This window comes from Streptococcus sp. HMSC066E07 (assembly GCF_001814695.1).
GTDB lineage: Bacteria > Bacillota > Bacilli > Lactobacillales > Streptococcaceae > Streptococcus > Streptococcus hominis.
Genome location: NZ_KV817438.1, coordinates 1 through 50,573 on the forward strand (window position 1 = coordinate 1; position 50,573 = coordinate 50,573).

Annotated in this window: 49 protein-coding genes, 2 tRNA genes, 1 other RNA gene and 2 pseudogenes; 12 read left to right on the plus strand and 42 right to left on the minus strand. The window is 40.1% G+C overall.

What is annotated here, in order from left to right:
- Positions 1 to 339: 339 nt before the first annotated feature.
- Positions 340 to 1,029 (minus strand): gamma-glutamyl-gamma-aminobutyrate hydrolase family protein, encoded by a 690-nt coding sequence (locus HMPREF2984_RS04645; RefSeq protein WP_049533032.1) that lies wholly within the window; start codon positions 1,027 to 1,029, stop codon positions 340 to 342.
- A 251-nt stretch (positions 1,030 to 1,280) separates the two neighbouring features.
- On the opposite strand from HMPREF2984_RS04645, the gene HMPREF2984_RS04650 reads away from it, so the two are divergent.
- Both HMPREF2984_RS04650 and galU read left to right on the plus strand, forming a co-directional pair.
- Positions 1,281 to 2,297: an NAD(P)H-dependent glycerol-3-phosphate dehydrogenase gene (locus HMPREF2984_RS04650; protein WP_049533033.1), complete on the plus strand. Its 1,017-nt coding sequence runs from the start codon at positions 1,281 to 1,283 to the stop codon at positions 2,295 to 2,297.
- Positions 2,298 to 2,325: 28 nt separating this feature from the next.
- Entirely contained in the window at positions 2,326 to 3,225 is a 900-nt protein-coding gene (gene galU, locus HMPREF2984_RS04655) for a UTP--glucose-1-phosphate uridylyltransferase GalU (protein ID WP_003041845.1), read from the plus strand.
- Positions 3,226 to 3,665: 440 nt separating this feature from the next.
- Here galU and HMPREF2984_RS04660 read toward each other — a convergent pair whose 3' ends face one another.
- From HMPREF2984_RS04660 to tsaB, 5 genes are read right to left on the minus strand one after another with little or no spacing between them, the layout of a single operon-like run.
- Positions 3,666 to 3,989, minus strand: a complete 324-nt coding sequence (locus HMPREF2984_RS04660) for an AzlD domain-containing protein (protein WP_049533034.1) — start codon at positions 3,987 to 3,989, stop codon at positions 3,666 to 3,668.
- Positions 3,979 to 4,674, minus strand: coding sequence for an AzlC family ABC transporter permease (locus HMPREF2984_RS04665; protein ID WP_049533035.1), 696 nt, complete (start codon positions 4,672 to 4,674; stop codon positions 3,979 to 3,981). Before HMPREF2984_RS04665 ends, HMPREF2984_RS04660 begins: the two co-directional genes overlap by 11 nt.
- Positions 4,675 to 4,676: 2 nt before the next feature.
- Entirely contained in the window at positions 4,677 to 5,690 is a 1,014-nt protein-coding gene (tsaD, locus tag HMPREF2984_RS04670) for a tRNA (adenosine(37)-N6)-threonylcarbamoyltransferase complex transferase subunit TsaD (protein ID WP_049533036.1), read from the minus strand.
- Positions 5,683 to 6,123: a ribosomal protein S18-alanine N-acetyltransferase gene (gene rimI, locus HMPREF2984_RS04675; RefSeq protein WP_059221568.1), complete on the minus strand. Its 441-nt coding sequence runs from the start codon at positions 6,121 to 6,123 to the stop codon at positions 5,683 to 5,685. Before rimI ends, tsaD begins: the two co-directional genes overlap by 8 nt.
- On the minus strand, positions 6,120 to 6,803 hold the full coding sequence (gene tsaB, locus HMPREF2984_RS04680; RefSeq protein ID WP_070496926.1) for a tRNA (adenosine(37)-N6)-threonylcarbamoyltransferase complex dimerization subunit type 1 TsaB: 684 nt from the start codon (positions 6,801 to 6,803) through the stop codon (positions 6,120 to 6,122). The genes rimI and tsaB overlap by 4 nt, the downstream gene beginning before the upstream one ends.
- A gap of 277 nt (positions 6,804 to 7,080) precedes the next feature.
- Between tsaB and HMPREF2984_RS04685 the strand changes: the two genes are divergently transcribed.
- Positions 7,081 to 7,311, plus strand: a complete 231-nt coding sequence (locus tag HMPREF2984_RS04685; protein ID WP_037582642.1) for a DNA-dependent RNA polymerase subunit epsilon — start codon at positions 7,081 to 7,083, stop codon at positions 7,309 to 7,311.
- 3 nt (positions 7,312 to 7,314) lie between these two features.
- Entirely contained in the window at positions 7,315 to 8,991 is a 1,677-nt protein-coding gene (locus tag HMPREF2984_RS04690) for a ribonuclease J1 (RefSeq protein WP_049533039.1), read from the plus strand.
- Between the two features lie 230 nt (positions 8,992 to 9,221).
- Here the strand turns inward: HMPREF2984_RS04690 and gap are convergent, their stop codons facing one another.
- The 11 genes from gap to rsgA all read right to left on the minus strand — a co-directional run bounded on the left by gap (position 9,222) and on the right by rsgA (position 19,965).
- Positions 9,222 to 10,229, minus strand: coding sequence for a type I glyceraldehyde-3-phosphate dehydrogenase (gene gap / locus HMPREF2984_RS04695; protein WP_003026445.1), 1,008 nt, complete (start codon positions 10,227 to 10,229; stop codon positions 9,222 to 9,224).
- Between the two features lie 514 nt (positions 10,230 to 10,743).
- Positions 10,744 to 12,825: an elongation factor G gene (fusA, locus tag HMPREF2984_RS04700; RefSeq protein WP_003026447.1), complete on the minus strand. Its 2,082-nt coding sequence runs from the start codon at positions 12,823 to 12,825 to the stop codon at positions 10,744 to 10,746.
- Between the two features lie 159 nt (positions 12,826 to 12,984).
- On the minus strand, positions 12,985 to 13,455 hold the full coding sequence (gene rpsG, locus HMPREF2984_RS04705) for a 30S ribosomal protein S7 (RefSeq protein ID WP_003041799.1): 471 nt from the start codon (positions 13,453 to 13,455) through the stop codon (positions 12,985 to 12,987).
- Between the two features lie 19 nt (positions 13,456 to 13,474).
- Entirely contained in the window at positions 13,475 to 13,888 is a 414-nt protein-coding gene (gene rpsL, locus HMPREF2984_RS04710; RefSeq protein WP_003026451.1) for a 30S ribosomal protein S12, read from the minus strand.
- Positions 13,889 to 14,089: 201 nt separating this feature from the next.
- The gene (locus HMPREF2984_RS04715) at positions 14,090 to 14,674 is read right to left on the minus strand and encodes a hypothetical protein (RefSeq protein ID WP_059221574.1); all 585 of its coding nucleotides are present in this window, start codon (positions 14,672 to 14,674) and stop codon (positions 14,090 to 14,092) included.
- Positions 14,675 to 14,687: 13 nt separating this feature from the next.
- Positions 14,688 to 15,506: a pur operon repressor gene (gene purR, locus HMPREF2984_RS04720; protein ID WP_003026455.1), complete on the minus strand. Its 819-nt coding sequence runs from the start codon at positions 15,504 to 15,506 to the stop codon at positions 14,688 to 14,690.
- A 91-nt stretch (positions 15,507 to 15,597) separates the two neighbouring features.
- Positions 15,598 to 16,542, minus strand: coding sequence for a 3'-5' exoribonuclease YhaM family protein (locus tag HMPREF2984_RS04725; protein ID WP_003041828.1), 945 nt, complete (start codon positions 16,540 to 16,542; stop codon positions 15,598 to 15,600).
- A complete protein-coding gene (locus tag HMPREF2984_RS04730; RefSeq protein ID WP_003041776.1) occupies positions 16,532 to 17,788 on the minus strand; it encodes a DNA recombination protein RmuC in 1,257 nt (418 codons plus the stop codon). The genes HMPREF2984_RS04725 and HMPREF2984_RS04730 overlap by 11 nt, the downstream gene beginning before the upstream one ends.
- A 1-nt stretch (position 17,789) precedes the next feature.
- Entirely contained in the window at positions 17,790 to 18,422 is a 633-nt protein-coding gene (locus HMPREF2984_RS04735; RefSeq protein ID WP_003041807.1) for a thiamine diphosphokinase, read from the minus strand.
- On the minus strand, positions 18,415 to 19,074 hold the full coding sequence (gene rpe / locus HMPREF2984_RS04740; RefSeq protein ID WP_003041774.1) for a ribulose-phosphate 3-epimerase: 660 nt from the start codon (positions 19,072 to 19,074) through the stop codon (positions 18,415 to 18,417). The genes HMPREF2984_RS04735 and rpe overlap by 8 nt, the downstream gene beginning before the upstream one ends.
- 12 nt (positions 19,075 to 19,086) lie before the next feature.
- Positions 19,087 to 19,965, minus strand: coding sequence for a ribosome small subunit-dependent GTPase A (gene rsgA / locus HMPREF2984_RS04745; RefSeq protein ID WP_049533043.1), 879 nt, complete (start codon positions 19,963 to 19,965; stop codon positions 19,087 to 19,089).
- A 110-nt stretch (positions 19,966 to 20,075) separates the two neighbouring features.
- On the opposite strand from rsgA, the gene HMPREF2984_RS04750 reads away from it, so the two are divergent.
- Together HMPREF2984_RS04750 and HMPREF2984_RS04755 are read left to right on the plus strand one after the other, a co-directional pair.
- A tRNA-Leu gene (locus HMPREF2984_RS04750) sits at positions 20,076 to 20,158 on the plus strand.
- A gap of 125 nt (positions 20,159 to 20,283) precedes the next feature.
- Positions 20,284 to 20,372: transfer RNA gene (locus HMPREF2984_RS04755), tRNA-Ser, on the plus strand.
- 59 nt (positions 20,373 to 20,431) lie between these two features.
- Here HMPREF2984_RS04755 and rsmA read toward each other — a convergent pair.
- The 17 genes from rsmA to HMPREF2984_RS04840 all read right to left on the minus strand — a co-directional run bounded on the left by rsmA (position 20,432) and on the right by HMPREF2984_RS04840 (position 36,120).
- The gene (gene rsmA, locus HMPREF2984_RS04760; RefSeq protein WP_003028680.1) at positions 20,432 to 21,307 is read right to left on the minus strand and encodes a 16S rRNA (adenine(1518)-N(6)/adenine(1519)-N(6))-dimethyltransferase RsmA; all 876 of its coding nucleotides are present in this window, start codon (positions 21,305 to 21,307) and stop codon (positions 20,432 to 20,434) included.
- Positions 21,308 to 21,325: 18 nt separating this feature from the next.
- Positions 21,326 to 22,042 (minus strand): hypothetical protein, encoded by a 717-nt coding sequence (locus HMPREF2984_RS04765; RefSeq protein WP_049514469.1) that lies wholly within the window; start codon positions 22,040 to 22,042, stop codon positions 21,326 to 21,328.
- Positions 22,043 to 22,365: 323 nt separating this feature from the next.
- Complete coding sequence (locus HMPREF2984_RS04770) at positions 22,366 to 23,220, minus strand: SDR family NAD(P)-dependent oxidoreductase (RefSeq protein ID WP_003041802.1); 855 nt, start codon at positions 23,218 to 23,220, stop codon at positions 22,366 to 22,368.
- Positions 23,221 to 23,229: 9 nt separating this feature from the next.
- Positions 23,230 to 23,802, minus strand: coding sequence for a ribonuclease M5 (rnmV, locus tag HMPREF2984_RS04775; RefSeq protein WP_003041752.1), 573 nt, complete (start codon positions 23,800 to 23,802; stop codon positions 23,230 to 23,232).
- Positions 23,802 to 24,581: a TatD family hydrolase gene (locus HMPREF2984_RS04780; protein WP_003028689.1), complete on the minus strand. Its 780-nt coding sequence runs from the start codon at positions 24,579 to 24,581 to the stop codon at positions 23,802 to 23,804. The genes rnmV and HMPREF2984_RS04780 overlap by 1 nt, the downstream gene beginning before the upstream one ends.
- Before the next feature lie 129 nt (positions 24,582 to 24,710).
- Positions 24,711 to 24,845, minus strand: coding sequence for a 50S ribosomal protein L34 (rpmH, locus tag HMPREF2984_RS04785; RefSeq protein ID WP_003026476.1), 135 nt, complete (start codon positions 24,843 to 24,845; stop codon positions 24,711 to 24,713).
- A 154-nt stretch (positions 24,846 to 24,999) separates the two neighbouring features.
- The gene (locus HMPREF2984_RS04790; RefSeq protein WP_003028692.1) at positions 25,000 to 25,632 is read right to left on the minus strand and encodes a hypothetical protein; all 633 of its coding nucleotides are present in this window, start codon (positions 25,630 to 25,632) and stop codon (positions 25,000 to 25,002) included.
- 92 nt (positions 25,633 to 25,724) lie between these two features.
- A complete protein-coding gene (gene jag / locus HMPREF2984_RS04795; protein WP_049533045.1) occupies positions 25,725 to 26,762 on the minus strand; it encodes an RNA-binding cell elongation regulator Jag/EloR in 1,038 nt (345 codons plus the stop codon).
- Between the two features lie 12 nt (positions 26,763 to 26,774).
- Positions 26,775 to 27,590, minus strand: coding sequence for a YidC/Oxa1 family membrane protein insertase (locus HMPREF2984_RS04800; protein WP_003028697.1), 816 nt, complete (start codon positions 27,588 to 27,590; stop codon positions 26,775 to 26,777).
- Positions 27,574 to 27,933, minus strand: coding sequence for a ribonuclease P protein component (gene rnpA, locus HMPREF2984_RS04805; RefSeq protein ID WP_003028698.1), 360 nt, complete (start codon positions 27,931 to 27,933; stop codon positions 27,574 to 27,576). Before rnpA ends, HMPREF2984_RS04800 begins: the two co-directional genes overlap by 17 nt.
- Positions 27,934 to 28,187: 254 nt before the next feature.
- A complete protein-coding gene (gene glpK, locus HMPREF2984_RS04810) occupies positions 28,188 to 29,699 on the minus strand; it encodes a glycerol kinase GlpK (protein ID WP_003028700.1) in 1,512 nt (503 codons plus the stop codon).
- A 152-nt stretch (positions 29,700 to 29,851) separates the two neighbouring features.
- Positions 29,852 to 31,201, minus strand: a complete 1,350-nt coding sequence (locus HMPREF2984_RS04815) for a glucose-6-phosphate isomerase (RefSeq protein WP_003026484.1) — start codon at positions 31,199 to 31,201, stop codon at positions 29,852 to 29,854.
- Positions 31,202 to 31,439: 238 nt separating this feature from the next.
- Positions 31,440 to 32,687, minus strand: coding sequence for an MFS transporter (locus HMPREF2984_RS04820; protein WP_037567148.1), 1,248 nt, complete (start codon positions 32,685 to 32,687; stop codon positions 31,440 to 31,442).
- Positions 32,688 to 32,870: 183 nt separating this feature from the next.
- Positions 32,871 to 33,737 carry an Rgg/GadR/MutR family transcriptional regulator gene (locus HMPREF2984_RS04825; protein WP_049533046.1) on the minus strand — a complete coding sequence of 289 codons (867 nt, stop codon included), beginning with the start codon at positions 33,735 to 33,737 and terminating at the stop codon, positions 32,871 to 32,873.
- A gap of 99 nt (positions 33,738 to 33,836) precedes the next feature.
- Positions 33,837 to 33,928, minus strand: an RNA gene (gene ffs, locus HMPREF2984_RS04830) — signal recognition particle sRNA small type.
- A gap of 150 nt (positions 33,929 to 34,078) precedes the next feature.
- The gene (tadA, locus tag HMPREF2984_RS04835) at positions 34,079 to 34,546 is read right to left on the minus strand and encodes a tRNA adenosine(34) deaminase TadA (protein WP_003041797.1); all 468 of its coding nucleotides are present in this window, start codon (positions 34,544 to 34,546) and stop codon (positions 34,079 to 34,081) included.
- 281 nt (positions 34,547 to 34,827) lie between these two features.
- Positions 34,828 to 36,120, minus strand: coding sequence for an adenylosuccinate synthase (locus HMPREF2984_RS04840; protein ID WP_049533047.1), 1,293 nt, complete (start codon positions 36,118 to 36,120; stop codon positions 34,828 to 34,830).
- A 289-nt stretch (positions 36,121 to 36,409) separates the two neighbouring features.
- Here HMPREF2984_RS04840 and gshAB point away from each other — a divergent pair, with 289 nt between their 5' ends.
- The gene (gshAB, locus tag HMPREF2984_RS04845) at positions 36,410 to 38,662 is read left to right on the plus strand and encodes a bifunctional glutamate--cysteine ligase GshA/glutathione synthetase GshB (protein WP_049533048.1); all 2,253 of its coding nucleotides are present in this window, start codon (positions 36,410 to 36,412) and stop codon (positions 38,660 to 38,662) included.
- 92 nt (positions 38,663 to 38,754) lie between these two features.
- Here the strand turns inward: gshAB and HMPREF2984_RS04850 are convergent, their stop codons facing one another.
- Both HMPREF2984_RS04850 and HMPREF2984_RS04855 read right to left on the minus strand, forming a co-directional pair.
- A complete protein-coding gene (locus HMPREF2984_RS04850; protein ID WP_049533049.1) occupies positions 38,755 to 39,312 on the minus strand; it encodes a GNAT family N-acetyltransferase in 558 nt (185 codons plus the stop codon).
- Positions 39,313 to 39,434: 122 nt separating this feature from the next.
- Positions 39,435 to 39,710: pseudogene (locus tag HMPREF2984_RS04855) on the minus strand (alcohol dehydrogenase); the annotation flags it as partial.
- 287 nt (positions 39,711 to 39,997) lie between these two features.
- Here HMPREF2984_RS04855 and HMPREF2984_RS04860 point away from each other — a divergent pair.
- The 4 genes from HMPREF2984_RS04860 (at position 39,998) to dusB (ending at position 44,156) form a co-directional block, all read left to right on the plus strand.
- Complete coding sequence (locus tag HMPREF2984_RS04860) at positions 39,998 to 40,816, plus strand: coiled-coil domain-containing protein (protein ID WP_003041789.1); 819 nt, start codon at positions 39,998 to 40,000, stop codon at positions 40,814 to 40,816.
- A 17-nt stretch (positions 40,817 to 40,833) separates the two neighbouring features.
- On the plus strand, positions 40,834 to 42,105 hold the full coding sequence (locus tag HMPREF2984_RS04865; RefSeq protein WP_049533051.1) for a toxic anion resistance protein: 1,272 nt from the start codon (positions 40,834 to 40,836) through the stop codon (positions 42,103 to 42,105).
- 220 nt (positions 42,106 to 42,325) lie between these two features.
- A complete protein-coding gene (hslO, locus tag HMPREF2984_RS04870) occupies positions 42,326 to 43,198 on the plus strand; it encodes an Hsp33 family molecular chaperone HslO (protein ID WP_003041832.1) in 873 nt (290 codons plus the stop codon).
- Positions 43,185 to 44,156 (plus strand): tRNA dihydrouridine synthase DusB, encoded by a 972-nt coding sequence (gene dusB / locus HMPREF2984_RS04875; RefSeq protein WP_049533052.1) that lies wholly within the window; start codon positions 43,185 to 43,187, stop codon positions 44,154 to 44,156. The genes hslO and dusB overlap by 14 nt, the downstream gene beginning before the upstream one ends.
- 70 nt (positions 44,157 to 44,226) lie before the next feature.
- On the opposite strand, the gene HMPREF2984_RS04880 is transcribed toward dusB, so the two are convergent.
- From HMPREF2984_RS04880 to HMPREF2984_RS04890, 3 genes are read right to left on the minus strand one after another with little or no spacing between them, the layout of a single operon-like run.
- On the minus strand, positions 44,227 to 44,667 hold the full coding sequence (locus HMPREF2984_RS04880; protein ID WP_021002163.1) for a GNAT family N-acetyltransferase: 441 nt from the start codon (positions 44,665 to 44,667) through the stop codon (positions 44,227 to 44,229).
- Between the two features lie 42 nt (positions 44,668 to 44,709).
- Positions 44,710 to 47,139: an ATP-dependent Clp protease ATP-binding subunit gene (locus HMPREF2984_RS04885; protein WP_070670627.1), complete on the minus strand. Its 2,430-nt coding sequence runs from the start codon at positions 47,137 to 47,139 to the stop codon at positions 44,710 to 44,712.
- A 3-nt stretch (positions 47,140 to 47,142) separates the two neighbouring features.
- Positions 47,143 to 47,604 (minus strand): CtsR family transcriptional regulator, encoded by a 462-nt coding sequence (locus HMPREF2984_RS04890; RefSeq protein WP_037567136.1) that lies wholly within the window; start codon positions 47,602 to 47,604, stop codon positions 47,143 to 47,145.
- A gap of 259 nt (positions 47,605 to 47,863) precedes the next feature.
- Between HMPREF2984_RS04890 and HMPREF2984_RS04895 the strand changes: the two genes are divergently transcribed.
- Complete coding sequence (locus HMPREF2984_RS04895; protein ID WP_070670629.1) at positions 47,864 to 48,214, plus strand: hypothetical protein; 351 nt, start codon at positions 47,864 to 47,866, stop codon at positions 48,212 to 48,214.
- Between the two features lie 86 nt (positions 48,215 to 48,300).
- On the opposite strand, the gene tsf is transcribed toward HMPREF2984_RS04895, so the two are convergent.
- The 3 genes and pseudogenes from tsf to HMPREF2984_RS09870 all read right to left on the minus strand — a co-directional run.
- Positions 48,301 to 49,344 (minus strand): translation elongation factor Ts, encoded by a 1,044-nt coding sequence (gene tsf / locus HMPREF2984_RS04900; RefSeq protein ID WP_070670631.1) that lies wholly within the window; start codon positions 49,342 to 49,344, stop codon positions 48,301 to 48,303.
- A gap of 82 nt (positions 49,345 to 49,426) precedes the next feature.
- Positions 49,427 to 50,209, minus strand: a complete 783-nt coding sequence (rpsB, locus tag HMPREF2984_RS04905) for a 30S ribosomal protein S2 (protein WP_070670632.1) — start codon at positions 50,207 to 50,209, stop codon at positions 49,427 to 49,429.
- A gap of 233 nt (positions 50,210 to 50,442) precedes the next feature.
- Positions 50,443 to 50,573 (minus strand): annotated as a pseudogene (locus tag HMPREF2984_RS09870) (sigma-70 family RNA polymerase sigma factor); the annotation flags it as partial.

Below are 50,573 nucleotides of genomic sequence, written 5' to 3' on the forward strand. Positions count from 1 at the left end.
TAACCCAAAATCATTAAAGCCGTCTATGCTCTATCATTGTAACACCTTATGAAAAAAATAGCTAGATAAGGTGTTGTTTTTGTGTACTCTTTTTCCAATCAAAAGAGCCGAAAAGGGCTAGGATAAACTATTAAAATCAAATCAATCATCAATTCTTTGACTGAAAAACATTGAATTGCTTGACAAATGGTAGAAAAAAGACCACCTCTTTGGTGGCCCTTATAGGGAGATTATTATGAAAAAGTTTAGGATTTCTATCAAACAAAGTTAGGAGGTCTTCATTTGATGATGTTATTATAAAATGATTTTCTTAAATGAAGCTTAAGCTGCATTTTAAATTTACAATTTCTGCAAAAGATACTGGAAAAGTTCTAGATTTCCTTTTTCTTCATTGACTAAAAACTCTGGGTGCCATTGAAGCCCGATGATCCGACTATCATCTAGCGACTCAATCGCTTCAATGGTTTTATCCCTAGGATCAAAAGCTGTTGCGCGAAAATTCGGCGCCAAATCTTTAATACTTTGTCGGTGGACAGAGTTAATCTGACTAGCACGACCGAATAGTTCTTCAACAATGCTGCCTTTCTCAGTTTGAATAGAGTGAGAAGTTCCAAAAGGTAAGCCCTGCCAATGGTTGTCAATATGCTGATTCAGCGTTCCACCAAAAGCAACATTGACTAGCTGCAAACCTCGACAAATCGCCATAATTGGTTTTTCCTGTCGAATAGTTTCTGCTAACAGAGCCAGCTCAAACTCGTCTCGCACCATATTGTAATCATCACTCTCAATCGTCTGCTTTTCTCCGTAAAAAGTGGGGTGCACATGTTGTCCGCCAGACAAAATCAATTTATCAATACTTTCAACATAATCCCTCACCAAATTTTTGTCACCAACAGGGATAATCATAGGCAATCCGCCAGCGATTCTGATACTCTCAGCAAATTTACTAGAAACGGACGAGTGAATATTTTTACCTTCCTTATCAACAGGACAAAGATTAGCGGTCACTCCAACTATCGGTCTGCTCATACGATTCCCTCCTCATTGATATACACAAGCTTACCACTTCCTCAGCTAGTCGTCCAATTGATTTTTTTAAAGGTCGTGATAAATAGTTTTTATACTAGCCGCAACTCCTGCCTCATTACACTCTTTTTATGCACTTTAATCAGACTTTATTCTTATAAAATAATAACTTATAAAAACAAGCTGCTACTAAACAAGAAATTTATCGCTTTCTATGGTAAAATGAAATTAGAAAACTCTATAAGGAGAAGAACATGGAAAAACAAACAGTTGCTGTTTTAGGCCCTGGTTCATGGGGTACTGCCTTGGCACAAGTATTAAATGACAACGGACATGAAGTTCGTATTTGGGGCAATATTGCCGAACAAATTACTGAAATCAACGAGCACCACACTAACAAACGGTATTTTAAAGATATTGTTCTTGATGAAAAGATCACAGCGTATTACGACTTAAAAGAAACCCTTGATGGCGTGGATGCTATCCTTTTCGTCGTTCCAACCAAGGTTACACGTCTTGTAGCCAAACAAGTCGCCGAGGTGCTTGATCATCCAGTTAAAGTCATGCACGCTTCAAAAGGTCTGGAGCCTGATACCCATAAGCGACTTTCCATGATTTTAGAGGAAGAATTGCCTGAACAATTCCGTAGCGAAATCGTCGTCGTCTCTGGTCCCAGCCATGCTGAGGAAACTATCGTTCGCGACATTACTCTCATCACAGCAGCTTCAAAAGATTTAAAAACAGCTAAATATGTCCAAAATCTTTTCAGCAATCACTACTTCCGCTTGTATACTAATACAGATGTCATCGGTGTGGAAACGGCTGGAGCCCTAAAAAACATCATTGCGGTCGGAGCAGGGGCTCTTCACGGTCTCGGTTATGGTGACAATGCAAAAGCCGCTATTATCACGCGTGGCTTAGCAGAAATCACCCGTCTCGGCGTCAAACTTGGTGCCAGCCCCTTGACATATAGCGGGTTATCAGGAGTAGGAGATTTAATTGTCACAGGGACCTCCGTTCACTCACGCAATTGGCGCGCTGGTGACGCTCTTGGTCGCGGTGAAAAGCTAGAAGATATCGAAGCTAACATGGGCATGGTTATCGAAGGCATTTCCACTACCAAAGCGGCCTATGAACTCGCACAAGAGTTAGACGTCTACATGCCTATCACCCAAGCCATTTATCATGTCATTTATGAAAACCTTAACATAAAAGATGCCATTTATGATATAATGAATAATGAATTCAAAGCTGAGAACGAATGGTCGTGATTAGCCACATTAAATAAGGAGTCGTTCTATGACAAAAGTAAGAAAAGCAGTCATTCCTGCTGCTGGACTTGGAACTCGTTTCCTACCAGCCACAAAAGCACTCGCAAAAGAAATGCTGCCTATTGTTGACAAACCAACTATTCAATTTATCGTTGAAGAAGCGTTAAAATCCGGTATCAAAGACATTCTGGTTGTAACAGGTAAATCCAAACGCTCTATTGAAGACCACTTTGATTCAAATTTTGAATTGGAGTACAACCTCAAAGAAAAAGGTAAATCTGATCTTTTAAAACTCGTAGATGAAACGACTGGTATCGGTCTTCATTTCATTCGTCAAAGCCATCCACGAGGGCTTGGCGATGCTGTTTTGCAAGCTAAGGCTTTCGTTGGTAACGAACCTTTCGTTGTCATGCTAGGCGATGACCTAATGGACATTACAAATGACAAAGCAGTACCACTTACCAAACAATTGATGAACGATTACGAGGAAACACACGCTTCAACTATTGCTGTCATGAAAGTGCCACACGACGAAGTTTCTTCTTATGGCGTTATTGATCCACAAGGTGAAGGAGTAAATGGACTCTACAGCGTTGAAACTTTCGTTGAAAAGCCAAAACCAGAAGACGCACCAAGTGATCTCGCCATTATCGGACGCTACCTACTGACGCCTGAAATCTTCTCCATCTTGGAAACACAAAAGCCAGGTGCCGGAAATGAAATCCAGCTGACAGATGCTATTGATACTCTCAACAAAACACAAAGAGTATTCGCTCGTGAATTCACAGGTGACCGTTATGATGTCGGCGACAAATTTGGCTTTATGAAAACATCTATTGACTATGCCCTCAAACATCCTCAAGTCAAAGACGATATGAAACAATACATTATTGAGTTAGGCAAGAAATTAGACAAAAAAGAAAACTAACAGATAGCTGTGATGGGTGGCACCTATTCCTAATCAATTGTTCCAAGGAACTCTAATTGATTAAAATCAAAAGTGCTTTTCCAATCACTACATTTGTTGGGAAAACAATAACTTGTAAAAGGCAGGGAAAATATCATCCCTGCCTTACTTTTTGATACCCAAAATTCTTAATGAAGTAGATAATTGCTCAAAGCACTAACTTGAGGTTATAGATAGAGTTTGCAAAGTAAGTCTCAATACTGCTTTTGGCAGACTCGGAAAAAGCCCCTTTGGAAATGAAAATAATAACCGCAAATCTACTTTACAACAAACTCTCATTGTACCCAATCTAAATAAAAAACTCATTAAAATCCTGAATGGTCTGTTTTAGGTCTTAAACGGTCATTTTTAACTAAAACTCCGCCTTAGTGATTTCCTAAGACAGAGTTATTTCTATAAATTTAAAAGATGAATCGCAAACCAGCCACCAATACCACACCAAAAATCACAGTTACCACTAAGTTACGATAGCGAAAAGCAATATAAATTGTTGGAAAAACAGCTATTAAATCTAGCCATTTAAAGGTTGGCAACTGTCCTACTCCTCCCTTGGTAATGCTGGATAAAATCAACGCAAAAATAATAGAGACCGGTAAATATTGCAAGAAACGTTCGACAATCTTAGGTAACCCGCGATATTTTACCAATATAAACGGAGTAATCCGTGATAACCATGTCACCAAGGCTGAGAGAAGAATGGCGACAAATATATAATTATTTATCATCTAGCATTACCCCCGCAGCACAGCCTAATAAGGTCGACATTAAAACAGCTAAAGACGAAGAAACAAGCATGCTTAAAGCATAGAACGATAACGCTACCACAGACAACATCACTAATAGTTTTTGAAATTTTGTTTTGTGTAACATCACTAAAAATTGGGAAGAAAAAATCCCAATAAACATACCCACCAGCGCAAAATCCAAGCCAAACATTTCTGGATTTGGCAAAAGGCTTCCTAATGTCGTTCCGACTACAGATCCGACGAACCAAGCGAGATAGCTCGTAATGTTATTGCCGTACATCCATTGAAGCGAAATATATTTTGTATGGACGTGCTCACTTAGTAAAACGCCGTATGTTTCATCTGTCAAGAGTATTCCGATACCAATATTTTGCAAGAGACTTGCATGCCGAAAAAAAGTAGATGTATGAAGACCTAGCAAAAATAGACGCAAATTGATTAAAAAAACTGTCAGAGCAATAGCTGTTACCGGGGCGTGAATCGCAAGAAGTGCTAGCATAGCAAACTGAGCACTTCCTGCATAGACTAAACTGCTCATCAGTGTCATTTCAAGAGGACTGACATAAGAAGCACCAATAATTCCACAAGCTAGTCCAATACTAACATACCCAAGAGCCGTTGGCATCGCTGCCTTAGCCCCATCCCTAAAACTTTTTCCTATCATATTTATTCTTCCATTGTGTCAAATGCCAGACTTGGCTTAGCATTCAAGCTCAATGTTGCAAGATTCCCTTTATTCCACTCACTGACGCTCGCATAAGCAATCATTCCTGCATTATCCCCACAGAGACGCAAAGGTGGTATGATTACCTTGATATCTGTCATTTCAGCTGCTAAACGTTCACGTAAACCTTGATTAGCAGCAACACCGCCCGCAACGACTAAGGTCTTAACAGGATATTTCTCCAAAGCTTTTTTTGTTTTTGCCATGAGAATATCTAAAACAGCAGCTTGAAAACTAGTAGCCAAATTTTCTTTCGACAAACTTTCACCCCTTTGCTCCGCATTGTGACAGAGGTTGATAAAGGCAGACTTCAACCCAGAAAAGGAAAATTCCAAATTATCCTCTTTGATCATCGCCCTCGGAAAATCATAAATATCTTGTCCTTTATGGGCCAATTCATCTATCTCACGCCCTGCTGGATAAGTCAAGCCCATCACGCGACCAACTTTATCATAAGCTTCTCCAACTGCATCATCGCGTGTTTCCCCGACAATCTGATAATCACCGGCTTCGCTGACATAAACCAACTCAGTATGCCCCCCGCTGACTAATAACGCTAAAAGAGGGTATTCTAATTTCTCAACACTTTGAGCCGCCATAAGATGACCTGCCATATGATTGACAGGAATAAGCGGTAAATGATGTGCCCACGCAAAAGACTTAGCAGCTGCCAGTCCGACTAAGAGGGCGCCTACGAGCCCTGGTCCATAAGTTACTGCTACTGCGGTTACCTCTTTTTCTGTAATACCGGCTTTCGCAAGAGCTTCCTCAATGCAAGCCGTGATAACTTCCACATGGTGACGGCTAGCCACTTCCGGTACCACGCCACCAAAACGTTTATGGCTCTCAATCTGGCTGGCAATAACATTGGATAAGAGTTCATCGCCATTCTTTAAAACCGCTACGCTAGTCTCATCGCAGGAGGTCTCAAAAGCTAAAATATATTTATCATTCATTGTTTTCTCTTTTCATTACGATCGCATTTTCCACTGGCTCATGATAGTAATTCTTGCGCCGAGCGATTTCTATAAATTTCTCTTTTTGGTAAAATAGCAGAGCTGCTTTGTTGGATTCTCTCACTTCGAGAAAAATATCTTTTTCAATCGGTAGATATTCAAACAAAGCGGTCGCAATTTTCTTTCCTTGATAGGCTTTCTTAACCGCAATTTGTAAAACTTCTGCTTCAAAGTCCGACTCTTGAAAAGCCAGAAACCCGATTAAATTTTGAGCTTGCAAAGCCAAAACATAAACTGACAAAGGATTTTGTAAATCTTTCTCAATCTGCTCTATATTCCAAGGACTGACAGCATACACATCTTTCAATACTTGGTAAATTTGCTCCGCTAAATTAGCAACCTGCTTTTTTTCATCTTTTTTAATCTCAATCATAAACGCTTGATGTAAGAATCTTTTGTTTCTTGATGATTTTTCAGCCAATTCTCTTCTGCTTCCACTCGCTTGAGGTAATTCGGCACGAAATCATGAACAGAGCGAGCTGGTAGTTGCAGACCAATTTTAGCAAGGAGCACAGCGCTTGGCAGAGTTGCTTTGATAAGAGCTTCTGGCAAAGCGGATTGAATCTGCTCCGCAAAATTTTTCACCTCTCCTACAAAAGTTACCTGAGAAGCAGACTTGGCTTTTTCTAAAACTTCTTCAAAAGATAAATGAGCTTCCGGCTGAGTTGCTCTGCCATTTTCATAAAAACCAGCATAGACATTGTTTCGTCTAGCATCCATGAGAGGAATGACCAAGCCGTCAATGTCCTCTGGCACCAGAATCCGCAAGCTAGAAACTCCCACCAAATCTATTTTAAGCGTATGTGCTAACGTTTTGGCCGTTGCCACAGCAATTCGCAAACCTGTATAACTACCAGGACCTTCTGCAACTACAATGCGACCTAAGTCACTTGGTTTCAAATCCAAACTTTCCATTAAAAAATCAATAGCCGGCATCAATGTAACGCTATGATTTTTCTTAATATTTATCGTCATCTCAGCAAGCAACTTATTATCTTCTAAAATCGCAATTGCTAAGGCTTTGCTGGATGTGTCAAAAGCTAAAACTTTCATTCTTATCTTTCCTTTGTGATAATCTACTTTCTATTATACTACAAAAAATACGGATTTCCTTAATATGATTTCCAAAAAAACAAGACCTTTTGAAAATCGCTTTCCTAGATTTTCTCACTTCTTTCTTTTACTAAATAACCTTTTTATGATATAATAATTATAATTGTAACGTATCAAAATCAATTTATTACCCGGAAAATCAAATAGATGAAGACCGCCCTTGAAAATAAGGTGGCTATTTTCTGGTAGATTGATCATGAATGAGAAAGGAATTGAAATGATTTACAAAGTTTTTTATCAAGAAACAAAAGAACGCAATCCACGTCGGGAAAACACGCATTCTCTCTACTTGGATATTGACGCCAAAAACGAATTAGAAGGACGCATCAAAGCCCGGAAACTCGTCGAAGAAAAAACACCTTACAATGTTGAATTGATTACACTTTTGTCTGACAAACATTTAGAATACGAAAAAGAATCAGGCAACTTTACAATTACGGAGCTCTAAACCATGTCATATACTTTAAAATCCGAAGAAGTCGGTGTATTTGCCATTGGTGGTTTAGGAGAAATCGGGAAAAATACCTACGGGATTGAATACCAAGATGAGATTATCATCGTTGATGCAGGGATTAAATTTCCTGAAGATGACCTCTTAGGGATTGATTATGTCATTCCTGACTATTCTTATATCGTAGAAAATATTGACCGTATCAAAGGAGTGTTGATTACTCACGGTCATGAAGACCACATCGGAGGGATTCCCTTCCTTCTCAAGCAAGCAAATGTTCCTATTTATGCTGGACCACTTGCCCTTGCACTGATTCGTGGTAAATTAGAAGAGCACGGACTTTTACGTGACGCTAAACTCTACGAAATCAATCAAAATACCGAACTTCAATTTAAAAATTTAAAAGCAACCTTCTTCCGCACAACTCACTCCATCCCAGAGCCTTTGGGAATTGTCATCCACACACCTCAAGGGAAAATTGTTTGTACGGGTGACTTCAAGTTTGACTTTACACCTGTTGGCGAGCCAGCAGATTTACATCGAATGGCAGCACTTGGTGAAGATGGTGTTTTAGCACTTCTTTCTGACTCCACCAATGCAGAAATTCCAACTTTCACAAATTCCGAAAAAGTCGTTGGTCAGTCTATTATGAAAATCATTGAAGGCATTCATGGGCGGATTATTTTTGCCTCCTTTGCCTCAAATATCTTCCGTCTCCAACAAGCTGCGGATGCTGCGGTTAAAACTGGCCGAAAAATTGCTGTTTTTGGACGTTCAATGGAAAAAGCCATTGTCAACGGAATTGAACTAGGGTATATTAAAACCCCAAAAGGAACGTTCATTGAACCAAATGAAATCAAAGATTATCCCGCAAATGAAATTCTAATCATGTGTACAGGAAGTCAGGGAGAACCGATGGCAGCTCTTTCACGCATTGCGAATGGAACCCATCGTCAAGTCCAACTCCAACCAGGTGATACAGTGATTTTCTCTTCTAGTCCTATCCCTGGAAATACCACCAGTGTCAATAAGCTCATCAACACCATTTCAGAAGCTGGCGTTGATGTTATCCATGGAAAAATCAATAACATCCATACATCTGGACACGGTGGACAACAAGAGCAAAAATTGATGCTCCGTTTGATAAAACCTAAGTATTTCATGCCAGTCCATGGTGAATACCGCATGCAAAAAGTTCATGCTGGACTTGCAATGGATACAGGCATCCCTAAAAAGAATATCTTTATCATGAGTAATGGAGACGTCCTTGCTTTAACTGCCAATTCGGCTCGCATCGCAGGAAGTTTCAATGCCCAAGATATTTATGTTGACGGTAATCGTATCGGAGAAATCGGTGCTGCAGTCCTCCGCGACAGACGTGACCTTTCCGAAGATGGCGTTGTCCTTGCAGTAGCTACCGTTGACTTTAAATCAAAAATGATTTTGGCTGGTCCTGATATTCTTAGTCGCGGTTTTATCTATATGCGTGAATCAGGCGATCTCATTCGTCACAGCCAGCGTATTCTTTTCAATGCGATACGTATTGCATTGAAAAATAAAGATGCCAGCATCCAGTCAGTCAACGGAGCTATTGTAAATGCTCTTCGACCATTCTTATATGAAAATACCGAACGCGAGCCTATTATCATCCCAATGATTTTAACACCAGATGAATAAATCTAGCAATATAATCCTTACATACTAAAAAAAACAACTTGATTTGGGTAAAGTCAAGTTGTTTTTATTGTAGCTTGGTCATAACGACCAAACGAGTGGAAACTCTGGAGTTTTATCAACATTCTAATTTGATTTTTATACATATTCAACTCCCAACTTCCACAAGTATAAGCTGAGGAGCGAATGACAACAAAAAAGAGAGGCGAACCTCTCTTCTCTATACTGATGAATTATTTAGCAATTTTTGCAAAGTATTCAAGAGTACGTACAAGTTGTGCAGTGTATGACATTTCGTTATCGTACCAAGATACAACTTTCACCAATTGTTTTCCGTCAACATCAAGAACTTTAGTTTGAGTTGCATCAAACAATGAACCAAATGACATACCTACGATATCTGAAGATACGATTGGATCTTCTGTGTAACCGTATGATTCGTTAGCTGCTGCTTTCATAGCTGCATTTACTTCATCAACAGTTACATTCTTTTCAAGAACAGCAACCAATTCAGTAACTGATCCAGTTGGAGTTGGAACACGTTGGGCTGAACCATCAAGTTTACCGTTCAATTCTGGGATAACAAGACCGATAGCTTTAGCAGCACCAGTTGAGTTAGGAACGATGTTTGCAGCACCAGCACGAGCACGGCGAAGATCACCTTTACGATGTGGACCGTCAAGGATCATTTGGTCACCAGTGTAAGCGTGGATTGTTGTCATCAAACCTTCAACGATACCGAAGTTGTCTTGAAGTGCTTTAGCCATTGGAGCCAAGCAGTTTGTAGTACATGAAGCACCTGAAATAACTGTTTCAGTACCATCAAGAACATCGTGGTTAGTGTTAAATACGATTGTTTTAACATCGTTTCCGCCAGGAGCAGTGATAACAACTTTCTTAGCTCCACCTTTAAGGTGTTTTTCAGCTGCATCTTTCTTAGCAAAGAAACCAGTTGCTTCCAAAACGATTTCTACACCGTCAGTAGCCCAGTCGATTTGTTCTGGGTCACGTTCAGCAGAAACTTTAACGAATTTACCGTTAACTTCGAATCCACCTTCTTTAACTTCCACAGTACCGTCGAAACGACCTTGAGTTGTGTCATATTTCAACAAATGTGCAAGCATAACTGGATCTGTAAGGTCGTTGATACGAGTAACTTCAACACCTTCTACGTTTTGGATACGACGGAATGCAAGACGACCGATACGACCGAAACCGTTAATACCAACTTTAACTACCATTCGTGATTTCCTCCTTATGAAAATCAAAAAATTTTTATGTGAAAAGAGTAACTTGAGTTGCTACAAATCACCTTTCAACATATCTATTATATACTTTATCCCTTAAAATTGCAACTGATTTCAGCATTATTAACAAGGAATATCATTTCTTTCAAAGATTTTCATTTCTCTTTCATTTCCGGAAGCTAAGTGGGAGATATGCAAAAAGAGAGTGGGACAGAAATCAGTAGTTTCGTAGAAACTTGATTTCATCGTCCCACCTCTGTACGGTTGAGTAGAGCTGTAAAAGTTGATTTATCAACGTATTAGAGTCCACTCAGCAGTGATTAATTGGCACTAAAGTGCCTAATTAATTGTGCATGGGAAACTCTACATTGACTAAGGTGAATAGAGCTTCTCCAAATCACTGCATCTTATAATTCTGACTATATAAACAAAGGAAGCTGAGTACATTGTCCCAGCTTCCTTTTTTATAAAAAACGCCCGCAACTGCGGACGCATGGGCTTGACTTGATTAAGCCTCACCTTTATTTTTCTTAATGATTTCTTCTTGTACTGACTTCGGTACATCTTCGTAGTGGTCAAATACCATCATGAAAGTACCGCGTCCTTGTGATGCTGAACGAAGAACTGTTGCATAACCGAACATTTCAGCAAGTGGAACATAGGCACGAACGATTTGGCTGTTACCATGAGCTTCCATACCATCAACACGTCCACGACGAGCTGTTACGTGTCCCATAACGTCACCGAGGTTTTCTTCTGGTACAGTAATGGTAACAAGCATCATTGGTTCAAGAATGGTTGGTTGCGCAGTCTTAGCAGCTTCTTTAAGAGCAAGAGAGGCAGCAACTTTGAAGGCTGTTTCTGATGAGTCGACATCGTGGTATGAACCATCATACAGTTTTGCCTTCACATCAACGATTGGGTAACCAGCAAGAACACCGTTTGCCATTGACTCAATCAAACCTTTTTCTACAGCTGGGATGAATTCACGTGGAACCACACCACCAACGATAGCATTTTCAAACTCGAAGCCTTTTCCTTCTTCGTTTGGAGTAAATTCAATCCAAACATCACCGAATTGACCTTTACCACCTGATTGGCGTTTGAAGAATCCACGTGCTGATGTTTGTGCACGGAAAGTTTCACGATAAGATACTTGAGGAGCACCTACGTTTGCTTCAACTTTGAATTCACGACGCATACGGTCTACAAGGACATCCAAGTGAAGTTCACCCATACCAGAGATAACTGTTTCACCAGTTTCAACGTTAGTTTCAACGCGGAAAGTTGGGTCTTCTTCAGCCAATTTTTGAAGGGCAATACCCATCTTATCTTGGTCAGCTTTTGACTTAGGTTCAACCATCAATTGGATAACTGGTTCTGGAACTTCGATAGATTCAAGGATAATTTTTGCCTTTTCATCTGTCAATGAGTCACCAGTTGTAGTATCTTTCAAACCAACAGCTGCAGCGATGTCACCAGAGTAAACTGTTTCAATTTCATTCCGGTGGTTTGCGTGCATTTGCAGGATACGTCCAATACGTTCGCGTTTACCTTTAGAAGTATTCAAAACGTATGAACCTGAGTTCAAGACACCTGAGTACACACGGAAGAAAGTCAAACGACCAACAAATGGGTCTGTCATAATCTTGAAAGCAAGTGCTGCAAACGGTTCGTCATCAGATGCAGGACGAGTTTCTTCTTCTTCAGTATCTGGATTTACACCCTTGATAGCTGGAATGTCAAGTGGGCTTGGAAGGTAGTCAATAACTGCATCAAGCATCATTTGAACACCTTTGTTTTTGAAGGCAGAACCAGCAAGAACTGGGAAGAATTCAACATTGATAGTTGCTTTACGGATGGCAGCTTTTAGTTCTGCTTCAGTAATTTCTTCCCCTTCAAGGTATTTCATCATCAAATCTTCATCAGTTTCAGCAACTGCTTCGACTAATTTTTCACGCCATTCTTGAGCTTGTTCAAGATAATCAGCTGGAATATCTTCTTCAAGAATATCTGTTCCAAGGTCATTTGTATAGATTTCAGCTTTCATGCGAACCAAGTCAATGATACCACGGAAATCATCTTCTGCACCGATTGGCAATTGAATTGGATGAGCATTTGCTTGAAGGCGATCGTGAAGTGTGCTTACTGAGTAAAGGAAGTCTGCACCGATTTTATCCATTTTGTTAGCAAATACGATACGTGGAACGCCATATTCAGTTGCTTGACGCCAAACTGTTTCCGTTTGAGGTTCAACACCTGATTGTGAGTCAAGGACAGTTACGGCACCATCCAATACACGAAGAGAACGTTGTACTTCAATTGTGAAGTCCACGTGCCCTGGTGTGTCAATAATGTTGACACGGTAATCCTTCCATTGTGCTGTTGTTGCAGCAGATGTAATAGTAATACCACGTTCTTGTTCTTGTTCCATCCAGTCCATTTGTGAAGCACCTTCGTGTGTTTCACCAATTTTATGGATTTTACCGGTATAGTAAAGAATACGTTCAGTCGTTGTTGTTTTACCAGCATCGACGTGAGCCATGATACCGATGTTACGAGTTTTTTCAAGTGAAAATTCGCGAGCCATTTGGTTGTTTCTCCTATTATTTTATTTACAGTTTATTATAACATATTTTAAGAAAAGCGAGTAGGCAAATCCTACCCGCTTGTTGATTACTCATGCTAATTAGTAAGAGTATTAAGCCTTTGAAAGAGCTTTTGCAATTCTCTAAAAAGAGAAGCAATCTTACCAGCGGAAGTGAGCAAAAGCACGGTTAGCTTCAGCCATACGGTGAGTATCTTCACGTTTTTTAACAGCTGCACCAGTATTGTTAGCTGCATCCATGATTTCTTTTGCAAGGCGATCTTGCATAGTGTGTTCTCCACGTGAACGTGAAATAGTTACCAACCAACGAAGTCCAAGAGTTGTACGACGTTCTGGACGAACTTCAACTGGGACTTGGTAGTTAGAACCACCGACACGGCGAGCACGTACTTCAAGTACAGGCATGATGTTTTCCATAGCTGCTTCAAATACTTCAAGTGCATCATTTCCAGTAGCTTCTTTGATTTGCTCAAAAGCACCATATACGATTGAAGCTGCTGTACCACGTTTACCATCAAGCATAACGCGGTTGATAAGACGTGTCACTAATTTTGAATTGTAGAGCGGATCTGGCAATACTTCGCGCTTAGGCGCACGGTTTTTACGACTCATTGATCTTTATCCCCTTTCCTTATGCTTTTGGTTTTTTCGTACCGTATTTAGAACGGCCTTGTTTACGATCAGTTACACCTGCAGTATCAAGTGCACCACGAACAATATGGTAACGTACCCCTGGAAGGTCTTTTACACGTCCACCACGAAGAAGCACAACGCTGTGTTCTTGCAAGTTATGTCCGATACCTGGGATATATGCAGTTACTTCGATCAGATTGCTCAAACGTACACGAGCAAACTTACGAAGAGCTGAGTTCGGTTTTTTAGGTGTCATAGTACCAACACGAGTTGCTACACCACGTTTTTGTGGTGAGTTTTCACGAGTAGGTACACGCTTCAAACTATTATAACCAACGTTTAAAGCTGGTGATTTAGATTTTTCTACTTTTGATTTACGCGGTTTGCGAACCAATTGGTTAATTGTAGGCATCTACATTTCTCCTGTATTTTTTTAATTTTGGTGATGATACACTTGGTGACAGCTATCATCTACGTGTACTTTTGCAACATTTGTCAGCACGTCTCTGTACACTTTTGAGAGACCAAAAGTAAAAAGTACCGTCTATTAGTATAACACGACGGTACTTTCTTTGTCAATATATTTTTTATAGTTTTCCTATTGAAATCCCAGCTATTGTCCAGTAGTATTTGTGGCTGGGACACTTGCTCCGTTTCCGTTAGTCGTTGGAGTTTGAGCTGAATTGGTTTCAGCTTGTCCTGTGGTAGCTGAAGTTGCTGGAGCTTGATAGGTTTGAGGATAAGTTTGTTGGTACGTTTGCCCTGCATCTGTTTGAGGCGTCACAGCGTTTTGATTTGCTGTAGCAGCTGCTTCGCTGGCTGCACGCGCCGCAATCGCGTCACTAACTGCCTTAATCCGTTGTTGAAGTTGAGCTTTTTGAGCTTCGTCTTTCAACTTGTCCACTTTTTCTTGAGCAGGCGTTACATTAGCCGTCGTCTGCTCCGCTTCCAGTTTTTTAACAGCCTCTTCTGCCTCTTGTGCAATTTTGGCTTGCTCTTTTTTCTCTTTTTCTGCTTTCGATTCTGAAGATTTTGATGTTGAAATGGTTCGCCTTACAGTCGGAGCAGCTGCACGCATCGCGTCATCTTGCTTTTTAACGAAAAATAATCCAGCAGCAAGAATAAGCGCCAAAGCTGTAACAATCGAAATTCTTAGCCACAAAGAGCTTTGATCCAATTTATCCAATATATTTTTCAAATTCTCACCTCATCTATTTGTCAAAAATATTCCCAACTTCTACGCTAATTTTGTTGGACTTCACATCAATAGCTGTCACTTTCAACAATGATTTGTAATCCAAATGTTCACGCTCCGTTTGTGCATTTTCCGCAAAGACTGCTACACCAGCTAACTCTGAATCAAATTCTCGTAAAAGACTAATCATACCATTGACTGTCCCGCCACCTTTTAAGAAATCATCTACGATTAAAACACGGCTTCCAGCTTTCAGGCTGCGTTTCGACAAGAACATCTTTTCAATACGGTCACCGCTCGAACCTGACACATAATTGACGCTAACCGTCGAGCCCTCTGTGATTTTCAAGTCGCGACGGACAATGACAAATGGAACATTTAACACATTTGCCACTGCATTTGCCAACGGCACTCCTTTTGTGGCAACAGTCATTACGGCATCAATTTTTTGATTTCGAAACGTCTTGGCAATAATGCGCCCAATGTTGTTTAAAATAGAAGGCGTACTCAGCAAATCCGATAAGTAAATGTAGCCACCGGGTAAAATTCGATTGCTTTCAGACAATTTCGTGCGGAGGTCTTCCACCATTGCTCTAGCTTCTTTATCCGAGATAGAGGGAGTAAAAATAACGCCTCCTCCTGCTCCTGTAATGGTTTCGATGTGCCCAATTTCCATTTCTTCAAAAGCACGTTTGATAATGACAATATCTTCGGAAATGGAAGATTTTGCGGACTCATACTTTTCAGCAAATGTATTGAGACTTGTTAATTCGTACGGATGATTGATTAGGTAGTTAGAAATAACTACCATGCGTTCACTTCTTCTTAATTTCATTTTTTCACCAATTTATTTTATTTTCTTCATTATATCATAATCAGTCCAAAAAACGAACATTATTTTTGCAATAACATTCGTTTTTCGTTTTTTACTTATCAAAATTAGGCTTATAGAAAGAGCGGTTGTCCATAGCAAAAATTCGATTGGTCATCTCACCCTCGCCAACCAAGGCTAGAGCCGAAGTCATCATCATCATTTCCGCATCTAAATTATCAATCATGTGGATAATTTCAGCTTCCATGATTTTCGGACGCACTGGACTACCGTATTCCAACAGGCCGTGATGACTTAGCAAAACATGACGGAGAATAATGACCTCTTCTCTAGTGTCGTCAATTTTTAATTCTGCCAACACCTTTGTTATTTCTTCATCAATCAAAGCGATGTGTCCGATGAGATTGCCTCGAACAGTGTATTCTGTTTGCTCTGGGCCTGTCAATTCCAGCACCTTTGCTAAATCATGGAGCATAATTCCTGCATAAAGTAAACTCTTATTTAGTTGCGGGTAAATCTCACCAATAGCATTTGCTAGCCGCACCATAGTCGCAGTATGAAAAGCAAGTCCTGCCTCAAAAGCGTGGTGATTGGTTTTCGCTGCTGGATAGGAGTAAAATTCTTTATCGTATTTAGCATACAAAGCCCGTACCACACGCTGCCAAACTGGATTTTCAATTTTAAAAATCATTTGCGAGAGATAGTCACGTAACTCCTGGACATCAACCGGTGGTTTTTCCTTAAAATCAGCTGGATTGTTTGGCTCACCAACTTTTGGCAGACGTAGTGTAATTTGATTCACTTGCGGAGTATTGTTATATACTTCTCTGCGCCCTTGCATATGGATGACTTTTCCAGCAGTAAATTCTTCCACATTGTGCGGTTGTGCATCCCACAATTTCCCTTCAATCGTTCCAGTGTCATCTTGAAAGGTGAATGCCAAATAGTTTTTCCCTGCCCTTGTTTGACGAAGTTCAGCAGATTTGATGAGGTAAAACCCCTCAAACAGCTCGTCTTTTTTCATTTGGTTAATCTTCATATTCTTCCTCTTCATCTTGGAAATCTAGTAGACCGTTGAAGTCCGACTTATCCGAAATTTCAATATGGCGCAAAGTTCGCTCGATAGCATTGGTTCTGCGCGTCAGCAATTCATCAATATTGCCAGAAGCATGTTGCAGATGTTTTTGTGCCTTGAGCAAAATGCCACCAAATTTATTAAATTCTGATTTGACATTGCCCAAAACCTTACTGATGTCATCTGCACTTCGTTGAATGTTGAGCGTTTTAAAACCAACCGAAAGCGAATTGAGTAGGGCAGACAACGTAGACGGTCCTGCGACCACAATCTGCTCGTCTCGACGCAAACTGTCAAAGAATTCCGGATTGCGAACAACTTCTGAATAAAGCCCTTCCGTTGGTAAAAACATCACGCCAAAGTTTGTTGTTGCAGGAGGCGCTAAGTATTTCTTATTGATGTCCTTGGCAAAACGTTTGACGCTCGCTAGCAAAGACTTGCGATACAAATCAATCTCTTCTTTGTTTCCTGATTCATAAGCATCCTCTAATCGATAGTAGTCAGCAAGCGGAAACTTGGAATCAATCGGCAAATAGATATATTCTTTTTCCACTTGCCCCGGTAATTTAATCGCGTACTCTACGCGTTCACTAGAGCCTGCAACTGTCGCAAATTCGCGTTCGTACTGGCTCGGTGTCATAATATCTTCAATAATCTGACCGAGTTGCAATTCACCTAAAATTCCACGCGTTTTGGTATTGGAGAGCACTTTATTTAGAGTGCCCACATCACGCGCTACATGTTGCATCTCGCCTAGACCACGATTGACTGACTCCAACTGTTTAGAAACCGTTTCAAAGGAGGTTTGCAACCGCGTCTGCAGCGTTTTCTCTAATTTTTCTTCCACTGTTTGGCGCATTTGTTCTAAACGACGGTCATTTGACTCCTGAATCTGACGCATTCGTTCGTCTGTCTTATCACGATTTTTAGTTAGATTCTCGCTTATCTCTAACCGCATTTCCGTTAAATTTCGATGTAAATCCGTACGCACCTCACCCAAACGATCTCCCAGAGCCAATTCCAGTTGTTGCTGTGCTAGAAGGCGTTGCTGCCGCTCCTGCTCAAAACGGTAATCCAACTGATCAGATAATTGATCGGCTTGATCTTCAAAAATCTTCTTCGCTTGGTCTGTCTGTTGCTGATTCTTTTGCCACAAAAGAAAGGTCACAATAAGATCTCCCAGCAATAAGAGGATAATTATAAACTCCATACTAACTCCTGTCTTTGCTATAAATGACAATAACATAACCTGATTGGCACTCTAAAAAAACGGGTTCATCTATAAATTCGTTAGAAGCATACACTTTTTTGAAAAAATAATTGGATTCGTTTAAAGGATATTTGGCTCCTTCAATCGTTAACTGACTATTGCTCACAGGCATAAAGGCTAGATAATTCATACCAGCTACTGGCTTTATCTCGTGACGCCCTTGAGGACAATAGCTGAGCTCATTTTGCGCACTACAAAGCCGAATTTGTTGCATATAAGGCGTGATTTCTGGATCGCTCGGCAAGAAAATATTTGCCAAAGTATGATCCAAGCGCCCACCAAAAGCACCAAAAATCGTTAGTTGCGCCTGTGGATAACGTGCAAAAACAGCTTTGACAGCCAACTCTAAATCCGTATCATCTTTTTCAGATTGTGCTTGAAGTACCTCTTTAGATTGAGAATAAATCAAAGCCAACTCTTTCTCCGAAACGGAATCAAAATCACCGACCGCTAGGTCTGGACAAATACCTTGTTCAATGAGAAGTAGACTCCCCCTATCTACTCCGATAAAGAGGTCGAAATCCATTTGAAAGCTATCTATCGTCCCACCAGCAAAGAGAGCAATTTTAGTCATGCAATGCTTCTTTCAAAGTTTGAACCTGATGAGCGACATCACCTTTGAACACATAACTACCTGCCACAAAGACATTAGCACCGGCCTCTTTGGCAATGCGAATGGTTTCACCATCAATACCACCGTCTACTTCAATATCAAAGTCTAGTTGGTTCACTTCTCTCAAAACGACTAATTCGCGTACTTTATCCATTGTTTCTGGTAGAAAAGCTTGTCCACCGAAGCCCGGATTGACAGTCATTACTAAGACTTGGTCAACCAGATTAAGTACGTTTTTCACCGCTTCAACAGGCGTTCCCGGATTGATAACAACACTTGCCTTGACACCAGCTGTCCGAATCTTTTGCAAAGCTCCGTGAATATGTGGTGTTGCTTCAGCATGGATGCTGATAATATCTGCACCCGCACGAGCAAAATCTTCAATATGGTGTTCTGGATTGGAGACCATAAGATGACAATCAAATACCAATCTACTGTGTGGTCGCATGCTCGCAACCACACCTGCGCCGAAGCTGATATTGGGAACAAAATGTCCGTCCATAATATCAATATGAGCGTACTCTGCCCCTGTGGCTTCTAATTTTTTCAATTCTGATTCAAAGTTTGCATAGTCTGCACTTAAAATAGACGGTGCAATTTTATAAGATTTCATTTAGCTTCCTCCTCATTTAGGTTGCTTTTTAACTGCTTTTTTATAGATTTCACGACGATGTTCAATTTCACTCAAAAATTGCAAGTAATCTTCAAATCGAAAGGCTGCAATTGTTCCATTTTCAACGGCAGGTTTCACCGCACAGTTTGGCTCATGCGTATGGGTACAGGTTCGGAATTTACAGCTGCGACTGACTTCAGCAATTTCAGGAAATGCTCGGTTTAAATCCTCCGCATTGTCCACTTCGTAATCCAAGGAAGAAAACCCCGGCGTATCCGCAATTTTTCCTCCATTAAGATTGTAAAAACTGACAGCTCGTGTCGTATGACGACCGCGACCAAGGCTTTCTGAAATCTCCCCTGTTTCCAATTTCAGATCCGGTGCAATTTTATTAAGCAAAGTGGACTTACCAACTCCTGTCTGCCCCATAAAGACCGTCTTTTTTCTGATTAAAAACTGCAATAGTTCTTCTACTGTTTTGGCAGTATCATAACCAATAGCTTGGTAAACCTCAAGGAAAACATCTAGCTCCTTGTCGTCCTCCAACAAATCCAATTTACTGATATAAATAATCGGATGAATGGCTTTCTGCTCCAAAAGAACTAAGAACCGATCCAAAAGATTGGGATTAAAATCTGGCTCTTTGGCACTCATTATCACGACAGCCTGATCGATATTAACAATAGGTGGGCGTACCAGACTGTTTTTTCGCTCTGCTATTTTTAAAATGTATCCTTCAGAATCTTTCTCAGCAGAAAATTCGACCTCATCTCCCACATAGGGAGTTTGACCTTTCTTGCGAAAATTCCCTCTTGCTCTGGTCTGATACACCTTGCCTTCTGACTCTACATAATAGAAGCCAGCCAAGGCTTTCACAATTGTTCCTTTCAAATGAACTCCTTTAACCTTAATAAGTTCATTATATCAAAAAAACAAGTATTTTGCTTTTTAGTGCAAAAAAATGATGAAAAACGTTGCCAATGTGGTATAATAGATACCGAGCGGAAATGGCGGAACGGCAGACGCGCATGCTTCAGGCGCATGTGTCCATTCGGACGTGAGGGTTCAAATCCCTTTTTCCGCATTTTTATTTTGTTAGGTGTTTTGGTATTGCAGCTTATGCTGCGCTTTGCTTTCTCTCCTAAAACGAAATACCCTATTTTGAATGCTTCTATCGAGCCCATTCAAAAATTCCTTATTCTAAATTTTGGAAAGGTGGCCCAGCTTGGTACGGCACCGGACTCGAAATCCGGCAAATGGATTTTATTCATGCGCGGGTTCAAATCCCGTCCTTTCCTTATAAAGAACCTCACTAAAATGAACTTAGTGAGGCTTTTTGTTTACAATATTATCCAACTTATCTGAATCCCTCGTCATATAAGCTGTCTGCTAAATGCGCAAATTCTTGCAAATCAAGCGCTTCTCCTCGTACACTTGGAGATAACTCAGCATTGTCCAAAGCGGACTCTAGCTTTGTTTTGACTTCATTAGACTTCCCAAAATAACTGGTCAGATTATTCCAGAGGGTTTTCCGGCGGTGGGTAAAACTAGCTTTTGAGACTTTGAAGAAGAAGGCTTCATCCTTGACCCCAACTGCTGGCTGGTCTCTGCGGACCATCTTGAGGATAGCCGAATCCACATTTGGAGCGGGAACAAAGACCGTCCGTGGTACGATAAAAGCAACCTTTGCGGTCATATAATACTGCACCGCTATTGACAAACTGCCATAAGATTTACTATTGGGCTGCGCCGAGATACGATCAGCCACTTCTCGCTGCATCATCACGACAAATTCACTAAAAGGAATGCCACTCTCAATCAAGTGCATGAGGATAGGAGTAGTAATATAGTAGGGCAGGTTGGCCACCACTTTGATAGGAAGATTTGGATTAGCAAATTCCTTGATTCGGGCTTGCAAGTCTGACTTAAGAATATCTTCATTGACCACGCGCACATTGTCAAAATCCCGCAGAGTATCTGCCAAAATCGGCACCAAGCGATCATCAATTTCAAAAGCCATAACTTCGGCTGTATTTTCCGCCAAAAACTCAGTCAGTGCCCCGATGCCTGGTCCGATTTCGATAACATTAACATTCTCATCAATCTCAGCTGTGTCCACAATTTTTTGTAAAATATTGGTATCAGTCAAGAAATTCTGACCGAACGATTTTTTAAAAGTAAAGCCATGACGCTCAAGCACAGCCCGCGTCACACTATAATCCGCAATTCTCATAAATCTCTTTTCTATCTGTTATCTGAATAAAATATATAAAATTCGCATAATTCCCAGCACAAGCAAAATCCAAAATGCCGGATGAATACGGCGTTTAGTTTCTGTTGAAGTAGATTCAGTCACATCAGTCATTTGCTTGTTTTTTTGATTTTTACCTTTCTTCAACTCATCTTGGTAGGCAACCGAATTTAGAATATTATCTACTGGCAACATGTCTGAAGCATAATCATCTGGGAAACCCATAGCTATCCCAAGCAAATCTTTATCTGTTAAAGAAAAATCCAAATCTTTCGGTTGATTTTGCTGAATAGCACGGACATTTTTTAAAAGTTTGTCAGAAGCAATAGGCAACTCGTCCATAGAAATAATTTCTAAAACGTCAAATCCTAGCGTATCACCCTCTTTGATATTTGCAGTAATGTAACACACAAAGTCATCGTACAGTTGCAAAGTTTGTGGAGCATGCTGCTCTAAAAAGGAGCGATTGCGACGAGCATTCTGATGAAAGTTTTCAACAGAAAGAGTAATCCCCATATCCTGTGTCCGATAAAATTCTTCTGTTTTTCCTTTATCTTCTTTTTCAAGCTCTTCTGCTTTTTGCCATAGAGCAATGGCTGTTTGCAACTCTTCTTCACCCCAAAACAGTTGCCAGAAATAAGGAATCATATAAATTCCCTCTGCTAAAACACGTGCCTCATCTCCGTTTTTTAAATAAATATAGCTTCTATTTGCCATCTCGCTTCCTTTCGTATTTTTTTCATTCCATCTCAACATCTGTCAATCCAATCTCAAATAATTCTAGTCGTTTGAGCAATTGTTTCTCATTTGGATAGCCCATGCAGAATTCTTCAACTCAGAATCCACAACATTTTTGGACATCAACTTCATATGAAACCAGTAGTACATAATGTTTCATTAGTGACATCAGTCATCATCACTGTCAAGCACTTCAAACACAATCTTTTGTAAATATCAAAATTGACATATTATCGCCAGCTAAATCCCCCTTACCACTCATCATGCTTAAAAAACATACTAAACGCTATAATATTCGACTATCATTCTCCGGTTTTCTCTGTTGTTAGTTGCGTCAAAATTCGGTAGAGTTTCTCTTGTGCCTCTTGATCATAAACCGAGCGATTGGCTTTGACCTCTTGGCATTTTTCATTGTATAAAAAGCCGTTATAGCTGTTTCCCGTGGCGAGAGCGACATAGGTTTGTGCCATTTCTTCAGGCGAAATTGAGAATCGAGATTTCAGTTTGTATAGGTTTTTCATAAAGGAAGAAAGGTGACTATAACGCTTCATATCTACCTTAACACTAGGTACTCTGATAGCCTGAATTGTAACGTCTTTGTACCTTGCTCTCATCGCTAAGGTCAGCATCAGAAGCGCTAATTTGTTCTGGTAATAAGTTTTTGAAGGGCTGTAAGATTGTTCGCCCTTTAGATTATCAAAATTCAATTTAATAAAAGGATAGGCTTGTAAACCTTGCGATGAAATATTGAGAATGCGACCACTCTCGGACTCTTTCAATAAGGAAATAAAAGACTGGGATAGCAAAAAAGGAGTTACAACATTGGTCGCAAACTGCTTTTCCAATCCATCTTTGGTTAAAACTGGTTGCTTAATTGATAAATCAAAGTCAGCAGCATTATTTATCAAGACATCAAGCGCTCCTTGAGTCTGGATATAATTTTCAATAGCTGTTTTGGTACTCGTTAAGTCAGAAAGATCTGCTAATAGGTAGCTGACATGAGAATTACCAGTTTCACTAATGATTGTCTCACAGGCGCTCTCAGCTCTCTCTTTACTACGACAAAAAATCGTTACCTGCCAGCCTTTATCAGCTAGCTGTTTAGCTGCTTGATAACCTATCCCGCTATTTCCACCTGTTATGATACATTTTTTCATACTATTCCTTTACTTTTCACTTTCTTGATAATGCGCCATCACGCTCTCAACTTTTGCTAAATTTATTCCAAATAATTCCAAGCGTTTAAGCAACTGTTTCCCATTTGAATAGCCAATGCGGAGTTCTTCTCCTAAAAATTCACGACGTTTGCGGCTGTCATTGCCTGCCAGAAATCCTAAGCGAATCAAATCTGAATGTGTGATATCAAAATCAGTCTTTTTTTCAAAATTTTTAGTTACCTGAGAAAGAGCGGCTTTTAAATCTTCATAAGAAGCATGCTCGATCCCCAATGACTTCCCTTTATTTTTAGACTTAGGAGCGGCCTCATCACGCCTTAAAAAAGCATGTTGAACACTAGGAATAGCGGTCATAATCATTCTACGAATCCGCTCGCCATTGACATCTGGATCGGTAAAAACGATCACTCCATGCAAGTTATGGAGATGTTTGATGCGTTGAATGTCTTTTTGACAAATCGCAGACCCTCTCGTTTCATAAGTTTCTACGTCAAAGTATCTTTTAAGGTTAGCTGTATCATCTCGACCTTCTACAACGATGACTTGAGAAATTTTTTCTTTCATCAATCTTCTTTCAAATTAAATATTCGCAGCGCATTTTCATAGGTCGCTTGCGCAACTTCTCCGACAGTCAAACTACGAAGTTCTGCAATCTTGTCTACAACATAGCGAGTATAAGCCGTCCGGTTTTCACGACCACGTTTTGGAACAGGAGCTAAGTAAGGTGCATCAGTTTCAACTAGGATTTTATCCAAAGGGAGGTTTTGCGCAGCTTCCTGCACATCTACAGCCTTCTTAAACGTGACCACACCCGAAAATGAAATCATCATACCAAGCTGGATAAAACGCTCTGCCATTTCCAAAGAACCTGAATAAGAGTGCATAATGCCGCCACGAGGACCAACACCTTCACTTTTAATAATCTCATATGTGTCGTCCAAGGCATCACGAGTGTGCACTACAAAAGGCAAGTCAAGATCTTTTGATAATTGAATCTGCCGCCGAAAAACTCGCTCTTGCATCTCTTTCGGTGCTGTCATCCAATGATAATCCAATCCAATTTCACCAAGGGCAATAACTTTGGGAGCATGCAAATGACTGACAAGCATGTCCTCCACTTCCTGCGTGTAAGAACCTGCCTCCGTCGGATGCCAGCCAATCGTACTGTAAAGCTCATCATATTGACGAGACAGCGCTAGCGACTTTTCAATGGTTTCTGCATCAAAACCCACAATATTCATCTTGGTAACACCTAACTCGCGTGCAAAAACAATTTCTTCAGCTTCTTTGCCTGCAAAATTGTCCACGTTGAGGTGTGTATGTGTGTCAAAAATGTTCATCATTCATTCCTCTTTATATCAGTTTCTATTATATCAAAATCTCTGAGCAAATGCAGATTGTCCCTTTGTTCTCCAACAAAAAAACCAGCGGTCTCGAGTTTCCGTTGGTTCTTCATCTTGTATTCGTTTGGATTATGCAGCCAAAACTTTGCGTCCTTTACGACGACGGCTAGCAAGCACGCGACGACCGTTTTTAGTTGCCATACGATGACGGAAACCGTGTTTGCGCGCACGACGGATTTTACTTGGTTGATAAGTACGTTTCACTTTGAATACCTCCTCTTAGATTCTTGTATTCGTTTAGCCGGCTATTGTGATCAGTTACTAAACATACTTTACTATTCTATATGATTCTAAGCCTTTTGTCAATAGCAGCGCGAAATTGTTTTTGCTAAATCTAAAAAAAGGTTGCTTAAACCTCTTATAATTCTCTGGTTGCCTCATAAAAAGGAATGAGAGTTGTCATAGCCTTCTGGAGTTGCTCCAACACTTGTCTTACCGATGTGGCTTGGGCTAAATCTACATCGTATTTTACTAAGACTTTACGAACTTGCCCTATTTTTACTTGTCGGCTCAAATACTGCCGATTCTCTTCTGCCCCAGCAAATCGTTGACTGATACCATTTATTTGAGTCAAGTAATAAACTGGAGCTGTGATTGGCACCTGCAACACTCGATTTTGCTTCGTCAGACTGGTTTCATCTTTCTTGCGCTCGATAAAGCTAACTTCTAACGATACTCCAAAATCTCCTGGCTTCCCATATAAACGCAGAGCAAACATTGGTTCTGTGATATCGCCATAACCACACAAATAGTTCCAAAAATGGGGACGCAAAATTTGTGCTTGATTCATCCAGTTGCTGGTACGCTCCAGAGTTAATTTTGGATAAAATCTTTGAAATTGCTTAACCAAGTCCGAAAATTCCGCGCGTGCTGCCTGACCTTTCCGTTTAAAATCAAGCATCATTTCTCTCAATTCTCCCGCTTTATCAGGAGAAATATATTTATTTCCTTGTAATGCTAAGTATGTTTCAATAGCTAGAAAAATAGACATATAAGCTCCCTTCTTCTCAATCCCAAGTGCCGCAAATAGCAGATCAAGCGGAAAGAAAGACTGAAAAGAAATTCTTCCCAGTCCTCAGTTTATTATTCACTGTCAATATCCACGACAACATAACGATTTGGCTCATCACCTTCTGAATAGCTGGTAAGTCCGTCCATTTTAGAAATGATACGGTGGATAATTTTCCGCTCATTGTTGGACATTGGGTCGGTTTTTTGACTATGCTGGTATTCCAACACACGGTCAGCCAATTTTTGAGCGTAGCTTTGTAGAACTTCTGCTCGATGTTCTACATAATCATTAACATTGATAGAAATGTAAAAACTCTTAGAATAGCGATTATAAAGATAATTCTGTGCCAACAATTGAAGAGCTTTCAGCACTTTTCCGTGATAGCCGATAATGCGACCAGGCTCATTGGTATCAATCTGCATATTGATTGTCCGACGATTATGAGCACTTGCAATGCTAGCTTCAACGTCCATTTCGTCCACGATGTTTTGCACATAACCTGTCACACTCGCAACAACTTCTTCAACATCATAATCTTCTTCCACTTGAATGCCCAAATCTTCAAAATCAGCCGGCTCCTCAGCTATCGGTTGGACTTCCGAGTGCTTTTCTACAGCCTGCCCAAAAGCAATAATCTTGTCAGTTGGCTTTTCTTCTTGAGCGACCGATTTTTGAAAATTTACGATGTCACTATCTTTCAATAAGTCAATTGTGCCTGTTTCTTCAAGAATCGTGCTGGCTTCTTTTTCGTGCTTCAAAATTTCAGCTTTCACATCATCTGAGATTTCCTTGCCTTCTTCTTCGATTTTTTTAATGGCTGCAACAACATGTCCTAAGTCAACAGTTGCTTCACTCACGCTTTTAACGGGCTCATTTTGAGCATTGATTTCTTCCGGAACACCTTTGACAGCTTTTTGGTTAGCTTTTACTACCGTTGTTTCGTTAATAGGTTCCACATCAACTTGGGCTAATTTCTTGCCAAATAATCCTAAAAATCCTTTTTTCTCACGAGAAATCACTTTGATATGTGCTTTCATCCGTGGAATATCTAACTCGCGCAAGCCATTTTGAATAGCTTCTTCAACACTCGCTCCTGTAAATAATACCATACAAGCGCCTCCTTACTTTTTCTTTTTTTGTGCTTTACGATAAGCACGTTTTTTCTTTTCTTCACGTTCCCGCTCAGCAGTCGCTTTCGCTTCTCTTTCTGCAATGATTTTATATGGATTGCTCAGTAAAAGCGTTTGGAACACTTGATACGCGTACGATGTGCTCCAATACAAAGCAACCCCACTCGCTACACTCATGGCAAAGAAGAAAACAAACAGTGGCATGACAAACATCATTCCTGTCATCAAGCCATTGCGTTCCGCCATTCCTTTATTGCTCAACCAAGTACTCAAAAAGGTGAAAACGGCTGCTAAAACCGGCAAAATATAATAGGGGTCTGTCGCGCCCAGATTCAGCCAGAGAAAATGCCCTACTTTGAGAAATTCAACGCGTGTCAAGGCATGATACAAGGCAATCAACACAGGCATTTGAATGAGCAAGGGCCAAAATGATGCCGATGGCTTTACTCCTAATTCCTTATACAGCTTTTGTGTTTCTTCTGCCAAACGACTGCGACTTTCCATGTCGCGTCCTGGATACTTCGCCTGCAATTCTTTCACTAACGGCTGCGCTTCCTGCATTTTCCGAGAAGCATTAATTTGCAATTGGAAAACAGGCAAAAGAACTGTCCGAATAATCAATGTGAAAAGGATAATCCCAATTCCTGTACTTCCATTGAATGACAGAAAACGAATCGTTACGGCGAAGAAATAGACAAATCTCTCCCATAAATCCGGCGAACTCGCTGTGACCTCACTCGTCCCACACGCTGTTAAGATGAGCGAAGCTAAAATTAAAAGCCCCACCAGTTTACTTTTCTTTTTCACTACTCAAACCTTCCTGATAAATTTTTGCTATTTTTAGTACATGAAGCAAATTTTGCTCTAATTCTTGATAAGTCAGAATTTCCACACCTTTTCGAGCAATAACGACAAAATCAAGCGTTGCTAACTCTGCTTGATGAACTATCAAAACGTGTCGAATACGGCGTTTAATCTTATTGCGCATTACCGCATTTCCTAGCTTTTTACTGACGGATATCCCAACTCGAAAGTGTTTTTGCTTCTTTTCTAATGTATAAATGACGAATTTTCTATTGGCAAAACTTTGCCCACTTTTGAAAATCGCATTAAAATCTTTCTCGCTCTTGACGCGATAGCTTTTCTTCAAAACTCAACTCCATCTACCAAAATTATATCTATTATACCATAATTTTCAAAAAAACCAATAAGAGCAGGCATATTCACCGTTTTACTCTATCCAACTGATACAAGAACGCATGTAATTCACTTTTATTCTGAAAATTTAATGCTAAAAGAGTTAGTAAAGTAAAGAAGAGCGACTAAGATTGTCTCCTAGTCCCTCCTCTTGTATCTTATACTAAATGATTACCGACACTTGTAACTCATAGTTATATTTTTCAACTATTTGCTAGATTCTTTTGCAAAAAATTGCGTAGCTGCAACTGCTGCTTTCCAGCCTTTGTACAATTTTTGGCGCTCTGCTTCTAGCATAGCAGGTTGGAACGTTTCCACAACTGCATTTAATGTTTTGAGTTCTTCCATATCTTTCCAATAGCCAACTGCAAGACCTGCCAGAAAAGCTGCTCCAAGAGCTGTTGTTTCCAAATTTGCCGCACGCGCTAATTCAATTCCCAAAATATCTGCTTGGAACTGCATGAGAAAATCATTCATGGCAGCACCACCATCTACCTTCAGAACTTGGATTGCTGTACCTGTGTCCATTTGCATGGTGTCAATAATATCGCGCACTTGATAAGCAATGGATTGCAAAGTTGCTTTGATAAAATCTTCTTTACTCGTTCCACGTGTCAAGCCAAAAATAGAACCTCTTGCTTCTGGATCCCAATAAGGCGCTCCAAGTCCCGTAAAAGCTGGAACAACATACACTTCATTTTCATTGGTGGAATTTTTTGCATATCGCTCAGACTCAGGTGAGCTAGCAATCATACGAAGCCCATCACGAAGCCACTGAATGGCACTACCCGCAATAAAAATCGAACCCTCCAAAGCATAAGTCACTTTGCCATTTATCCCATAACCAATAGTCGTCAAAAGATTATTTTTTGATAAATTGCATTCCTGACCAGTATTCATAATGATGAAAGAGCCCGTCCCATAAGTATTCTTCACCATTCCTGGCTCAAATGCTAATTGCCCAAAGAGAGCTGCCTGCTGATCGCCCGCCATTCCTGCAATTGGTACCTCTCCACCATAAAAATGATAGGGTGCTGTTTTGCCATAAATTTCTGAATTCGAGCGAACTTCTGGCAACATAGCCTTAGGAATATTGAGCAAGGATAAAATCTCATCATCCCATTGTAACTCTTTGATATTGTATAGCATGGTCCGCGCTGCATTTGAATAATCCGTCACATGAGCCGCACCATCCGTTAATTTCCAAACCAACCAGGTATCAATCGTACCAAAAAGCAATTCTCCTCGCTCTGCACGTTCCTGCGCGCCCTCTACCTGATCTAAAATCCAGCGTACCTTGGTCGCAGAGAAATAAGCATCTATGATTAAACCTGTTTTTTGATGAAAGAAATCTACATATCCATCTTGCTTGAGCTTTTCTGCTAAAGGAGCTGTTTGCCGAGACTGCCAGACAATGGCATTGTAAATGGGCAAACCCGTTTTCTTATCCCACACAACTGTTGTCTCCCGTTGATTGGTAATGCCAATTGCTTCAATCTCTGTGGGCTTGATGCCACTTTCAATAAAAGCATTTGCAATGACCGACTGCACAGAATTCCAAATCTCATTTGCATTGTGCTCAACCCAGCCCGCCTGTGGAAAAATCTGAGTAAACTCTTTTTGACTCGTAGCAACCTTCTCACCTTTCTTATTGAAAATAATCGCCCGTGAGCTGGTTGTTCCTTGGTCAATCGCCATGATATAAGTTTCTTGTGACATAAAGCGCCTCCGTTGTATAATCTGCTTTTATTATACACAATAAAGCGCTTTCTTTCTATCTTTTTCTTCTGTTTTTGTGAAAATTTCACTCAATTATATGCTTGGCGTATAAAAAACGACTCCTTTTCAGAAGTCGTTCCATTGTATACAAATTACAAACGAGCGTTCAATTCTTTGCTCAATTCTTCAAATCCTGGTTTTCCAAGAAGAGCAAACATATTTTTCTTATATGCTTCTACACCTGGTTGGTCAAATGGGTTAATAGCATTTAAGTAACCAGAAATAGCGATAGCAAGCTCAAAGAAGTAAATAGTGTAACCAAGAGTAAAGGCGTCTTGCTCTGGAAGAGTGACATACATATTTGGCACGTCACCGTCAGTATGAGCCAGAAGTACACCGTCTGTCGCTTTCTTGTTAACAAAGTCAACATCTTTTCCTTGAAGATATCCAAGTCCGTCTAAGTCTTCTGCCAATTCAGGAATCGTCACGTTTTTGCGTGGTTTGTCCACACGGACAACTGTTTCAAACATAATACGCGCACCTTCTTGGATGAATTGCCCAAGAGAGTGAAGGTCTGTTGAGAAATTAGCAGATGTTGGATAAATACCTTTTTGGTCTTTTCCTTCTGACTCACCAGCTAATTGTTTCCACCATTCTGAGAAGTATTGCAGAGATGGTTCATAGTTAACCAAAATTTCAGTCGCATAGCCTTTGCGATAAAGGATATTACGAAGAGCTGCGTACTGATAAGCTTCGTTTTCTGCAATCTTGTCTGAAGTGTAGTCCTTACGAGCAGCATTAGCACCTTCCATAAGGGCTTTGATGTCTGCGCCTGATGCTGCAATTGGTAGAAGTCCTACTGCTGTCAATACAGAGAAACGTCCGCCAATGTCATCTGGCACCACAAATGTTTCCCAACCATTGGCATCTGCTTCCACCTTAACTGCACCTTTTTGGCGGTCAGTTGTCGCATAGATACGTTTGTTAGCTTCAGCTTCACCATATTTTTTAATCAAAAGTTCTTTGAAGACGCGGAAAGCAATAGCAGGTTCTGTCGTTGTCCCTGATTTAGAAATCACATTAACTGAGAAATCTTTATCTGAAACGTATTCTACCAAGTCTGCAAGGTAAGTAGATGAAATAGAATTTCCAGCATAAAGGATTTGTGGAGCTTTGCGTTCTTCTTTGGTTTGCAAGTTTGCAAAATGATTGCTCAAGAAATCAATCGCTGCTTTTGCTCCAAGGTATGACCCACCAATCCCAATCACGACCAAAACATCGCTGTCTGATTTGATTTGTTCTGCCGCTTTCAAAATGCGAGCGAATTCTTCTTTGTCATAGTTTTCTGGAAGGTCAAGCCAGCCACGGAAGTCACTTCCTGCACCAGTTCCTTTGCGCAACAGTTCATCTGCTGCAGAAACTTGTGTTTGCATGTAATCTACTTCATGCGGTGCAACAAATTTTCCAAGAACGTTTGAGTAATTAAACTGAATATGTGTCATTATAGTCCTCCAATTTTTCTTCCCTACTATGATACCGCTTTACTACTTTTTTATCAAGCAATTTTCTTGACTAAAACGTTTCCAAATTGTTTTTTTATAATTAACTTTCAAAAATCGCAATCTCATACCAACCTTTAAAGCAATCGTTTGCGTAAATCAAAAAATAATCACCCACAGAATACTTCTAAAATAAAAAATAGAGGAAAATAAATAGTAGCCTAATCTTAGGTTCTAGAGTTTAACTAATGTTTCCTTTTTTGAGTCGATTATTTTGCAGAGACAGCAAAAGTGCCAACAGTGAAAAGACAACAAAAATAAACCAGCACAAGTAGATATTGTAGGCAGAGAGAACTGAAAAGAGGACCGTTCCTAAAGGCAAAGAGAAGGTAAACAACAATCCGAGAAAGTTATTGCTTTGAGCCAAGACATCAGATGGTAGATTTGCCATTAACATAGCATCTAGTTTAGGCGTGGATTTCCCCATTATGTAAGCAGAAAAAGCTAAGATAATAATCCCAATGATGAGTGGCAATCCTACTAAGTTGCTGATGCCAACTAGTCCAAATGAAGAACTATTCATTATGAGCAGAAAGGAAAATGATTTTTTTGAAAAATAATCGTGAGGTGTTAAACTTCCTAAAATAGCGCCAACCAATAACACTACTTCTACAATCAGAAGAGATTGTGCATAAGTCAGGTGAAAAATGGCATGTTTTAAAAAATAAAAATTGTAAATACTATTAACAGCTCCTCCTATCATATTCAGGGTTAAAATTGCAAGTAACAAGTGAATGAATGAAGCATTTTCGGATTCTTGAAAAATCAACTCCATATTTTGATAAAGCATTTTAAATTGCGTAAAAAGAGAAGTTTTTTCAGGAGTTGCTACCACAGCTTCATGAGTTAATTGACGACGCTTGTGCAAAAGCACTAAAGAAGAAGCTAAAAATGACAGCGCATTGATTATGGCAACTAGTGCAAAATTATTGTCTGAAGTTGCGAGCAACCAGACCCCTACTGTTTGTCCAGTAATGCTGCATAAATAAGTGATAAATTGCGTAAAGGAATAGGCTTCAAATAAATCAGCTTTTTCTAAATTCTTTTGCAAAATCGGCATTCTTAACCCACCAGCATAGTCACTTAACATATCTGTTATCACATTCAACAAACAGATGATTGCAAAAATGAGAAATGTCTTATTAGAAATCAGAAAAGCTACCCCTGTAAATAGAAGTGCCTGAACAAAGCCGATAAAAATCATGAAATCGCCTTTTCTACCTGTCCTATCAGCTTGTACTCCTATCCAAAATGTGAAAAGTGTAGGAATAATTGTAATGATATTTGCAATAAACACAGCTGTATTGGCATAAGGCAGACTAGCAGCATAAATCACAAACACAATATTGTATAAATAAGACCCCATTAGGTTAAGCATCCGAGAGAGCGTAATACTTCTATATAATGCATTTGAGAAGAATAATTTCATATCAAGTTCCCTTTCAAACTTTTGTTGCACTAAGTATAACTTGAAAAGCGACTTCCAAAACAAAATTGTCATATATTCAACTCCGTTTTTGAGCAAAAAAAAATAAGGAAAGCAGTCTATTTTTTATTCCATAGACTCATTTCCTCACTTTAAATTTTTTTGCAAAAAAGTTCCGATTGTCATTTATTCACATTCTTTTAACCAATCAGACATATTTTTGGAGTAATAATCAGCACTCTGCTTGCAACCTATGATTTCAAGAGTTGATATAGCATTTTTCATTTTTATAAGACCTCCATCTCTCTTTCCCAAAATATAATCATGCTGTCCATCTGCAAATAAATAGACAATTCTCAGGTATGCATCATTTTCATCAAAAAATTTTTCTTTGATTTTTTTATCAAAATAAGCAGCTTTTGTTAAACCTTTTTCTGCAATGGATTTAAACAAACCATTTAAAAGAATCGTGTAAATATAGTTTTTGTTTTTCTGTAAATCTCCTAAAAAATCAATCTTTTGAAGCATTTCTCGAGCATATCGAAAGTAAAGATCAAGAGGGAGCAAGGCGGCAATATCTGAAAACAAGTGTAATTCATACTCTCCCCAGATTTCAACAGAAAATAAATAATCATATAAAAAATTCAACTCAATCTCTGTTGCTTGAATGGTTTCATCCAAGAAAAACATGTGACCTTTGATAACAATCGCATTTAGGATATACTTTTCTTCCTGTTCAGACTGATATTGATTCATTTCATTGTGGTACATTTCCCACAATGTATTCATATCTTTCTTTTCTTGAGCTTGCCACAGTTTATTTTTTAACAAAGTATAGGAAGTGGGCTGGAAGCCACGTACCAAATAGACAAATTCTTCTAGTTCTGTTCTGATATTCTCTAGACCAATTAACAGTTTTGAAGCCGAAATATCTGAATCTCCATTTTCAAATTTACTAAGCATGGAATAGGAAAATTCTTCTCCTGTTGCGGCTTTAAGAGAGATGTGCCGACCTGTTCGCAGTTCTCTAAAAATTTCACCCATGTAATACATATATCTTTCCTTTACTGAAAAATGATATTGATTCATCACTGAATGTTGTCTTTTGAAAAATTCTTTCAACACACACTTTAGCAATTGTTCCTATTCTTCATACTATAAAAAGAGCACACAATTCACACTCGCTTAGGGCTGCTGGATTCCTCCCCTGACCCGCTTCACGCAGAATTGTTGCTCCGATAAGTATTATACCATAAATTTGTTTTTGTGCCAATCACGATTTTCTTTTTCTCAAAAAAGAATAGATATTCAGAGCGAAAAATTGCTAATCTACCAATAATAACATTAACTCTGCTACTATCTGGATAAGAGCATAGCCTTCTTAACAAAACGCTTCATTTTTGTCTCCTCTTTCTAAAAAAATCTTGCATCATCTGAGCACATTCTGCTTCCAAAATCCCATTTTCAAGCTCAACTCGGTGATTAAGTCGCTCATCTGTTAGAATATCATAGAGGCTACCGGCAGCACCAAATTTTTGATTTTTTGCTCCGTAAATAACCTGCGGAATGCGAGCTAGACCAATAGCACCGCTACACATGACACAAGGCTCAATGGTGACAAAAAGAGTCGTGTCTAACAAGCGCCAGCTTTTTTCATAAGCGTTGGCTTCTTCAATCGCCATCACCTCAGCATGCATGACCGCTCGCTGCAATTCCTCACGCGCATTGTGCCCACGACCGATAATCTTCCCGTCCTTGACAATAACACAACCAATCGGAATTTCATCATTAGCAAGCGCAATCTCTGCTTCTTTCAAGGCTTCTAGCATGAATTCTTCTTTTTCTTCGCGAGTATATTCCATCTTCTCATCTCTTCTTCAGTTCATTTTCACTCTGCTTTCCATTATATCATAAGACAAAGAGAAAGAAAAAAAGCCACTTTACAGTGACTTTCAGGAGATTATTATGAAAAAGTTTAGGATTTCTATCAAATAAAGTTAGGAGGTCTTCATCTGATGATGTTAGTATAAACCCGCTAGCTTAAAATTAACTTAAGAAGAGATGTATTATTTAAAATTTTTTAAATTCTTTGTTTTTTACGCATAAAAAGCGAGCTTGAACTCGCTTCCGACTATAATTTCTATTACAAACTTGACCAAACGCTTTCTAAAATATTAGTTTGTTCACGACCTGGTCCAACAGAGAAAGTGGAAATGCGAACACCAACAAGTTCACTCACACGGCGGACGTAGTTGCGGGCGTTTTCTGGCAACTCTTCTAAACTACGAACGCCTGTAATGTCCTCTGACCAGCCTGGTAATTCTTCATAGATTGGTTTGCAGCGTTTGAGTTGCTCTAAACTAGCTGGGTAATGGTCAATACGTTCACCGTCTAGGTCGTAAGCTACACAGATTTTAACTATATCCAGTCCCGTCAAAACGTCAATTGAATTGAGAGAAAGGTTGGTAATCCCAGACACACGGCGACTGTGACGCATAACAACCGAATCAAACCAACCAACACGACGAGGACGCCCTGTGGTCGTTCCATATTCATGTCCGACTTCACGAATGCGGTTGCCTACTTCATCAAACAGTTCTGTAGGAAATGGTCCGTCACCAACACGACTGGTATAGGCTTTGCAAACCCCAACAACCTTGTCAATTTTGCTTGGACCCACACCGGAACCAATCGTCACACCACCTGCAACAGGATTGGAAGAGGTAACAAATGGATAAGTGCCCTGGTCAATATCTAGCATCACTCCCTGCGCTCCTTCAAAAAGGACACGTTTACCTTGATCAAGAGCGTCGTTCAAGATAACCGACGTATCTGTCACGTATTGTTTAATCTGTTGACCATAAGCGTAGTATTCTTCAAAAATATCGTCAAATTGGATAGCTGTGCTGTCGTAGAGTTTTTCAAAGAGACGATTTTTTTCAGCTAAGTTGCGCTCCAAACGTTCTCTGAAAATATCTTTATCCAACAAATCCGCAATGCGGATTCCCACGCGAGCTGCTTTGTCCATATAAGCTGGACCAATCCCCTTGATAGTCGTTCCGATTTTGTGATCGCCTTTAGCTTCTTCTTGCAGACGGTCCAACTCGATATGATAAGGAAGAATCACATGTGCACGATCTGAAATGCGCAGATTATCTGTTGTGACACCCTCCTCGTGCAAATAAGCCAATTCCTTTACAAGAGACTTGGGATTGACTACCATTCCGTTTCCGATAACAGAGATTTTCTCTGGGAAGAAAATACCGGATGGAATCAAGTGCAATTTATACTTTTTACCGTCAATTACAATGGTGTGACCGGCATTGTCTCCGCCTTGATAACGGGCAATCACTTCGGCATTAGCTGAAAGGAAATCTGTAATCTTTCCTTTTCCTTCATCTCCCCACTGGGTTCCTACAACTACAACTGATGTCATAATCTTGTCTGAGCTAAGCGCTCATCCTTTCTTGTCTACATGGCAGGAGTTTCACCTGCAATTATGTCTTACACTCTATTATAAGAAAAATTCCTTCTTTTTTCAAGATAAGACTATCGCAGTTGTTTGCAAATGACGAAGTTTGAGACCCCCTCTTTTGGAAAATTCTTATCCTATCTAAAATAGAATCGTTTTCTTTTAAAAAAGGTTCGGAAAACGTAGTAGAAACTTGTTTTCTGAGCATTTTTATAATAGACTAAAAGTATTAGAAAACAAACAGGTATTTCCCATGAACATCAATCACTTATTCGAAAAATTAGCAGCAGATGCACCTATTTTACAAGCTACTTTCGGGTTGGAAAGGGAGGGCTTGCGCGTCAATCAAAACGGGAAATTAGCACAAACTTCTCATCCAAAAGCATTTGGCAGTCGCAATTTTCATCCAACGATTCAGACAGATTTTAGCGAGCAGCAGTTAGAACTCATCACTCCAATTGCTCCTTCTACAAAAGAAGCAAGGCGTTTTCTTGCTGCAATTACTGATGTGGCTGGACGAACCATTCCTAAAAACGAAGTGATTTGGCCACTCTCTATGCCCCCAAAATTATCGCCAGCAGAAATTCAAATCGCTCATTTAGAAAATGACTTTGAACGGCATTATCGAGAAAGTTTAGCAAAAAAATATGGAAAAACGCTACAAGCTATCTCAGGCATTCACTACAACATGGAATTAGGACCAGACTTGATTCAAGCCCTTTTCAAGGTCAGTGATTACCAAAATAGTCGGCTTTTTAAAAATGACCTCTATCTCAAATTGGCTCGAAACTTTTTACGTTTTCGCTGGTTTCTGACTTATTTATACGGAGCAGCACCAATTGCTGAAGAAGGGTTTTTGACGAGAAAGATTTCTCAGCCTGTACGCTCTATCCGCAACAGTGATTTGGGATATGTAAACGATAAAAAGATTCACATTTCCTATGCTTCACTAGAGTCTTATGTAAGCGATATAGAGAAATACGTAGCACAAGGCGATTTAATTGCCGAGAAAGAATGCTACATGCCTGTTCGTTTCCGTGGGCAAAAAGAAAATCGACTTTACTTAGAAAAAGGAATCACCTATTTAGAATTCCGCTGCTTTGACCTCAATCCTTTTGAGGTGCTGGGAATCAGCCAAGAAACTATGGACACGGTTCATCTCTTTTTGCTTGCCTTGCTCTGGCTAGATGATATAGCAGACCCTGATGAAATCCTAGAGCAAGCTCATGATCTAAATGAAAAAATCGCTCTTAGCCACCCTCTGACTCCTTTGCCTGTTGAAGCTGATAGTAATCTGCTCCTTAGAGCCATGCAAGCTGTCATCCACCAGTTCGGATTAAGCTCCTATTATCAAGACCTGCTTCATCATGTGAAAGATGCAGTTGCTAATCCCAGTCTGACCCTTTCTGCCCAGCTCTTGCCTGATATTTATAACCAATCCTTAGAAGCCTTTGGTTTGGAAAAAGCTAAAGAATATCACCACTACGCCTGGACTGCTCCATACGCTCTGAAAGGCTACGAGGAAATGGAGCTCTCTACCCAGATGCTGCTCTTTGATGCGATTCAAAAAGGGTTGCAGGTCGAAATATTGGACGAAAGTGACCAGTTTTTAAAACTTCAACATAAAGATCACATCGAGTATGTCAAAAATGGCAATATGACCTCAAAGGACAACTATATCGTGCCTCTTGCGATGGCAAATAAGACGGTGACTAAGAAAATTTTATCTGCTGCTGGTTTTCTCGTTCCTGCTGGAGCTGAATTCTCCACTCTGGAAGAAGGGCTAGCTTACTATCCCCTTATCAAAAATATGCCGATTGTTGTCAAACCCAAATCCACCAACTTCGGGTTAGGAATTTCTATTTTTCAAGCACCTGCCAATCGAGACAGTTACCAAAAAGCATTGGAAATTGCCTTTTCAGAGGACAGCTCTGTCCTTGTCGAAGAATTTATCGCAGGAACCGAGTACCGTTTCTTTGTCCTAGACGGCAAATGTGAGGCGGTGCTTCTGCGCTTAGCAGCCAATGTTGTAGGAGACGGTCGGCACACCATTCGAGAACTGGTAGCTTTTAAAAATACCAATCCCCTACGAGGGCGCGACCATCGCTCTCCACTGGAAATGATTGAGCTTGGTGAGATTGAGCTACTCATGCTAGCCCAGCAAGGTTATAAAGCAGATGATGTCCTACCGCAAGGGGTTCAAGTCTTTCTCCGTCGCAATTCTAATATTTCTACTGGTGGAGACTCAGTAGATGTGACTGAAACCATGCACACCTCCTATAAGGAACTAGCAGCAGAAATGGCAGCTGCTATGGGAGCTTGGGTCTGTGGCGTGGATTTAATTATCCCGAATAGCACACTTCCAGCCAGCAAAAACAATTCTAACTGTACCTGCATTGAGCTCAATTTCAATCCTTCTATGTATATGCACACTTATTGTGCAGAAGGTCCCGGTCAAAGCATTACACCTAAAATATTGGCTAAACTTTTCCCAGAAATCCATTAAACACTAGATACACTGTAAAACGAGCCGAAAACAACAGCTCGTTTTTTAGGTAGATCAACGAAAAATAGAAATATTCGATAGTGATTCTTAGTTTATTCCCAGTCCCTGCCATGTCCATGCTTGATTTCAAATTCAAAATAACCATCTTCTTGAATCTTTTTGAAAATGTCCCGATAGGCTTTTTCATCAAAAAACGGTCCTTTATAAAGAATTTCAAAACTTAAACCGTCGTATTCTAAGTAGGCGTGCGAAGAGCGAAAACCATTTCTCTTGTAGAAATCCATTCGAGCTTTTCGTTGTTCTAGATTATCACAAGGCTCATCCAGCCGTTCTACTTCTAAAACCATGGTTCTTTGATAAAAATCCACCAACTTATCAATAATCTTCCCGCCATAACCATGACTACGCAAATGAGGCATAATCGCAAAAAAACTGATATAAAAGGCTCTTTCATTGTAAACTGAAAAGGCAAAACCGACAAATTCATTGCCATCATAAAAGGCAAAAAAATGAGAATATTCCCCATCTCCATAGCGTAGCAACTCGGATAGCGGTGTACGCTCTTCCTCAGGAAAAGCTTCCGTGTTGAGTCGTTCCACTTTTTCTAAATCTGGAAATTCAGCTGTAACAATCTGACTAGTTAAAGACATGATTTTCTCCCCTTTTAACTGCTTTTCTTTTATTTTATCAAAAATGAAGGTATTTGAGAACTATTGGACTAACATTCACAACCATAAAAGAGGTCGGATTCTACCAACCTCTTTCGGAATTCTTAATTCATCACAATCATCGCTTTAATTGTTTTTCTGTCAGCCATATCTTTGTACGCTTGGTCAATGTTTTCCAATTTGTAAGATTGAGTGAAAACTTTACCAGGATTGATTTGACCGTCTAGAACTGCTTTTAGCAAGATTTCTTTGTCATAAGTTGTACAAGAAGCTGGTCCACCAGCCATTGCCAAGTTGACCATCCAGTAGTCACCGATATTGATGTCTCCTGTATGTGGCACACCGACGCGTCCGACAACAGCACCGGGACGCGCAACCTCTCTCACCTCCATTTTTCCTGGTTCTACAAAAACTGCTGCTTTCATTTTATTGCTCCTTTCTCTATTAAAAAGATGATGTTCCACATTCATCAAAAAGGTAAAATATTTACACTTTTATTATATACCTTGGAGTTCACTCTAAGTCAAGAAATTTTTGAAAAATCTGATCATTCCATGATTATTTTCAGCCAAACTTTTTATTAAAAATATCGTTCAGTTCCGTCTTTGATGCTTTTTTATGCTAAAATAGACTTAGAAATTTCAGAAGAAACAGGATTAGATAATTTATGTCCAGAAGAGATTATAGAAATGTACGTTCTAGAAGATGGATTGGTATATTGCTTATTTTTATCGCAGTTGGTATTATTATGCAGTACCTCATCCCGATCCTCTTTGCTGTCGGTGTAAGCTACGGAATTTACTACTATGCAACCCATCAGCCGAAAAAAATCACAGGACCTAGCGCCAGTCAACAAATTGAAGATTTGAAAGAGGAAATCGGTGCCGCAGATAGTCGAATCAAACAATTAGATGCTTATCTAGAAGAAAAGGCTTATGAAAAATACCAACAGTTGGCTGAACAGCTCTTGCCTCAATTAAGCTATATTCAAGGACGGGCTGATACTTTGAAAAAACATATCTCACCTGAGATTTACCAGCGGATTCAACGGAAAGTGCAAGACGTAACAGCAGACATTCATGCTCAACTTTACAATCTCCGCACGCAAAATGCTGAGAGTACAAAGTCAATCCTTGAAGAATTAGTACCAGAATTGCTCGAAACCATTCACAATATCCAAACCGACCATGAAGCTATTCTCAAGAAAATTTCTCAATCAGAAAGCAACAACAAGGAAGAATTAACCGCTATTCATCAATCTCAAATGGAGCATTATGAGGATATTTTGGAAGGCTACCTAAAAATCAAGGCTTCCCCGAAAGATTTTTACAATGCCGAAGAACGACTGTCCAGCGCCAAAGCGGCTATTGAGCAGTTTGATTTAGACTTGGACGAAACACTCCGTCAGCTCAACGAAGCTGATCTACGAGATTTTGACATCAGCTTGCGGATTTTAACTAAAAAAGAAACGAACACAGAACTATAACATCAAAAGGAGACCTTATGAGCCAAGAATTTAACTTCGACATTGACAAAATCGCTAACAATGCCATTACGAAAACGGATAAAACCACCGAGATTATTGAATCAACCAAAACTCAAGCAAATGGGCAGTTAACTTTTTTGGAGAAATTAACTCCTGAACAACAAAATGCTATCATGGCAAAAGCCCCACAGTTGGTAGATAACTTTATTTCTGACCAGAATGCTCTTTTAGATTTTGGACAAGCCGCGGTCGAAGATGTTAATAACACTGTCAACCGTATTTTAGCCGAGCAAAAGAAACTTCAAATCCCACAAGTCGATGAATTGCTAAAAAATACTAATAAAGAGTTAAATGGTTTTGTTGCTAAGTACAAGGATGCTCAAATTGCAGAACTAGATAAAAAGCCAAATTTCTTAGAAAAACTCTTTAAACAAAGCAAGAATACCTTGCAAGAGTTCTATTTTGATTCACAAAATATCGAGCAAAAAATGGACGGAATGGCTGCTACTGTCGTCAAGCAAGAAGATGTACTCGCACGCAATATCGTTTCTGCTGAGATGTTGATTGAAGACAATACCAAATCCATTGAAAATCTAGTCGGTGTCATTTCCTTTATTGAAGCCAGTCAAAGAGAAGCCAGTGCGCGTGCCTTGACTCTTCAAAATGAAGTGGCACAATTAGATACCGCCACTCTAGATTACCAAACCAAATCACAAGAATTGGCCCGCTTGACTGAAGTTGTCAATACATTGGAACAGCAGCACACAGAATACATCAGCCGTCTGTATGTTGCTTGGGCCACTACCCCGCAAATGCGTAATCTCGTGAAGGTGTCTTCTGATATGCGCCAAAAACTCGGCATGCTCCGTCGCAATACCATTCCGACCATGAAGCTCTCTATTGCTCAACTAGGTATTTTGCAACAATCAATGAAATCTGGTCAGGTAGCGGACGCCATTTCTAATGCCAACAATGCAGCGCTTCAAATGCTGGCTGAAACCAGCAAAGAAGTCATTCCACAAATGGAGAGAATCTCGCAAAATCCAACAATTGCTGTCGAATCTGTTACTAAGTTGGCTGAAAGCTTAGTCGCTCAAAACCAAGGTATTATCGAAGCCATTGACAAAGGACGGGAGAAACGCGCTCTCCTTGAAGCGACTGTTATCCAATCCGCTGAAACCATTAACGACTCTGTTAAACTACGCGACCACAAGATTATCCAGGCTCTGCTAGATCAGGGAAAAGAAACTCAAAAAGAAGTGGATGAACGAACTACAAACGAAAACTAATGGACTGGAACAAGAATTTAGGACAAAAATTTCCTAAATTCTTACAATATACTATTTTTTCACCGAAACGAAATAGGTGCTTGGTGGTTGTTATTCCTTGCTATGCAAAGAATGACAACAGCCTCGTCAACTATGCGGGGTGGGACAACAAAATCAATTTCTTACGAAATACCGATTTTTGTCCCGCTCCCTTTTCTTTTTTTATGTTACAATAAAGGGTATGGACAAGATTATTAAAACTATTTCAAAAAACGGTGCTTTCCGGGCTTATGTACTGGACAGTACTGAAACCGTTCGGACAGCTCAAGAAAAGCATCATACTCAGGCCAGCTCAACTGTAGCACTAGGCCGTACGCTCATTGCCAGTCAAATCCTTGTCGCAAATGAAAAAGGAGATACAAAAATCACCGTCAAAGTGCTAGGGACAAGCTCTATCGGTGCTATTATTACCGTCGCAGATACAAAAGGTACGGTCAAAGGCTATGTGCAAAATCCCGGCGTAGACATTAAAAAAACCGCGACTGGCGAAGTGCTGGTCGGACCATTTGTTGGAAACGGCGAGTTCCTCGTCATTACAGACTATGGAACTGGAAATCCTTATCATTCTATGACACCACTTGTATCCGGTGAGATTGGCGAAGATTTGGCATTCTATCTAACAGAAAGCCAGCAAACTCCGTCAGCTGTCGGGTTAAATGTTCTACTAGATGCCAATGACAAGGTCAAGGTTGCTGGTGGTTTCCTCTTGCAAGTCCTTCCAGGTGCCAAAGAAGAAGAAATCGCCCGCTTTGAAAAACGAATCCAAGAAATGCCTGCTATTTCAACACTTTTGGAATCCGAAGACCATATTGAAGCCCTGCTTTCAGCTATCTACGGCAACGAACCTTACAAACGATTGTCAGAAGAAGAAGTTCGCTTCCAATGCGATTGCAGCAAAGAGCGCTTCCTAAATGCTCTCTCAAGCCTACCTAAGTCAGACCTTGAAGAAATGCGAGACGAAGACCACGGAGCTGAAATCACTTGCCAATTCTGCCAAAGCACGTATCATTTTGACGAGAAAGACTTGGAGGAACTCATTCGTGACAAATCTTAATACCCCTTTTCTGATTGGCGATGTAAAAATTCCCAATCGAACAGTTCTCGCTCCTATGGCAGGCGTCACCAATTCAGCTTTTCGGACGATTGCAAAAGAGCTGGGTGCAGGTCTTGTCGTCATGGAAATGGTCTCAGACAAGGGCATTCAGTACAACAACGAAAAGACACTTCACATGCTGCATATTGATGAAGGAGAACATCCCGTTTCCATTCAGTTGTTTGGCAGTGACGAAGATAGTTTGGCGCGCGCAGCCGAATTTATCCAAGAAAATACCCAAACAGATATTGTGGACATCAATATGGGCTGTCCCGTCAATAAAATTGTTAAAAACGAAGCTGGGGCAAAATGGCTCAAAGATCCAGAAAAAATCTATTCTATTATCAATAAAGTTCGTTCTGTTCTAGATATTCCGTTAACCGTGAAAATGCGTACTGGTTGGGCAGATGCCTCACTAGCTGTGGAAAATGCTCTTGCAGCTGAAGCTGCTGGTGCGGCAGCGCTGGCTATGCATGGACGTACACGCGAGCAGATGTATACTGGTCACGCTGATCTTGAAACCCTCCACAATGTTGCGCAAGCCTTAACCAAGATTCCTTTTATTGCCAATGGCGATATTCGTACTGTCCAAGATGCTCAACAGCGTATAGAAGAAGTCGGTGCTGACGCAGTCATGATTGGACGCGCTGCCATGGGCAATCCTTACCTCTTTCATCAAATCAATCACTATTTTGAAACGGGAGAAATCTTGCCCGACCTCAGCTTTGAGGATAAAATGCACATTGCTTACGATCATTTGAAGCGCTTGATTGACCTTAAAGGAGAGCATATCGCCATTAGAGAATTTCGTGGCTTAGCACCTCATTACCTCCGCGGAACAGCTGGTGCTGCCAAACTCCGCAGCGCTATTTCCCAAGCCAACAGTCTTGCAGAAATTGAAGAATTACTACAAGTTTAAACATTAAAAAAACACCAATCATCTGGGAAATTATTCCTAAATGGTTGATGTTTTTTATTAGTCATTTCTACTAGGTATCCAGCCGAACCATTTCAGTCCTTGCTTGATTGCGGTAAATGAGATCTTCTCGAACAGAGAATCCTAATTTCTCCCAAAACTTGTTTCCTTCTGCATTCCTTTTAAAGACAACCAAGGCAACCTTATGAATTTTCAAATCATCTAGGACGGTTAAAACCGTTTCAACCAGCTGTCTTGCAATCCCTCTCCTGCGATAGTTCGGATGAACAGCTGTATGGTAGATATAGGCTCTTCGTCCGTCCGAACCAACTAAAATCGCTCCGATAATCGTTTGATTTTCTACTGCCACCAGACAAGTTTGAGGATTTCTCTGCAAAAACCGAGCAATTCCCTCTTTTGAATCATCTAAATCATTCAATCCCATGCCTGCACATGATAACCACAATTGATAAACCTGATCATAATCCGTTTCTGCCATTTCACGAATGTTCATCTTTTAAGTCCTTATCTATCCCTGAACGTTTCAAGGAAAAACTCATAGCACTTCAAACTCCAGCTGTCCAGCTTTGACACCGACTTTCAAACTTTGTCCCATCTGTAACTCACCAGCTAAAAGTAATTCGGATAAATGATCTTCTACCTGAGTTTGTAGAGTTCTGCGCAGTGGACGAGCTCCCATTTCAGGGTCATAACCCTCTTGAGCCAGAAGTTTCAAAGCACTCGGCTGGAATTTGAGTTTAATTCCTTTTTCAGCGAGACTGACAATGAGTGGTTTCACCATGATTTTTACCACTTCTTGCATGTCTTCGCTAGTCAAACTGTGAAAAACAACCTTTTCATCAATTCGGTTAATAAATTCTGGACGATAACTTTTCTTAAGCTCTTCCATCATCCGTTTTTCCATGCTTTCATGATCAAAGTGAACATCACGTGCTCCAAAACCAACCGTCTTGTCGTCCCGCAAACTTGTCGCACCAAGATTGCTGGTCATAATGATAATGGTATTGGAAAAATCCACCTTACGCCCCTTGCTGTCTGTCAGCACCCCGTCATCTAAGACTTGGAGAAGCACATTGAAAATATCAGGATGTGCTTTTTCTACCTCATCAAAGAGGAGTACAGAGTACGGACGATTGCGAACTTTTTCAGTTAATTCGCCCCCTTCTTCATAACCAACATAACCTGGAGGCGCTCCATTGAGGCGACTGGCAGCAAATTTTTCCATGTATTCACTCATATCAAAACGAATCAGTGCTGTTTCGTCATCAAAGAGAACTTCTGCCAAAGCCTTAGCTAGCTCAGTTTTTCCGACCCCGGTTGGCCCTAAGAACATAAAGGAGCCAATTGGACGCTTGCTAGTGCGGATACCGGATTGATTGCGCCGAATCGCTCGACTAATAGCAGAAATTGCTTCATTTTGCCCAATGACCCGCTTGTGCAGTTCCTTTTCTAAATTGAGGTATTTCTTCGCATCTGTTTGCGTCAACTTTTGCACAGGAATTCCCGATAAACCGCTGAGTGTTGCCAAAATATCCTCATCTTTAACCTTTAGTTTGTAGACAATTGGCTGACTTTCTTTCTCCAACAAAGTGCCAACCTTTTTCCAATCGCCTGCCATTAAAGCCTCGTCTGCTGCACTCAATTCTGTTTTTACATGATTTTGCGGACCTTTATTTTGTACCGTTGCGGCAGCTTCATCTAGCAAATCGATCGCCGAGTCAGGTAGATGTTTATTTGTTAGATAACGATGAGCATACTTAACAGCTGTCTCAATCGCTGAATCTGTAATCACCACTTTGTGGTGTTCTTCATAACTTTTCTTGAGCCCCTGTAAAATCGCAATACTATCGGCTACCGTCGGCTCTTCAATAGTAATTTTGGCAAATCGCCGTGAAAGAGCTGCGTCCTTTTCAATATATTTCTGGTACTCTTCTTGTGTTGTTGCGCCGACCATTCTGAGCGTCCCTCTAGCCAAAGCTGGCTTGAGAATGTTCGCTGCATCTAATGTCGAGTCAATCCCGCTACCCGACCCCATAATAGTATGAAGCTCATCAATGAAAAGAATGACATGTCCATCTGCTTCAATATCATTGATAATATTGTTCATCCGTTCCTCAAAATCACCACGAAAACGAGTTCCAGCCACCACATTCATTAAATCTAGCTCTAAAACTCTCATCTTTGCAAGCTCATTTGGAACTTGACCAGCTGCCACACGTTGCGCCAAACCAAGGGCTAATGCTGTCTTCCCAACTCCTGCATCTCCTACCAACACTGGATTATTTTTCGTCTTGCGACTTAAAATCTGAAGCATGCGAGAAATCTCTTTATCCCGCCCAATGACCGGTTCTAAAAGACCCGTATGAGCCATTTCGGTTAAATCACGAGTATAATCTTCTAGTCCGCCACTGGTTGCAGGAGGCATTCCCATCATATTAGCCATCGTTTGTCTTGTTGCTGCAGCATTTTTATTTAGGTGACGAATCGCCTTTAAATCCTCTTTATTCCAGCTTGCCTTATGCTCTAAGTTTTTCCGAAGATCGGTCATGCGCAAAACGCCTTCTTTATCCTCATAGCTAAAGCCTGTAAATTCAAGGAGACGTGCCGCCAAACTTCCTCTGTCAAACAGCATAGCTAACAACACATGCTCTGTCCCAAGATTCTTAGCATGCACAGCCTCCGCAATTCGCTCAGCTGTCAAAAACAACACTTTCATACGATGAGAAAATGGCCAAATGGTAAAGCTTCCCTCTTGTTGATAAATCTTTCCTGTGATATGAAAGGCTGCTTTCTCAAAATCATCAATTTCAAGCGGATAATCATTTAAAACAGAACCCGCAACACTATAAGGATTGTTCGCCATGGCAATCAACAAATGCCAAGACTCCAAATAATCTGTTTCAAAATGGCTTGCTAGCAGCTGCGCCGACTCAATACTTTCTGTCAAAGCTTTTGAATATTTCATATATTAGTTTTTCCCTTTTCTATCAACTTGTTGTAAAATCTTCTTTAACATTCGCGCACGAATTCGTGCAGCATCTGTTCCCAATACTCTATCAGTTGCCGTCGCTAAAAGAAGGTTACCTTCTCTTTCCGTCATGATTTTTTCATCAAATAGTAGCTGAATAATATCTGTAAAAACCTGCTGACTGATCTGTTCACCAACTCTATGCAGCAAATCACAAAGCAGCTCATGATGATTAGAGAATTCAATCCGACCAATCCGAATGTAGCCGCCTCCACCACGCTTGCTTTCAACAACATAGCCACGACTTTCCGTAAAACGTGTCTTGATGACATAATTTATCTGACTCGGAACAACCTGAAAAACATCCGCAATTTCACTGCGCTTCAACTCTGCAATCCCAGCTTGAGCTAAAATTGCTTTGATATATTCCTCAATACTGTCTGACGTATTCTTATGGCTCATGACAACCCTTTCTTCCAGTTCTTTCTTTTGCTCCATAAATGAGCAACTGACATTGACTATCTTTGACTAATATTATACCGAAAATCTCTTATTTTTGAAAGAAAAAGACCCAAATGAAAAACTGAAAAGTCTGATTATTCAATCAAGTGAAAAAGCTTATAGAATAGGAATAATTCGAGTGTAAACGCTTGCCTTATAATTTTAAAGCGTTATAATATAGATGAAAATTTGACGATAATAATAAAAGGAGGCCAAATGAATGAAAATGGATTGGTTCAAATATACACGTCATGCACTGGTTTGGTTGGTTTCAACTTTATTCTTTTTTACAGTTATTTCTGCTGATTATGTGGATGTCCAAGTCGTCCCGTTAGTCATCTGCTTATTTGCTCCATTTTTATTTGAACCGTCTTCAATAAACCCTAGAACAAAATGGACAATTGATTTAGTCATCATTGCTGTAAGTGTCTGTGCTATTCTCTTTACACAAACATACCGAATCGCTTTTACCTATTCCGAAATTACCTATCTACTAATTTCTTTAATCGTTTTAATATTTGTAAACTCTGTGATTTCTCACAAGGGATTCACGAAAAAAATTGTAAAATAAAAGCAGACACTACTAGAAAAGGCTAGAGAGTTATATCAGCTCTCTAACCTTTTTATTTATGATTTAAACGCTAGCTATTGATTGCCTTAGTTTTGACCAAGAGCAGCAGCCATCGTAGCAGCTACTTCTGATTCAAAATCGTTGGCAGCTTTTTCAATACCGTCACCCACTTCAAAACGAGTAAAGCTTGCAATTGTCACACCTTGGCTTTCAAGAAATGCTTCAACAGTCTTGCTGTCGTCCATGATGTAAACTTGCGCAAGCAATGTGTATGCTTGGTCAACTTTTGTATTGTCTAACATAAAGCGATCCATTTTACCAGGAATAATTTTGTCCCAGATTTTTTCTGGCTTGCCTTCAGTCGCAAGACCAGCTTTGATGTCTTCTTCAGCTTGTGCAATCACTTCATCCGTCAATTGAAGTTTAGAACCAAATTTATAGTGTGGAAGCGCTGGTTTACCAACCATTGCACGACTTTCGTTGTCTTGATCAATTTTGTGGTTCATTTGAGCCAATTCATCATGGATAAATTCTTCGCTCAATTCTTTGTATGACAGAACAGAAGGCTTCATAGCTGCAACATGCATTGCCACGTGTTTTGCAAGATCCTCGTCACTACCTGAAATAACAGTGATTACTCCGATACGTCCGCCATTGTGTTGGTAAGCACCAAATACTTGATCATCTGCTTTTTCAACAACTGCAAAACGACGGAATGAGATTTTTTCTCCGATGGTAGCAGTTGCACTAACATAAGCAGCTTCAAGCGTTTCTCCTGAAGACATTGTCAAAGCAAGAGCTTCTTCGTTGTTAGCTGGTTTGCCTTCTGCGATAACTTTAGCTGTTTCGTTTACCAATTCAACGAATTGAGCATTTTTGGCTACAAAGTCTGTTTCTGAGTTCACTTCAACGATAGCAGCAACATTGCCGTTTACATAGACACCCGTCAATCCTTCAGCAGCAACACGGTCTGCTTTTTTAGCAGCTTTTGCCATACCTTTTTCACGAAGCAATTCAATTGCTTTTTCGATATCGCCATCTACTTCTACAAGTGCTTTTTTAGCGTCCATGACACCAGCACCAGATTTTTCGCGCAATTCCTTTACAAGCTTAGCTGTAATTTCTGCCATTTTGATCCTCCAATTAAGATATTACGATTTTATTTAATAAAAAGGGGAGGGCTAGGCCCCGCCCCATAGGTTCGTTACTTGATTATTCGTTTGAGCCTTCGACAACTTCAACGATTTCTTCGATAGAATCTACTTGTGAATCAGCTGCAGCTAATTCTGCTTCTACTGATTCAACGTTGTCTTCTCCTTGACGGCCTTCGATAATCGCATCAGCCATTTTCGCAGTGATTAACTTAACAGCACGAATAGCATCATCGTTAGCTGGGATAATCACATCAATGTCATCTGGATCTGTATTTGTATCCACCATCGCTACAACTGGAATACCTAATTTCTTAGCTTCTTTAACAGCAATTTGTTCTTTATGTGGATCCACAACATACATCACATCTGGAATACGTGGCATTTCTTCGATACCACCCAAGAATTTTTCAAGACGAGCGCGTTGTTTGTTAAGAAGAGCGACTTCTTTTTTAGGAAGAACATCAAAAATTCCGTCTTCTTCCATACGTTTGATTTCTTTCAAACGAGCAACACGTTTTTGAATCGTTTCCCAGTTTGTAAGTGTTCCACCCAACCAACGGTGGTTGATGTAGTATTGACCAGCACGTTCTGCTTCTTCTTTTACAGCATCAGCAGCTTGTTTTTTCGTACCAACAAACAAGATAACTGCATCGTTAGCAGCCGCATCACGCATAAAGTCGTATGCTTGATCTGCAAATTTTACAGTTTGTTGCAAGTCAATAACGTGGATACCGTTACGTTCTGTGAAAATATACTTCGCCATCTTAGGGTTCCAGCGACGAGTTTGGTGACCAAAGTGTACGCCAGCCTCAAGAAGTTGTTTCATTGAAATTACTGCCATGAGTAATGTCTCCTTTTTTGTTTTTTTCCTCTCCCAGATTTCAACTCGCAAAACCACCCGTAGGCAACGGCTTCACAATTCATCTGAAATGAGTATTTGCCGATTACACGACATTTATTATCATATCAAAATTTCTTCCATTTTACAAGAGGGTTTCTGCTTTTTCATGCCAAATGCACGAAGAAAATCATTCGAAATTTATAACCTTTTAAAAGGGAAAGTCCTGACTTATCTTAATCACTATAATCTTTTAAGTAGGCTCTTAATTCTCGAATCATGGCTTGGCGGCCTTTGAACCGTTCGTCGGCTAGTAAGCGCTCGTACTGCTCCTGTTTCTCTGGGCTCAGTTGAGCTTGATAGCTCT

Bases quoted from the DNA above. Each gene is read 5' to 3' on its own strand.
- HMPREF2984_RS04885 (WP_070670627.1), bottom strand. From the start codon at position 47,139: ATGAAATATTCAAAAGCTTTGACAGAAAGTATTGAGTCGGCGCAGCTG.
- tsf (WP_070670631.1), bottom strand. From the start codon at position 49,344: ATGGCAGAAATTACAGCTAAGCTTGTAAAGGAATTGCGCGAAAAATCT.
- rimI (WP_059221568.1), bottom strand. From the start codon at position 6,123: ATGATTGAGATTAAAAAAGATGAAAAAAAGCAGGTTGCTAATTTAGCG.
- HMPREF2984_RS04780 (WP_003028689.1), bottom strand. From the start codon at position 24,581: ATGATGAACATTTTTGACACACATACACACCTCAACGTGGACAATTTT.
- rnmV (WP_003041752.1), bottom strand. From the start codon at position 23,802: ATGAAAGAAAAAATTTCTCAAGTCATCGTTGTAGAAGGTCGAGATGAT.
- rpe (WP_003041774.1), bottom strand. From the start codon at position 19,074: ATGAAATCTTATAAAATTGCACCGTCTATTTTAAGTGCAGACTATGCA.
- HMPREF2984_RS04645 (WP_049533032.1), bottom strand. From the start codon at position 1,029: ATGAGCAGACCGATAGTTGGAGTGACCGCTAATCTTTGTCCTGTTGAT.
- rpsG (WP_003041799.1), bottom strand. From the start codon at position 13,455: ATGAGTCGTAAAAACCGTGCGCCTAAGCGCGAAGTATTGCCAGATCCG.
- purR (WP_003026455.1), bottom strand. From the start codon at position 15,506: ATGAAATTAAGAAGAAGTGAACGCATGGTAGTTATTTCTAACTACCTA.
- HMPREF2984_RS04825 (WP_049533046.1), bottom strand. From the start codon at position 33,737: ATGTATTACATGGGTGAAATTTTTAGAGAACTGCGAACAGGTCGGCAC.
- jag (WP_049533045.1), bottom strand. From the start codon at position 26,762: ATGGTATTATTTACAGGAGCGAGTGTTGAAGAAGCTATTCAAAATGGC.
- HMPREF2984_RS04685 (WP_037582642.1), top strand. From the start codon at position 7,081: ATGATTTACAAAGTTTTTTATCAAGAAACAAAAGAACGCAATCCACGT.
- HMPREF2984_RS04895 (WP_070670629.1), top strand. From the start codon at position 47,864: ATGAAAATGGATTGGTTCAAATATACACGTCATGCACTGGTTTGGTTG.
- HMPREF2984_RS04790 (WP_003028692.1), bottom strand. From the start codon at position 25,632: ATGTCTATTTTTCTAGCTATTGAAACATACTTAGCATTACAAGGAAAT.
- HMPREF2984_RS04765 (WP_049514469.1), bottom strand. From the start codon at position 22,042: ATGGCAAATAGAAGCTATATTTATTTAAAAAACGGAGATGAGGCACGT.
- gshAB (WP_049533048.1), top strand. From the start codon at position 36,410: ATGAACATCAATCACTTATTCGAAAAATTAGCAGCAGATGCACCTATT.
- gap (WP_003026445.1), bottom strand. From the start codon at position 10,229: ATGGTAGTTAAAGTTGGTATTAACGGTTTCGGTCGTATCGGTCGTCTT.
- HMPREF2984_RS04865 (WP_049533051.1), top strand. From the start codon at position 40,834: ATGAGCCAAGAATTTAACTTCGACATTGACAAAATCGCTAACAATGCC.
- HMPREF2984_RS04665 (WP_049533035.1), bottom strand. From the start codon at position 4,674: ATGATAGGAAAAAGTTTTAGGGATGGGGCTAAGGCAGCGATGCCAACG.
- HMPREF2984_RS04820 (WP_037567148.1), bottom strand. From the start codon at position 32,687: ATGAAATTATTCTTCTCAAATGCATTATATAGAAGTATTACGCTCTCT.
- HMPREF2984_RS04890 (WP_037567136.1), bottom strand. From the start codon at position 47,604: ATGAGCCATAAGAATACGTCAGACAGTATTGAGGAATATATCAAAGCA.
- HMPREF2984_RS04815 (WP_003026484.1), bottom strand. From the start codon at position 31,201: ATGACACATATTCAGTTTAATTACTCAAACGTTCTTGGAAAATTTGTT.
- rpsB (WP_070670632.1), bottom strand. From the start codon at position 50,209: ATGGCAGTAATTTCAATGAAACAACTTCTTGAGGCTGGCGTACACTTT.
- tsaD (WP_049533036.1), bottom strand. From the start codon at position 5,690: ATGAATGATAAATATATTTTAGCTTTTGAGACCTCCTGCGATGAGACT.
- HMPREF2984_RS04840 (WP_049533047.1), bottom strand. From the start codon at position 36,120: ATGACATCAGTTGTAGTTGTAGGAACCCAGTGGGGAGATGAAGGAAAA.
- HMPREF2984_RS04725 (WP_003041828.1), bottom strand. From the start codon at position 16,542: ATGAAGATTAACCAAATGAAAAAAGACGAGCTGTTTGAGGGGTTTTAC.
- tsaB (WP_070496926.1), bottom strand. From the start codon at position 6,803: ATGAAAGTTTTAGCTTTTGACACATCCAGCAAAGCCTTAGCAATTGCG.
- rpsL (WP_003026451.1), bottom strand. From the start codon at position 13,888: ATGCCTACAATTAACCAATTGGTTCGCAAACCGCGTAAATCAAAAGTA.
- HMPREF2984_RS04735 (WP_003041807.1), bottom strand. From the start codon at position 18,422: ATGACTAAAATTGCTCTCTTTGCTGGTGGGACGATAGATAGCTTTCAA.
- galU (WP_003041845.1), top strand. From the start codon at position 2,326: ATGACAAAAGTAAGAAAAGCAGTCATTCCTGCTGCTGGACTTGGAACT.
- tadA (WP_003041797.1), bottom strand. From the start codon at position 34,546: ATGGAATATACTCGCGAAGAAAAAGAAGAATTCATGCTAGAAGCCTTG.
- HMPREF2984_RS04690 (WP_049533039.1), top strand. From the start codon at position 7,315: ATGTCATATACTTTAAAATCCGAAGAAGTCGGTGTATTTGCCATTGGT.
- HMPREF2984_RS04650 (WP_049533033.1), top strand. From the start codon at position 1,281: ATGGAAAAACAAACAGTTGCTGTTTTAGGCCCTGGTTCATGGGGTACT.
- glpK (WP_003028700.1), bottom strand. From the start codon at position 29,699: ATGTCACAAGAAACTTATATCATGGCGATTGACCAAGGAACAACCAGC.
- HMPREF2984_RS04850 (WP_049533049.1), bottom strand. From the start codon at position 39,312: ATGTCTTTAACTAGTCAGATTGTTACAGCTGAATTTCCAGATTTAGAA.
- fusA (WP_003026447.1), bottom strand. From the start codon at position 12,825: ATGGCTCGCGAATTTTCACTTGAAAAAACTCGTAACATCGGTATCATG.
- HMPREF2984_RS04880 (WP_021002163.1), bottom strand. From the start codon at position 44,667: ATGAACATTCGTGAAATGGCAGAAACGGATTATGATCAGGTTTATCAA.
- HMPREF2984_RS04660 (WP_049533034.1), bottom strand. From the start codon at position 3,989: ATGATAAATAATTATATATTTGTCGCCATTCTTCTCTCAGCCTTGGTG.
- HMPREF2984_RS04770 (WP_003041802.1), bottom strand. From the start codon at position 23,220: ATGAAAAAATGTATCATAACAGGTGGAAATAGCGGGATAGGTTATCAA.
- HMPREF2984_RS04730 (WP_003041776.1), bottom strand. From the start codon at position 17,788: ATGGAGTTTATAATTATCCTCTTATTGCTGGGAGATCTTATTGTGACC.
- hslO (WP_003041832.1), top strand. From the start codon at position 42,326: ATGGACAAGATTATTAAAACTATTTCAAAAAACGGTGCTTTCCGGGCT.
- rsmA (WP_003028680.1), bottom strand. From the start codon at position 21,307: ATGAGAATTGCGGATTATAGTGTGACGCGGGCTGTGCTTGAGCGTCAT.
- HMPREF2984_RS04860 (WP_003041789.1), top strand. From the start codon at position 39,998: ATGTCCAGAAGAGATTATAGAAATGTACGTTCTAGAAGATGGATTGGT.